Annotated in this window: 55 protein-coding genes; 28 read left to right on the top strand and 27 right to left on the bottom strand. The window is 71.1% G+C overall.

Annotated features, from left to right (window positions below; all coding sequences use genetic code 11):
- The first annotated feature begins 591 nt into the window (after positions 1-591).
- The 6 genes from ACILSK_RS00800 (at position 592) to ACILSK_RS00775 (ending at position 7,077) form a co-directional block, all read left to right on the top strand.
- On the top strand, positions 592-1,281 hold the full coding sequence (locus ACILSK_RS00800; protein ID WP_395725205.1) for a ComF family protein: 690 nt from the start codon (positions 592-594) through the stop codon (positions 1,279-1,281).
- Between the two features lie 196 nt (positions 1,282-1,477).
- On the top strand, positions 1,478-2,116 hold the full coding sequence (gene hpf / locus ACILSK_RS00795; RefSeq protein ID WP_395725204.1) for a ribosome hibernation-promoting factor, HPF/YfiA family: 639 nt from the start codon (positions 1,478-1,480) through the stop codon (positions 2,114-2,116).
- A gap of 133 nt (positions 2,117-2,249) precedes the next feature.
- Entirely contained in the window at positions 2,250-5,198 is a 2,949-nt protein-coding gene (gene secA, locus ACILSK_RS00790) for a preprotein translocase subunit SecA (protein ID WP_395725203.1), read from the top strand.
- A 54-nt stretch (positions 5,199-5,252) separates the two neighbouring features.
- Positions 5,253-5,396, top strand: coding sequence for a hypothetical protein (locus tag ACILSK_RS00785; RefSeq protein ID WP_395725202.1), 144 nt, complete (start codon positions 5,253-5,255; stop codon positions 5,394-5,396).
- 18 nt (positions 5,397-5,414) lie between these two features.
- Positions 5,415-6,539: a hypothetical protein gene (locus ACILSK_RS00780; protein WP_395725201.1), complete on the top strand. Its 1,125-nt coding sequence runs from the start codon at positions 5,415-5,417 to the stop codon at positions 6,537-6,539.
- Between the two features lie 151 nt (positions 6,540-6,690).
- Positions 6,691-7,077, top strand: coding sequence for an SHOCT domain-containing protein (locus ACILSK_RS00775; RefSeq protein ID WP_395725200.1), 387 nt, complete (start codon positions 6,691-6,693; stop codon positions 7,075-7,077).
- Positions 7,078-7,091: 14 nt separating this feature from the next.
- On the opposite strand, the gene ACILSK_RS00770 is transcribed toward ACILSK_RS00775, so the two are convergent.
- Both ACILSK_RS00770 and ACILSK_RS00765 read right to left on the bottom strand, forming a co-directional pair.
- A complete protein-coding gene (locus ACILSK_RS00770) occupies positions 7,092-7,688 on the bottom strand; it encodes an Rv3235 family protein (RefSeq protein ID WP_395725199.1) in 597 nt (198 codons plus the stop codon).
- Positions 7,685-8,815 carry a LysM peptidoglycan-binding domain-containing protein gene (locus tag ACILSK_RS00765; protein ID WP_395725198.1) on the bottom strand — a complete coding sequence of 377 codons (1,131 nt, stop codon included), beginning with the start codon at positions 8,813-8,815 and terminating at the stop codon, positions 7,685-7,687. The genes ACILSK_RS00770 and ACILSK_RS00765 overlap by 4 nt, the downstream gene beginning before the upstream one ends.
- Before the next feature lie 99 nt (positions 8,816-8,914).
- Between ACILSK_RS00765 and ACILSK_RS00760 the strand changes: the two genes are divergently transcribed.
- Together ACILSK_RS00760 and ACILSK_RS00755 are read left to right on the top strand one after the other, a co-directional pair.
- The gene (locus ACILSK_RS00760; protein ID WP_395725197.1) at positions 8,915-9,508 is read left to right on the top strand and encodes a hypothetical protein; all 594 of its coding nucleotides are present in this window, start codon (positions 8,915-8,917) and stop codon (positions 9,506-9,508) included.
- Positions 9,509-9,632: 124 nt separating this feature from the next.
- The gene (locus ACILSK_RS00755; RefSeq protein ID WP_395725196.1) at positions 9,633-9,950 is read left to right on the top strand and encodes a hypothetical protein; all 318 of its coding nucleotides are present in this window, start codon (positions 9,633-9,635) and stop codon (positions 9,948-9,950) included.
- Positions 9,951-10,054: 104 nt separating this feature from the next.
- On the opposite strand, the gene ACILSK_RS00750 is transcribed toward ACILSK_RS00755, so the two are convergent.
- Positions 10,055-10,645 carry a hypothetical protein gene (locus tag ACILSK_RS00750; protein ID WP_395725195.1) on the bottom strand — a complete coding sequence of 197 codons (591 nt, stop codon included), beginning with the start codon at positions 10,643-10,645 and terminating at the stop codon, positions 10,055-10,057.
- 107 nt (positions 10,646-10,752) lie between these two features.
- Between ACILSK_RS00750 and ACILSK_RS00745 the strand changes: the two genes are divergently transcribed.
- Positions 10,753-11,352 (top strand): TetR/AcrR family transcriptional regulator, encoded by a 600-nt coding sequence (locus tag ACILSK_RS00745; protein WP_395725194.1) that lies wholly within the window; start codon positions 10,753-10,755, stop codon positions 11,350-11,352.
- A gap of 169 nt (positions 11,353-11,521) precedes the next feature.
- On the opposite strand, the gene ACILSK_RS00740 is transcribed toward ACILSK_RS00745, so the two are convergent.
- Complete coding sequence (locus tag ACILSK_RS00740) at positions 11,522-11,752, bottom strand: helix-turn-helix domain-containing protein (protein WP_395725193.1); 231 nt, start codon at positions 11,750-11,752, stop codon at positions 11,522-11,524.
- 320 nt (positions 11,753-12,072) lie between these two features.
- Here ACILSK_RS00740 and ACILSK_RS00735 point away from each other — a divergent pair, with 320 nt between their 5' ends.
- The 7 genes from ACILSK_RS00735 to ACILSK_RS00705 all read left to right on the top strand — a co-directional run bounded on the left by ACILSK_RS00735 (position 12,073) and on the right by ACILSK_RS00705 (position 19,486).
- Positions 12,073-12,648, top strand: a complete 576-nt coding sequence (locus ACILSK_RS00735; protein WP_395725192.1) for an SAF domain-containing protein — start codon at positions 12,073-12,075, stop codon at positions 12,646-12,648.
- Between the two features lie 9 nt (positions 12,649-12,657).
- Positions 12,658-13,938, top strand: a complete 1,281-nt coding sequence (locus ACILSK_RS00730) for a CpaE family protein (protein WP_395725191.1) — start codon at positions 12,658-12,660, stop codon at positions 13,936-13,938.
- Positions 13,939-14,055: 117 nt separating this feature from the next.
- The gene (locus tag ACILSK_RS00725) at positions 14,056-14,970 is read left to right on the top strand and encodes a hypothetical protein (RefSeq protein WP_395725190.1); all 915 of its coding nucleotides are present in this window, start codon (positions 14,056-14,058) and stop codon (positions 14,968-14,970) included.
- Positions 14,971-15,054: 84 nt separating this feature from the next.
- Positions 15,055-16,500 carry a wax ester/triacylglycerol synthase family O-acyltransferase gene (locus ACILSK_RS00720; protein WP_395725474.1) on the top strand — a complete coding sequence of 482 codons (1,446 nt, stop codon included), beginning with the start codon at positions 15,055-15,057 and terminating at the stop codon, positions 16,498-16,500.
- A 5-nt stretch (positions 16,501-16,505) separates the two neighbouring features.
- Positions 16,506-17,015 carry a DUF6912 family protein gene (locus tag ACILSK_RS00715; protein WP_395725473.1) on the top strand — a complete coding sequence of 170 codons (510 nt, stop codon included), beginning with the start codon at positions 16,506-16,508 and terminating at the stop codon, positions 17,013-17,015.
- Positions 17,016-17,252: 237 nt separating this feature from the next.
- Positions 17,253-19,145 (top strand): peptidoglycan-binding protein, encoded by a 1,893-nt coding sequence (locus ACILSK_RS00710; protein ID WP_395725189.1) that lies wholly within the window; start codon positions 17,253-17,255, stop codon positions 19,143-19,145.
- Positions 19,142-19,486 carry a hypothetical protein gene (locus tag ACILSK_RS00705; RefSeq protein ID WP_395725188.1) on the top strand — a complete coding sequence of 115 codons (345 nt, stop codon included), beginning with the start codon at positions 19,142-19,144 and terminating at the stop codon, positions 19,484-19,486. The genes ACILSK_RS00710 and ACILSK_RS00705 overlap by 4 nt, the downstream gene beginning before the upstream one ends.
- A gap of 100 nt (positions 19,487-19,586) precedes the next feature.
- Here ACILSK_RS00705 and ACILSK_RS00700 read toward each other — a convergent pair whose 3' ends face one another.
- From ACILSK_RS00700 to ACILSK_RS00680, 5 genes are all read right to left on the bottom strand, one after another.
- Positions 19,587-20,000 carry a nuclear transport factor 2 family protein gene (locus ACILSK_RS00700; RefSeq protein ID WP_395725187.1) on the bottom strand — a complete coding sequence of 138 codons (414 nt, stop codon included), beginning with the start codon at positions 19,998-20,000 and terminating at the stop codon, positions 19,587-19,589.
- Positions 20,001-20,113: 113 nt separating this feature from the next.
- Complete coding sequence (locus ACILSK_RS00695; protein ID WP_395725186.1) at positions 20,114-21,634, bottom strand: HD domain-containing phosphohydrolase; 1,521 nt, start codon at positions 21,632-21,634, stop codon at positions 20,114-20,116.
- Positions 21,635-21,747: 113 nt separating this feature from the next.
- Positions 21,748-22,311 (bottom strand): YceI family protein, encoded by a 564-nt coding sequence (locus tag ACILSK_RS00690; protein WP_395725185.1) that lies wholly within the window; start codon positions 22,309-22,311, stop codon positions 21,748-21,750.
- A gap of 117 nt (positions 22,312-22,428) precedes the next feature.
- Complete coding sequence (locus ACILSK_RS00685; RefSeq protein WP_395725184.1) at positions 22,429-23,493, bottom strand: Acg family FMN-binding oxidoreductase; 1,065 nt, start codon at positions 23,491-23,493, stop codon at positions 22,429-22,431.
- A 179-nt stretch (positions 23,494-23,672) separates the two neighbouring features.
- Complete coding sequence (locus ACILSK_RS00680; protein ID WP_395725183.1) at positions 23,673-24,173, bottom strand: pyridoxamine 5'-phosphate oxidase family protein; 501 nt, start codon at positions 24,171-24,173, stop codon at positions 23,673-23,675.
- Between the two features lie 197 nt (positions 24,174-24,370).
- Between ACILSK_RS00680 and ACILSK_RS00675 the strand changes: the two genes are divergently transcribed.
- The gene (locus tag ACILSK_RS00675) at positions 24,371-24,574 is read left to right on the top strand and encodes a hypothetical protein (protein ID WP_395725182.1); all 204 of its coding nucleotides are present in this window, start codon (positions 24,371-24,373) and stop codon (positions 24,572-24,574) included.
- Entirely contained in the window at positions 24,561-25,055 is a 495-nt protein-coding gene (locus ACILSK_RS00670) for a hypothetical protein (protein WP_395725181.1), read from the top strand. Before ACILSK_RS00675 ends, ACILSK_RS00670 begins: the two co-directional genes overlap by 14 nt.
- Positions 25,056-25,068: 13 nt before the next feature.
- Here the strand turns inward: ACILSK_RS00670 and rsgA are convergent, their stop codons facing one another.
- The 3 genes from rsgA to ACILSK_RS00655 all read right to left on the bottom strand — a co-directional run bounded on the left by rsgA (position 25,069) and on the right by ACILSK_RS00655 (position 29,613).
- On the bottom strand, positions 25,069-26,130 hold the full coding sequence (rsgA, locus tag ACILSK_RS00665; protein ID WP_395725472.1) for a ribosome small subunit-dependent GTPase A: 1,062 nt from the start codon (positions 26,128-26,130) through the stop codon (positions 25,069-25,071).
- Positions 26,131-26,423: 293 nt separating this feature from the next.
- Entirely contained in the window at positions 26,424-27,713 is a 1,290-nt protein-coding gene (aroA, locus tag ACILSK_RS00660) for a 3-phosphoshikimate 1-carboxyvinyltransferase (RefSeq protein WP_395725180.1), read from the bottom strand.
- Between the two features lie 28 nt (positions 27,714-27,741).
- Positions 27,742-29,613 (bottom strand): adenylyl cyclase, encoded by a 1,872-nt coding sequence (locus ACILSK_RS00655; RefSeq protein ID WP_395725179.1) that lies wholly within the window; start codon positions 29,611-29,613, stop codon positions 27,742-27,744.
- A gap of 363 nt (positions 29,614-29,976) precedes the next feature.
- On the opposite strand from ACILSK_RS00655, the gene ACILSK_RS00650 reads away from it, so the two are divergent.
- A complete protein-coding gene (locus tag ACILSK_RS00650; protein ID WP_395725178.1) occupies positions 29,977-31,911 on the top strand; it encodes a solute carrier family 23 protein in 1,935 nt (644 codons plus the stop codon).
- 38 nt (positions 31,912-31,949) lie between these two features.
- On the opposite strand, the gene ACILSK_RS00645 is transcribed toward ACILSK_RS00650, so the two are convergent.
- Entirely contained in the window at positions 31,950-33,539 is a 1,590-nt protein-coding gene (locus tag ACILSK_RS00645; RefSeq protein ID WP_395725177.1) for a PucR family transcriptional regulator, read from the bottom strand.
- Positions 33,540-33,725: 186 nt separating this feature from the next.
- Here ACILSK_RS00645 and ACILSK_RS00640 point away from each other — a divergent pair, with 186 nt between their 5' ends.
- Positions 33,726-34,307, top strand: a complete 582-nt coding sequence (locus tag ACILSK_RS00640) for a dihydrofolate reductase family protein (protein ID WP_395725176.1) — start codon at positions 33,726-33,728, stop codon at positions 34,305-34,307.
- A 104-nt stretch (positions 34,308-34,411) separates the two neighbouring features.
- Here ACILSK_RS00640 and ACILSK_RS00635 read toward each other — a convergent pair whose 3' ends face one another.
- The 3 genes from ACILSK_RS00635 to ACILSK_RS00625 form a co-directional block, all read right to left on the bottom strand.
- Positions 34,412-35,650, bottom strand: coding sequence for a serine hydrolase domain-containing protein (locus ACILSK_RS00635; RefSeq protein WP_395725175.1), 1,239 nt, complete (start codon positions 35,648-35,650; stop codon positions 34,412-34,414).
- Positions 35,651-35,890: 240 nt separating this feature from the next.
- The gene (locus tag ACILSK_RS00630; RefSeq protein WP_395725471.1) at positions 35,891-36,649 is read right to left on the bottom strand and encodes a maleylpyruvate isomerase family mycothiol-dependent enzyme; all 759 of its coding nucleotides are present in this window, start codon (positions 36,647-36,649) and stop codon (positions 35,891-35,893) included.
- An 84-nt stretch (positions 36,650-36,733) separates the two neighbouring features.
- Entirely contained in the window at positions 36,734-37,402 is a 669-nt protein-coding gene (locus ACILSK_RS00625; protein ID WP_395725174.1) for a TetR/AcrR family transcriptional regulator, read from the bottom strand.
- Between the two features lie 104 nt (positions 37,403-37,506).
- Between ACILSK_RS00625 and ACILSK_RS00620 the strand changes: the two genes are divergently transcribed.
- The 3 genes from ACILSK_RS00620 to ACILSK_RS00610 all read left to right on the top strand — a co-directional run bounded on the left by ACILSK_RS00620 (position 37,507) and on the right by ACILSK_RS00610 (position 41,437).
- A complete protein-coding gene (locus ACILSK_RS00620) occupies positions 37,507-38,190 on the top strand; it encodes an MFS transporter (protein ID WP_395725173.1) in 684 nt (227 codons plus the stop codon).
- The gene (locus tag ACILSK_RS00615; RefSeq protein WP_395725172.1) at positions 38,084-38,887 is read left to right on the top strand and encodes an SOS response-associated peptidase; all 804 of its coding nucleotides are present in this window, start codon (positions 38,084-38,086) and stop codon (positions 38,885-38,887) included. Before ACILSK_RS00620 ends, ACILSK_RS00615 begins: the two co-directional genes overlap by 107 nt.
- 141 nt (positions 38,888-39,028) lie before the next feature.
- Complete coding sequence (locus ACILSK_RS00610) at positions 39,029-41,437, top strand: protein kinase domain-containing protein (protein WP_395725171.1); 2,409 nt, start codon at positions 39,029-39,031, stop codon at positions 41,435-41,437.
- Positions 41,438-41,466: 29 nt separating this feature from the next.
- Here the strand turns inward: ACILSK_RS00610 and ACILSK_RS00605 are convergent, their stop codons facing one another.
- Complete coding sequence (locus ACILSK_RS00605) at positions 41,467-42,288, bottom strand: serine/threonine-protein kinase (protein ID WP_395725170.1); 822 nt, start codon at positions 42,286-42,288, stop codon at positions 41,467-41,469.
- 283 nt (positions 42,289-42,571) lie between these two features.
- Here ACILSK_RS00605 and ACILSK_RS00600 point away from each other — a divergent pair, with 283 nt between their 5' ends.
- Positions 42,572-44,641 carry a cation:proton antiporter gene (locus tag ACILSK_RS00600; protein ID WP_395725169.1) on the top strand — a complete coding sequence of 690 codons (2,070 nt, stop codon included), beginning with the start codon at positions 42,572-42,574 and terminating at the stop codon, positions 44,639-44,641.
- A 57-nt stretch (positions 44,642-44,698) separates the two neighbouring features.
- Here the strand turns inward: ACILSK_RS00600 and ACILSK_RS00595 are convergent, their stop codons facing one another.
- The 5 genes from ACILSK_RS00595 to ACILSK_RS00575 form a co-directional block, all read right to left on the bottom strand.
- Complete coding sequence (locus ACILSK_RS00595; RefSeq protein WP_395725168.1) at positions 44,699-46,141, bottom strand: FHA domain-containing protein; 1,443 nt, start codon at positions 46,139-46,141, stop codon at positions 44,699-44,701.
- Positions 46,138-46,572: a hypothetical protein gene (locus ACILSK_RS00590; RefSeq protein ID WP_395725167.1), complete on the bottom strand. Its 435-nt coding sequence runs from the start codon at positions 46,570-46,572 to the stop codon at positions 46,138-46,140. The genes ACILSK_RS00595 and ACILSK_RS00590 overlap by 4 nt, the downstream gene beginning before the upstream one ends.
- A gap of 9 nt (positions 46,573-46,581) precedes the next feature.
- Complete coding sequence (locus tag ACILSK_RS00585; RefSeq protein WP_395725166.1) at positions 46,582-48,219, bottom strand: hypothetical protein; 1,638 nt, start codon at positions 48,217-48,219, stop codon at positions 46,582-46,584.
- A 127-nt stretch (positions 48,220-48,346) separates the two neighbouring features.
- Entirely contained in the window at positions 48,347-48,826 is a 480-nt protein-coding gene (gene ybaK, locus ACILSK_RS00580) for a Cys-tRNA(Pro) deacylase (protein ID WP_395725165.1), read from the bottom strand.
- Positions 48,827-48,835: 9 nt separating this feature from the next.
- Positions 48,836-49,654 carry a transglutaminase family protein gene (locus ACILSK_RS00575; RefSeq protein WP_395725164.1) on the bottom strand — a complete coding sequence of 273 codons (819 nt, stop codon included), beginning with the start codon at positions 49,652-49,654 and terminating at the stop codon, positions 48,836-48,838.
- 91 nt (positions 49,655-49,745) lie between these two features.
- Between ACILSK_RS00575 and ACILSK_RS00570 the strand changes: the two genes are divergently transcribed.
- Positions 49,746-50,645 (top strand): alpha/beta fold hydrolase, encoded by a 900-nt coding sequence (locus ACILSK_RS00570; RefSeq protein ID WP_395725163.1) that lies wholly within the window; start codon positions 49,746-49,748, stop codon positions 50,643-50,645.
- Here the strand turns inward: ACILSK_RS00570 and ACILSK_RS00565 are convergent, their stop codons facing one another.
- The 4 genes from ACILSK_RS00565 to ACILSK_RS00550 form a co-directional block, all read right to left on the bottom strand.
- A complete protein-coding gene (locus tag ACILSK_RS00565; protein WP_395725162.1) occupies positions 50,646-51,623 on the bottom strand; it encodes an ABC transporter substrate-binding protein in 978 nt (325 codons plus the stop codon).
- Positions 51,624-51,714: 91 nt separating this feature from the next.
- Positions 51,715-52,467, bottom strand: coding sequence for an ABC transporter permease (locus tag ACILSK_RS00560; RefSeq protein ID WP_395725161.1), 753 nt, complete (start codon positions 52,465-52,467; stop codon positions 51,715-51,717).
- Positions 52,464-53,108, bottom strand: a complete 645-nt coding sequence (locus ACILSK_RS00555; protein ID WP_395725160.1) for an ABC transporter permease — start codon at positions 53,106-53,108, stop codon at positions 52,464-52,466. The genes ACILSK_RS00560 and ACILSK_RS00555 overlap by 4 nt, the downstream gene beginning before the upstream one ends.
- 36 nt (positions 53,109-53,144) lie before the next feature.
- A complete protein-coding gene (locus ACILSK_RS00550) occupies positions 53,145-54,263 on the bottom strand; it encodes an ABC transporter ATP-binding protein (protein ID WP_395725159.1) in 1,119 nt (372 codons plus the stop codon).
- Between the two features lie 112 nt (positions 54,264-54,375).
- Here ACILSK_RS00550 and ACILSK_RS00545 point away from each other — a divergent pair, with 112 nt between their 5' ends.
- The 3 genes from ACILSK_RS00545 (at position 54,376) to rsrA (ending at position 56,635) form a co-directional block, all read left to right on the top strand.
- Positions 54,376-55,542, top strand: a complete 1,167-nt coding sequence (locus ACILSK_RS00545) for a cytochrome P450 (protein WP_395725158.1) — start codon at positions 54,376-54,378, stop codon at positions 55,540-55,542.
- 189 nt (positions 55,543-55,731) lie between these two features.
- A complete protein-coding gene (locus ACILSK_RS00540) occupies positions 55,732-56,352 on the top strand; it encodes a sigma-70 family RNA polymerase sigma factor (protein ID WP_395725470.1) in 621 nt (206 codons plus the stop codon).
- Between the two features lie 40 nt (positions 56,353-56,392).
- Complete coding sequence (gene rsrA, locus ACILSK_RS00535; RefSeq protein WP_395725157.1) at positions 56,393-56,635, top strand: mycothiol system anti-sigma-R factor; 243 nt, start codon at positions 56,393-56,395, stop codon at positions 56,633-56,635.
- A 47-nt stretch (positions 56,636-56,682) separates the two neighbouring features.
- Here rsrA and ACILSK_RS00530 read toward each other — a convergent pair whose 3' ends face one another.
- Positions 56,683-56,757 carry a 50S ribosomal protein bL37 gene (locus ACILSK_RS00530; protein WP_395725469.1) on the bottom strand — a complete coding sequence of 25 codons (75 nt, stop codon included), beginning with the start codon at positions 56,755-56,757 and terminating at the stop codon, positions 56,683-56,685.
- Between the last annotated feature and the right edge of the window lie 49 nt (positions 56,758-56,806).

Genomic DNA, 56,806 nt, shown 5'->3' with positions numbered 1-56,806 from the left:
GCCCCCGCCGGCGGCGGTCCGCCCCGCCCCGGTCCGCCCGCCCCGGCTCCGCCCCGCCCGCCCCGGTCCGCCCCGCCCCGCCCCGCCTCCGCCCTTTGTCGCGCGGATCAACTTCGCCGGCGCGGATGAAGTCGTCGGCTTCAGTCCCACCGTTCACATTCGGTGCAACTTCATCCGCGCAGCGGTGCGAAGGCGCCAGATCCACATCAGCGGCGTTCTTCGGCGGGTGAGGTGGATGTCGGCCGGACGCCACCCGCCCCACAGCTGCCCGCCGTCCAACTGCCCGCCGCGCGCCCGCCCGCCCGGACGCGCAGCCGCCATGCAGCCGCCCGCCGCGCGCCCGCCCGCCCGGACGCGCAGCCGCCATGCAGCCGCCCGCCGCGCCGCCCCGGCCAGCCCCGCGCGGATGAAGTCGTCAACTTCTGTCCCGCTGTTCACATTCGGCGTCGTTTCGTCCGCGCAGGCGTAGTTGATCCGCGCGGGGAGGGTGGGTTGTCCACAGGCGGCGGGACCGGGGTTGACCGGCCGGGATGGGGCCGGGACGCTCGGCCGGTGCGCAGGCCCGGTCCGGAACCCAGGTGGCGCAGCGGCTTGCTCGACACCGCGGCCGACCTGGTGCTTCCGCGGCCCTGCCCGGGGTGCGGCCGCGCGGGGCCGTGGTGCGACAGCTGCGCGGCCACGCTGGCCGGTCCGCCGCGGCGGGTGCGGCCCCCCGACCAGCTCCCGGACGCCGACCGGCTGCCGCCCGTCTGGGCCCTGGCCCGATACTCCGGCCCGGTGCGGGCGGCGATCCTGGCCGGCAAGGAGAAGGGACGGCGCGAGCTGCCGACGATCCTCGGCGCACCGATGGGTGCGGCGATCCGGCAGCTGCACGCCTGGGGGTCGGTCCGCGAACCGGTCTGGCTGGTCCCGGCGCCGAGCCGGCCGTCGGCGGCGCGGCGCCGAGGCGGCGACCCGGTGCACGCCATGGCCATCGCGGCCGCCCGGACGGCCGCGACCGCCGGCCTGTCCACCGGGGTCGCGCCCTGCCTGGTCACCCGCGGGCGGGCGCGCGACTCGGTCGGCCTGGACGCGGCCCAACGGCAGCGCAATCTGGCCGGCCGGGTGCGGCTGCTCGAGCGCGCCGCCCCGCCGCCCGGGGCCGACGTGCTGCTGATCGACGACGTGCTCACCACCGGCGCCACGGCCGTCGCGGCGGCCCGGGTCCTCCGGGCGGCCGGTCACCCGGTGGCCGGCCTGCTTGCGCTGGCCGGAGTGCCCGGGCGGCCGGCCGCCCGGTGAGCGCTCGTCCGGGGACCGCACCCGATCGGGTGCCGGATGGAAACGGGACCTTTGCGCCTTGCGAAGCCGGGCCGGCCCTGTAGGTTTCAGGGTGTCCCGGGTGACGCCCCGGTGAACGCTCGGTGTGGTGCGGGAAGATCGTTTCGTGTGCGCGTGACCGGCCGGAAGCGAGGGTTCCGGCCAGACAGGAGGAATCGTGGACATCGTCGTCAAGGGCCGGAATGTGGAAGTTCCGGAACACTTTCGGGTTCACGTGGCCGAGAAGCTCGCCCGGTCCGAGCGGTACGACCCGAAGATCATCCGTGTCGACGTCGAGCTGTCCCACGAGACGAACCGGCGGCAGCACAAGACGTGCCAGCGCGTGCAGATCACCGTCGCCAGTCGGGGCCCGGCCGTCCGGGCCGAGGCGAGTGGGGAGAACTTCTACGCCGCCCTGGACGCCGCGGTGACCAAGGTGGAGACCCGCCTGCACAAGCTGCACGACCGGCGCCGCGACCGGCAGCACAGCCGCACGCCGATCGGCGCCGTGGCCGCCACCCCGGACGAGATCCTGGCCGGCGAGCCGTCGACGAACGGCTTCGCGCGCACGGCCGTCCTCGAGGACGAACGGGACGAACCGGCCGCCGAGGACCGCTGGGCCACCGAGGACGCCGGCCCCGGCCAGGTCGTCCGGATCAAGGACCATCCCGCCGAGCCGATCACCGTGGACACGGCGCTGCTGCAGATGGAGCTCGTCGGGCACGACTTCTACCTGTTCAACGACGCCGAGACGGGGGTCGCCTCCGTGGTGTACCGCCGCCGCGGCTTCGACTACGGCCTGTTGCGGCTGAAGTAGCGGTCCGACCGCGGACCCTCCCGGGCCGGTGCGCCTACCATGGTCACGGCCGGGTGGGCCCGGTCCCGGGTCGGCCGTGACCGATGGTTGGTCCCGGCCGGCGAGACCGTGAATTCGACCGAGGGTGAAACACGTGGTTCTTGGCAGACTGCTCCGGGTCGGCGAGGCGAAGACGCTCAAGCGTCTGCGCGTCATCGCCGACCACGTCAACGCCATCGAGGACGACTACGTCGCGATGTCCGATGACGAACTGCGTGGCCAGACCGCCGCGTTCAAGGAACGCCTGGAGAAGGGCGAGAGCACCGACGACCTGCTGGTCGAGGCGTTCGCGGTGGTGCGTGAGGCGGCCAAGCGGACGCTCGGACAGCGGCACTTCGATGTGCAGCTGATGGGCGGTGCCGCGCTGCACCTGGGCAACATCGCCGAGATGAAGACCGGCGAGGGCAAGACCCTGGTCTCCACCCTGCCGGTCTACCTCAACGCGCTCGAGGGCAACGGCGTCCATCTGGTCACTACGAACGACTACCTGGCCAAGCGCGACTCGGAGTGGATGGGCCGGGTGCACCGCTTCCTCGGCCTCGAGGTGGGCGTCATCCTGTCCCAGCAGACCCCGGAGGTGCGCCGGGCGGCCTACGCCGCCGACATCACCTACGGCACCAACAACGAGTTCGGCTTCGACTTCCTGCGCGACAACATGGCCTGGTCGAAGAACGATCTGGTGCAGCGCGGCCACCACTTCGCCGTCGTCGACGAGGTCGACTCCATCCTGATCGACGAGGCCCGCACGCCGCTGATCATCTCCGGCCCGGCCGACCAGTCGTCCAAGTGGTACACCGAGTTCGCCCGGCTGACGCCGCGCCTGCACCGGGACTCCGACTACGAGGTCGACGAGTCCAAGCGCACCGTCGGCGTCACCGAGGAGGGTGTGTCCAAGGTCGAACAGGCCCTGGGCATCGAGAACCTGTACGAGTCGGTGAACACGCCGCTCGTCGGGTTCCTCAACAACGCGCTCAAGGCCAAGGAGCTGTACAAGAAGGACCGCGACTACATCGTGGTCAACGGCGAGGTGCTGATCGTCGACGAGTTCACCGGCCGGGTGCTGCACGGTCGCCGCTACAACGAGGGAATGCACCAGGCGATCGAGGCCAAGGAACGGGTCGAGATCAAGGCCGAGAACCAGACCCTGGCCACCATCACCCTGCAGAACTACTTCCGGCTGTACGAGAAGCTGGCCGGGATGACCGGCACCGCGCAGACCGAGGCGGCCGAGCTGCACCAGACCTACAAGCTCGGTGTGGTGCCGATTCCACCGAACAAGCCGGTGCAGCGCCTCGACGAGGCCGACATGATCTACAAGACCGAACTGGCCAAGTTCGACGCGGTCGTGACGGACATTGCCGAGCGGCACGAGAACGGGCAGCCGGTGCTGGTCGGCACGGCGTCGGTGGAGAAGTCCGAGCTGCTGAGCAAGTTGCTGCTGCGGGCCGGCATCCCGCACGAGGTGCTGAACGCCAAGAATCACGCCCGGGAGGCGGCGATCATCGCGCAGGCCGGCCGGTCGGGCGCGGTCACCGTGGCCACCAACATGGCCGGCCGCGGCACCGACATCGTCCTCGGCGGCAACGTCGACTTCACCGCCGACCTGGACCTGCGGGCCAAGGGGCTGAGCCCGACCGAGACGCCGGAGGAGTACGAGGCGGGCTGGGCCGTCGCGGTCGAGGAGGCCACCAAGCGGACCAAGGCCGAGGCCGAGAAGGTGCGCGAGGCGGGTGGTCTGTACGTGCTGGGCACCGAGCGGCACGAGTCCCGGCGCATCGACAACCAGTTGCGCGGCCGGTCCGGCCGGCAGGGCGACCCCGGTGAGTCGCGCTTCTACCTCTCGCTCGGTGACGACCTGATGCGGCGGGTCGGCGGCGGCACCGTCGAGGCATTGATGACGCGCCTGCGGATGCCCGACGACGTGCCGATCGAGCACAACTTCGTCTCGAAGGCGATCAAGAGTGCGCAGACCCAGGTCGAACAGCAGAACTTCGAGATCCGCAAGAACGTGCTGAAGTACGACGAGGTGATGAACAAGCAGCGCACCGTCATCTACGAAGAGCGGCGCCGCGTGCTCGACGGCGAGGATCTGCACGAGCAGGTGCAGCACATGATCACCGACGTGATCACCGCCTACGTCGACGGCGCGACCCGGCAGGGTTACGCCGAGGATTGGGACACCGACACCCTGTGGGGCGCGCTGAAGACGCTCTACCCGATCTCGGTCACCCCCGAGTCGATCGCCAAGGAGCACGGCGATCTGACCAAGGACTCGCTCCGGGAGGCCATCCTCACCGATGCCCGCGCGGCCTGGGCCAAGCGGGAGGAGACGCTGACCTCCCCGATCACCCGCGAGCTGGAACGTCGCGTCGTGCTGTCGGTGCTCGACCGGAAGTGGCGCGAGCACCTCTACGAGATGGACTACCTGAAGGAGGGCATCGGCCTGCGGGCGATGGCGCAGCGTGACCCGCTGGTGGAGTACCAGCGCGAAGGCTTCGACATGTTCGCCGCCATGCTCGATTCGCTGAAGGAGGAGTCGGTCGGATTCCTCTACAACCTGCAGGTTCAGGTCGTCCCGGCCGATCAGCCGCAGCAGCCGGCACCGGCCACCCCGGTGATCACGAGCACGTCGGCGGCGGCGACCGCGCTGGCCGCGGGCGGCAACGGGGCGTCCGCGGCGGCCGACGGCGCCGTGCCGGCCGGCAACGGCAACGGCACCGCGCCGGCCGGCAAGCCCGTGCGACGCCGGATGCGCCCGGTCGAGGCACTCCCCACGGATCAGGGCGCCCCGGCGGCTCCGCCGACCGCGACGCCGTCCGCGTTGGGCGGGAAGGGGCTGGGCGGCCCCCCGCCGGTCACTCCGCTGACCTACAGCGGCCCGGCCGACGACGGCGGCACCGAGACCCGGCGCACCGGCGGGGGGGCCGGCGGCAAGGCGGGCGCCGCCACCGCGACGGGGAACAAGCCGTCCCGGAACGCTCCCTGCCCGTGCGGGTCGGGCAAGAAGTACAAGCTGTGCCACGGGCGGCCCGGAAGTGAATGAAGGCCGCTCGCGCGTCGTCATGCGATCGTCACCGACCCGGTGGATGCTGATTCCATGACCGCGGCCGACGATGCGACCGAACGCAGCCACCAGGGCATCGACGAGTGGGCGCGACACGGCGTCGAGGAGTACGAGGAACGTGACGCGGCGGAGCGGGCCGAGCTGGGTGATGAGCCCGGGCCCGACCGGGTGAGCTGATCGATCGGCGGGATGGGGATGTCCACCGGCACCACCGACCCGTTGGCGTCGCTGCACGACGGTGTCGACCCCGATGACCCGCAGGATCTGGCGGCGCTGCGCCCGTATGTGGTGAACCTGACCCGTGGGCTGCTGTCCACTGATGGGGTCATGCAGACGCCGATCGAGGACGTCGACGCCATCTTCGACGAGCACCTGCCGCGGTTCATCGCCGACCGTGCGGCGCAAGGGTGGGACGGGCCGGTACCGGTGGTGTTCTGGGCCCACGGCGGGATCGTGTCCGAGAGTGCCGGCCTGCGGATCGCCGGCCAGCAGGTGCCCTGGTGGCGGGACAACGGCTGCTACCCGATCCATTTCGTGTGGGAGACCGGGCTCTCCGACACCTTGTTGAGCGTCGCGAGTCTCATCCGGTCGATGCAGCCGACCGGTGGCCGGGGGGCGCCGTGGTGGTCGGTGAAGGTCAGCGCCCAGGTGGCGTCCCGGCCCGGCGGTGGGGCCTATGCGGTCGCGCAGCGCCTGGTCCGGTTCTGCGCGGAGAATCCCGGGCGGATCACGGTGCACGCCGCGGGCCATTCGGCGGGGGCGATCTTCCACTCGCGCTTCGTGCCCGCCGTCGTCGCGCTCGGCGGATCCAGCGGCCCGACCTTCGGCACGCTGCAGCTGCTCGCGCCTGCGCTGCGGGTGGATGACTTCTCCTCGACCCTGCTGCCGCTGGTCGGGGCCGGCGTCGACTCGTTGGTGCTGTACACGATGACCGACGCCGCGGAACAGGCCGACTCGTGTTTCCGGGTGTACCGGCGGTCGCTGCTCTACCTGGTCAGCGAGCTGTTCGAGGACCCGACCGACAGTCCGCTGCTCGGGATGGAGGTCGCGATCCGGGCCAGCCGGGAACTGCTGGCCACCTTCGGTCTGGACCCGGCCGAACAACGGGCGGCGGAGGTCGTCTGGTCGCCGACGCCCCCGGACGCGCCCCCGGGGCGGCGCAGCATGGCGGTCAGCCACGGCGGGTTCGACAACGACGTCGACACCATGAACAGCGTGGCCGGTCGGATCCTGGGCCGGGCCGTCGCGACCGGCTTCCCACCCGGTCGGGCGTCAGCCAGCCGGCTGCTGCTGCCGCGCGACGACTCCTGGACGCCCTGACCTTCGGGTGCGCGCGCTGAGGGGTGCGGGTGCCGGGGGGCGCCGGGTTCGTGTCAGGGCCGCCGAGGTGGGCGGCTGCGCTCGTGGCACACTCGACACGCCCGGTGTGCCGGTGACGGTCCGGGTCGGACGGGATCGAGGAGAGCGGCGAATGTTCAGACGAGTGGGACGGCCCGGGTTGATCGGCACGGTGGCCCGGACGGCGGTGGTCGCGGGGACCGCGACCGCGACCGCGAACGCGGTCAACAACCGCCAGGCCAAGAAGGCGGCCGACAAGCAGGCGACCGCCGACCAGCAGGCCGCCGATCAACAGGCGGCCTACCAGCAGCAGAGCCCGCCGCCGCAGCAATACCCACAGCAGCAGGCCTACCAGGCGCCGCCGGCCTACCAGGCGCCGCCAGCCCCGCCGGCGGAACCGGCGTCGGGTGGCAGCGACGACATCGTGGGTCAGATCGGCCAGTTGGCCAAGCTGAAGGAGGCCGGCGTGCTCTCGGACGCCGAGTTCGCCGCGGCCAAGGCCAAGCTGCTCGGCATCTGAGAGGTCGCGCCGGCTCAGCCGATGTCGAGGGCGGTCACCCGCCACCGCCCGTCGACACCCTCCATCCGGAACGCAATCGCTCGCACCCGGGCGCCGCTGCGGACCGTCGCACTGACCTCCGCGACACCGTCGGTGGGCTGACAGATCCGTACCGACATCACGTGAGCCGGTGCGCTCAGCCCGTGCGGCGCCCGATTGACCAGGCCGGCGAAGACCGCCGGCGCGGTGTGTACACGCAGTTGACCGACCGGCCGCCGGCCGGCAAGTACCTCGACCAGCGCCGTGGTGAAGACCTGCGCCGCCCGCGGCGCTGCCGGTAGCTGCGCCGTGCCCGTGCGCCGGATGCCAATGTCCGGGTCCGCGGACCACGACGGCACGGCTGCGCAGGCCACCGAGGTGGGCGCTGGGATGGGCGCCGTCACCGACGCCGCCAGCTGGATCGGAGCGTTCCCGCCCGGGCTGAAGCCGGCCGCCGGCCGCCGCTCGTGGATGGTCGCCGCTGAACCGTGCGGGCCACCGACCTGATCGAACGGGGGCTCTGAGTCGGGCACCGGGGCCAGGTAGGGCCGGTTCGTGCGTCGGCCCGCCGACCCGGCGACCGCGGCGGTCACGGCCGCACCTGCCCGGCGTCGCTCGGCACGAGGAGATCCTGACCGGGCAGGATCGTGTCGGGGTCGTCGCCGATCACCTCCCGGTTGACGAAATACCACGCGCGCCAGGCGTTGTCGACGTCCAGGTCGGTGGCGTCCGGGCCCAGGGCCGCGGTGGCGATTCGCCACAGGGAATCCCCGGGCTGCACTCTCACCACGCTGGACGGCGCAGGGGCGGCCGACCGCTCGGCGGGCGGGGTGTTCGTCGATGCCTGACCGCCGGTCGCTGAGGTACCAGGCCCGGCGGCCGACGCCGGGTTCACGAGTGATCCGGTCGGCGGCTCCGGCGTGTCGATGGTCGCTGTCGCTCCGGGGTCCGCCGCGGCGGAGTGCGGATCCGACAACGGTGTGGTCGCCGCCGCCGCCGCCGGTGTCAGGGTCGTGGCGGGCGCGAGGGTCGCCGGAGCGGGAGCGGGAGCGGGAGCGGGAGCCGATGCCGAAGCCGATGCCGAAGCCGGAGCCGATGCCGGGGCCGATGCCGCAGCCGAAGCCGATGCCAGCGTCGGAGCCGTGCTCGGGTCCGGCCAGTCAATCGTGACCGACGCCCCCGGCCCGGTCGTCGGCGCTGTCGGCGGGGTCGTCGATGTCGCGGATGAGGCGGGCGTCGACCAGACACTGACGGACGCACCGGCGGCGGCCGGACCCGGTGCGCCCGGCGCGGCGCAGGCCGCGGTCCCGGCGATCAGCGAGACACCCACCGCGGCCAGGACGAGTCGACCGACCGAGGCGGGGGCGATCCGCGGCAGCAGTCGCCGGGCCCGGCGCCCCGATCGGCCGGGCAGGCGCGCGATCAGCCCGACGCCGAGTACAACGACCGCCCACCCGGCCAATGACCAGGCCAGCAGGCCGGCCGTGATCAGCAGCATGGACTGGACGGCCGCCAGCGGCGCGTTCGGTGACGTCGGCACCGCACCGGTGCCGGTCAGCACGTCGAGCGCCTCGGCCGGCCCCGGCAGCTGGGTCAGCAGCGCGGCCAGGGCGACGACGCAAGCGAGCAGCGTCAGGCGCGCGGGCCCGGTCGGTGGCGCCGCTCGTTCGTCGTTCGTGCGAAACGATCGCCGATCATTGCGTTTGACATCGTTTGCCATGACGAGAAGTGAAAACGATAGGGATGAGCTGTGTCAAGCCCGAAAGGGCCCATTCGGCTCGGGTTTGACCGGCCTGACCGTGGTTGCGATCGTGGTGCCATGCGATGGGATCGGTTGTTCGCCGAGCTCGAGGGCCGCTTCGATCAGCTCGCCGATGAGCAGGAAGCGGCCGAACGGGCGGATCGCGAGCGGGTGGCCATTGGCGCCGTCACCGCGATCGAGCGGCTCGCCGGTGCGTTGAACCAGCAGGTCCGCATCGGAGTCACCGGCGGCGCCGTGGTCGCCGGGGCGTTGCGGGCGGTCGGTCCGGATTGGCTGCTGGTGGTCGAAGGGGGGCAGCGGGATTGCGTGGTGCCGTGGCGGGCCGTCGCCGTGGTGCAGGGCGTGACGGCCACCACCGGGGCGGCGCCGTCGGGTCTGGATCTGCGGCTCGACCTGCGCCGCGCGCTGCGTGGGTTGGCCCGGGATCGCGCACCGGTGCAGGTGGCGCTGGCCGGGTGGACCGGTGGGGGTCCGCCGGCGACGGGCGGGGGATCGGGTGAACTCATCGGCACGATCGACCGGGTGGGGGCGGATTTCATCGAGGTGGCCCTGCACGCGGCCTGGGAACCGCGGCGGGCCGGAGCGGTGCGCTCGGTCGCGCTTGTGCCGCTGGCGTCGGTGCTGCTGGTGCGGGCGACGCCGCTCGCCTGAGGGGCAGGGTCGGTCGGACCGGTTGGTGACGGGGGACGGGGTGACGGGTCGGTCGGCGCAGACGGTTCCCAGTGGGTCGGGTCTGACGATCGGGAGCACTCAGCTGGGTTGGTTGCACATTGCGGTGCGCTCGCGCAGAGATCCGTCGGCCAGCGATTTCTGGGACGGCGGCTGGCTTCGAACCCCGATCAGCAGATCGATCGGCGGGGTCCACGTCGGTGTCCCGGAGGCTCAGCTGCGCGGCGACGAGCTGGGGGAGTTCGTCAATGAGCTGCGAGAACTCCACCGCTGGCTCACCGGCACGGTTCGTCTGGGGTCGCTGGTGGACTGGCTCGACCTCACCATTGCCGGCGACGGGTCGGGCCGGCTCGCCGTCGAAGGGACCGTCTCGGCGACGACCAGACCTTCTTGCCGGGCCTGGTCGCCCAGTTCGACGAGGTGATGTCCAGGTATCCGGTCCTGCGTCGGGCAACGGATTGACGAACGGCTGGGGGCAGGTCTCGCTGGGCATCGGGTTCTCGCCCGGACCAAATCCGGCAAGCGGATTCATGACCTCTCGGCCGCTGGCCAGAGCGCGAGCGCGGACACGAACCAGCAGACGCCCCACAGTGCCAGGGCGAGGAAGTTCGGCCCGCCGGTGATGGCGAACGTCGGGAAAAGTATGGCGAACGGGTAGACGCCGCAGGCCAGCACGGTGTACCGGCGCCAACCGGTCCAGCGATGGGCGCGGAGCACACCGACCCCCGCGGCGATCATGCCGATTCCGATCAGGACCGTGCCGACCGGGAAGAGGACGGTCTCGGCTGGGCGAGGATCGACCTGGAGCACGAACTGGGCGACTGAGTACAGCACCCACCCGACGCCGGCGACCGTCAGGCCGACACGCGAAAGGCGGCGGTGCGCCGTGGCCCCCGACCGCTCGACGCCCACCAGGGTCGCGAGGAACAGCAAGTAGGCCACGCCGATCGCGGACGTGCGCAGCGCGTAGCCGGGCTCGCCTGGACCGACACGATCGACGGTCTCCAGCAGGCCGCCGCCGACTTGGGCCAGTGCCCCCGCCATGCCGAGCACGGCGAGCAGCCGCATCCCCGATTGACCCGTCTCAGTGGTCCGTACCTGCGTCTCGATGTTGGACACTGCAAGTCTCCTCCCAGCTCACGAGCATGATTTGTAGTTAACCACTAGTGGTTCACTACAAATGTTAGCGTGAGGCTGTGCCGGAGGTCAACGCTCCAAAGTCGAGGATGGAGCAGCGCTCGATCCAGACGCGGGCACGGATCGTGCGGGCCGCTCACGCCCTGTTCTGCGAACGTGGCATCCGGCAGGCGACCATGGAAGAGATCGCCGCCGCCGCCGGGGTGGCGGTGCAGACGGTGTACTTCCAGTACCGGACCAAGAACGAATTGCTGCGGGCCGTCCATGAGTGGACCGTCATGGGAGACGAGGGACTGCCGCCCCAACTCCAGGAGTGGAGCATCGCCGCGCTTGCGCAGGTCGATGCGCGCGACGCGGTGGCCGCAATGGTTGCCGGCGTCGTCACCCTCAACGAGCGCATTGCCCCGACGTTGCCGATCTTCGCGGCACTCGCGCGCGAGCCCGCCGGCGAGATCTACCGGAACTCGAGGCGGCTGAGGCGGGAGGGAATGGAGTACTTGGTGAAGGCCCTGAAAGCCAAGGCGCCGCTACGCCCCGGCCTCCTGCCTGCACAGGCTGCCGACATCCTTGACTTCTTGATGGGGCCCGAAGCGTACGCCGAGCTCGTGCTGAACACTGGCTGGTCCAAACGGCGCTGGGTGGAATGGACCTCACTCCTGCTCTCGGACCAGCTCTTCGGACCGGCATGACCCAAGCCCTGGCCGGCCGCTTCATCGGAATTGGCTGCCGTGGCGAAGAAGAACACCACACCGCCGAAAACGATGAACAAGAGCACGGCACCTACTGCCCGCCATGGCCCTGCTTGCCGCCGACGGGACCGGTCGATCCACTGCTCGGACCCGACACGAGCAGCCGGGGTCAGGTCTCGCTGGGCATCGACGTCGGCAGCTCGGACAGGTTGGCCGCCGTCCGCTTGTAGGCCGTCTCGATGTACTCCTCCAGTTTGGACCGTTCGACCCGCCATTGGTTGCGGCCGCCGATCTGGATGCCCTGCAGGTCACCACTGCGAACCAGGGCATATGTCTGGGAAGCCGATATGTTCAAGATCTCGGCGACGTCCGTCAAGGTCAGGAACCGCTCGGCCGTCATGAGCCGACCTCCACCCGTCGCGTCGAAGAGATATCGGAAGGACCGGACATCATGTCGGCGACGTCGGCAAAAGTGAGAAATCGCTCCGAGGCCACAACCTGAGTCCCTTCTGCTGTCGCTACGACGAGCGCGCACGCCCGATGAGAGGGTGCCGCGCATCGTTGGGCTGCTTTTGATGGCGCTTGACTGATGATGATGTAGTTTGCCACGAAGAGTGTGGCACAGGTCGCGACCGACGCACAGGGAGGATCGGCATGTCACTGCCGCCGGCCCCTGCCCCACGTCGGTTGTCCCGGCCCCGGTGGGTCAACGTTCGGGTCGTGGGCGGCATTCTGCTGGTCATCGCGGCGATCGTGATCGGCGCCCGGGTGATCGCCGCCGGCTCCCAGACATCGCCAGTGTGGGCGGCCGAGCGGAGCCTGGCCGCGGGCACGATCATCGGCGCCGGCGACGTGGCCGCCGTCGAGGTCAACCTCGGCGCGAATGCCGATGCGTACCTGAGCCCGGGGTCGGGCTCCCCGGTCGGCATGACGCTGGCCGCCCCGTTGGCCGCCGGTGAGCTGCTCGCCGCGTCCGCGGTCGGCCCGAGCGAGAACGGTCGGGTGATTGCCATCGCGGTGGCTCCCGAACACCTGCCACCGGGCGTCGGGCACGGTTCCACCATCGACCTGTACCTGACCACCGATGCGACGCCGGGGTCCGGCGACCCGGCAACGACCGATCTGATCGGCCGCGATCTGACCGTGCAGTCGATCGCGGCGCCGGCCTCGGGGGGCCTGTCCGGGGCGACGTCGAACCAGTACCAGCTGTCGGTGCTGCTGCCCGCCGACGTGGCCGACCGGCTCGTGCGGGTGCTGCCCACCGGGTCGGCCATCGTCGTGCTGGTCAACGGCTGAGGCGGCGGGATGGCCCAGGGGTTGCTGACCGCGGGCAGCGGTCAGGGCTGGGAGAACGAGCTGGTCGCCGCGCTGGACCGGCCCGGCTCGCCGATGACCGTGTTGCGGCGCTGCGTCGACATCGGCGACGTGCTGGCGGTCGCGACCACCGGCCAAGCCGCGGTGGCCGTGGTCTCCGCCGATCTGCGTCGGCTGGACACCGACGCGGTGAACCGGCTCCGGTCGTCCGGCGTGGCCGTGGTCGGTGTCCATCCGGCGGCGGACGAGAATGCCCGCACGCGGCTGCTCCGGATCGGCATCACCGCGCTGGTCGCCGACGACGCCGGGGTCGACGCCCTGGTCGCCGCCGCCGGGGTCGCGGTCGCGGAGATCACCGACCTCGATCCCACGGCGATGCCGGCGTCCTTCGGCGCGTCGAATCCGCGGTCCGCGTTGCCACCGCCCGGCTCGCTGGCCGACGTGCAGATCCCGGACGGCCCGCCGCTGCGCGGCTCGGTGCTCGCCGTGTGGGGACCGACCGGGGCCCCCGGTCGCACTCTGCTCGCCACCAACCTCGCGGTCGAGGCGGCGGCGCAATCGGTGCCCACCCTGCTGGTGGATGCCGACGTGTACGGCGGCGTGGTGTCATCGGCCTTCGGTCTGCTGGACGAGTCGCCCGGGTTGGCCGGGGCCTGCCGGCTGGCGGCCGGCGGTCAACTGGATCTGGGTGCGCTGGCCGGCCTGTGCTGGTCGCTGGGTGACGACCTGCGCCTGCTCACCGGCATCTCCCGGGCCGACCGGTGGCCCGAGGTGCGGCCGTCGGCGATCCCGCTGGTGCTCGACGCGGCCCGGGAGATGGCCCCGCTGACCGTCGTCGACTGCGCGTTCGCACTCGAAGCGGACGAGGAGATCTCGTTCGACACCCGGGCCCCGCGCCGCAACGGGGCAACGCTGACGATCCTGGCCGAGGCCGACCTGGTGCTGGTCGTCGGTTCCTGCGATCCGCCGGGACTGGAGCGGTTGGTTCGCGGGCTGGCCGAGCTGGGTGAAGCGGTGCCCGACGTGGTGCCCCGGGTGGTGCTCAACCGGTGCCGATCATCGGTGGGGTCGGCCGCGGAGGCGGAGGCCGCGGTGCGCCGATTCGCCGGGCTCGAGGTGTATGCGCGCCTGCCCGAGGACCGCACCGCGACCGATCGGGCCTGGCGGCGGGGCGTCGCGCTCGCCGACGCCGCGCCGCGGTCGCCGTTGCGCGGGGCGATCGCCGACCTGGCCCGGTCCGTGTCCCGGCTGCCGGTCCGCGGCGGCCCATGACGCGGGGGCGCCCGCCCTGGCCGGGCCGGACCGCCGGCCGGGCCGTTGCTACCGACCGGGTGATTCGGGGCGAGCAGCCATCGGTGAAGATGACCGGGTGAGCGAGGATCCCGGGTGATGGCGCACCATCCCTTCGACGTGCCCGCCGACGCCGCGGTCCGCCATACCGGCGGGCGGGGGTCATTGGTCAGCCAGGTGCGGTGGGAACACCCGGACGGCTCGACCGCCACCTGGGAGTCCCGCAAAGCGCGCAAGCGCGGCTTCATCGAGGTCGTTCGGGACGGCGTCGTCGAGCGGATCATGGCCCGGCCGGCGGTCGCGGTGCGCCTGCGCCGATGCAACGACATCTCGGGCCTGTCCTTCTTTCTCGGTGGCGCGTTGTTCACCCTGGGCGCCTTGATGTCGCAGTACTCGACGGCGTCGACGTCCGTGATCGACTGGACGTTCCTCGTCGGCGGCTTCTGGTTCTCCACCGGTGCCTACGTCGCCCTCGTGCAGGAGGTCAACTCGCCGCGCAAGATCGGCAAGGACGGTGCGCTGGCGGCCCGCCCCTGGCGCTGGTGGGCCTACGAACCGCATCGGCCGGGGTGGCTCGCCGCGTTCGTGCTGTTCTGCGGCACCCTGGCCTTCGCCATCAGCCTGGTGGACGCGTTCCTGACCGAGCTGACCTCCGGCCAGGTGGACAAGCTGATCTGGGCACCGGAGATGGTCGGATGCATCCTGTTCCTCGTCTCCGGGCACATCGGCATCGTGGAGGTCTGCCACGGCCGGTTCCGCCTGATCGTCGGCGACCTGGGCTGGTGGATCGTCGTGGTCAACCAGATCGGTTCCTGGCTGTTCCTGCTGTCCGGGCTGGCCGCGTTCGTGCGGCCGGCGACCGGCGAGGTGATCAGCGTCTGGATGATCAACTGGGGGACCGCGCTGGGGGCGGCCTGCTTCAGCGTGGCCGGGCTCGCCCAACTCTTCGAACGGCCGGCGGCTCCCCATCCGGCCGCGGTCCCGGGTGACCGTACGCGCTCTGTGCCACGATGACGGGATGAGCAGGGCGGCCGGGCGGGCACCAGACCGCCGACATCACCGACACCGGGGCGTCGAGCGCAGGCGGGCGAGGTGCCTGTGACCGACCGGCTGTCCGCCACGGACGCCTCGTTCCTCTACGCCGAGGACGCGGGTACCCCCATGCACGTCGGGGGCGTGGCCATCCTGCAGCCCGATCCGGACGGCCCGGATTTCCGGTACTCGACGATCGTCGATCTCATCGAGTCGCGGCTGTCGCTGGTGCCGCGCTACCGGCAGAAGGTGCGTTTCGTGCCGGGTCGGTTGGCCCGCCCGGTGTGGGTGGATGACGAGGACTTCGACATCACCTACCACGTCCGGCGTTCGGCCCTGCCGAAACCGGGGACCGAGATCGAACTCGACGAACTGGTCGGGCGGTTGATCACTCGGCCGCTGGACCGGACCCGCCCGTTGTGGGAGGTCTATGTCATCGAGGGGTTGACCGGGGGCCGGGTCGCCCTGGTGAACAAGACGCACCACGCGATCATGGATCGGATCGGCGCCGTCGACGTCGCCGCCGCGATCCTGGACATCACCAAACGCTCCCGTGATCTGCCCGAGCAGCCGTGGATCCCGAATCCTGCGCCGGGCGACATCGATCTGGTGGTGGATGCCATCGCCGACCTGACCGCCCGTCCGTCCGAGGTGCTCGACGTGGCCAAGACGTTCGCGCAGGACGCCGGTGCGGTCGCCGGCAAGCTGCTGGGGGTTGCCGGTCGGGTGGCCGAGATGGCCTGGCACACGGTGAGCCCGGCGCCGCGGTCGCCGCTCAACGACGCCAAGAGCGGGCTGCGCCGGTTCGCCAGCGTGCGGACCGACCTGGCCGACTTCAAGCAGGTGCGGCGGGCGCACGGCGGCTCGATCAACGACGTGATCATCACGGTGATCACCGGCGCGCTGCGGTCGTGGCTGCTGTCCCGCGGTGAGGCAGTGACCGCTCACACGAGCCTGCGGGCGATGGTGCCGATGTCGGTGGCACCCGGGCCCGGCGAGGAGGCCGGATCGGTGGCGTCCTACCTGGTCGACCTGCCGATCGCCGAGCCCAGCCCGGCCATGCGGCTGCACCAGGTCTCGTTCGCGATGGGCCCGCACGTGGACTCCGGGCAGCAGGTCGCGGCCGACTCCCTGGTCGAACTGGGCCGGTTCGCCCCGCCGACCTTGCACGCGCTGGGCGCGCGAGTGGCCGGCCAGCTGTCCAGGCGTACTTACAACCTGCTGATCACCAACGTTCCGGGGCCCCAGGTGCCGCTCTACGCGGCCGGTTATCCGGTCGTCGCCCTGTATCCGGTTGCTCCCTTGACCGTCGGGCACGCGCTGGCCGTGTCCTGCACGTCGTACAACGGCGGCGTCTTCTTCGGCATCACGGCCGACCGCGAGGCCGTGCCCGACGTCGAGGAGTTCGCCGCCCAGATCGCCGAGGCGGTCGACGAGATCCGGTCCACCGTGCCGGCGTCCGGATCACCGACGACGCCGACCCGGTCGCGGCGGTCGCGGTCCACCTCGTGAGCGACGTGCGGATCTACCTACCGGGAACGGTGTCGGGAGTGCGCGCGGCGCTGGCCGCCGGCGCCGTCCCGGTGCGCTCGGGCGTCGGTTTCGCGGTCACCGGTTCGTTGCGGGCCGAGTACCCGGGCTGGTCGGAGGAGGAGCTGGAGTATCTGGCCATGCTCGACGCCTCCCGGGCGTCCCTGCGCCTGCTGGCGGCGGCCGATCCCGACGAGCCGTCCCTGCGCGTCGTGGTGGCCGCCGATGTGGACGAATCGCAGGCGATTGCGCGGCCGGAACGCGACCGGGCGGTCGTCGCCGTCGGTGGTGACGCGGTGCCGTGGAAGCGGGTGGTCTCGGTGCACCTGGACGGTGCCGACGCCGCCGGCGCCGTCCGCGCGGCCGCCGCGGTGATCGACGCCGCCGATCTGGGTGACCCCGACGCCGAGTTCACCCTCGGTTCAGCCGAGGACTTCGACCTGGCCTGGTACGCGCCGGGGGAGATCCGGTACCTGCTGGCGGAGCTGGACGGGTAGACGCCCGCCGCGGTGGTCGGCCGGGTTCGGTCGGCCACATCGGCGTGGGGGTTGCGCGGCGCGTCCCGAAGGGGCGGTGCCCGGACGGGCACCCGTCGCTGCTCGAAATGCCGCCCGCACGCGAATCCGGCCGCGCGGGCGAGGGGTGGATCATCGGTGGCATCGGCTCGTCGTCCGAACGGCTCCGCACCGGGCGGCATGGAATCGGGTGCGGCCACCCGGGGAACGGACGGCGGGGTGGGCGCAGAACGACGGATCCCGCCGAGGCTGCGCCGCCCGCCGCCGGCTGATCCGGTCGTGTTCGACGAGGTGGGTCCCGGTGTCAAACGGCACGGACTGCTCGCCCTTCAGAGCACGGCCGGCAACCGGGCGGTGACCTTGTCCCTGCGGACCGGCGGGTTGCAACGGCTCGTCGCAGATCCGTTGACGGCGCCCGGCTCGGCGCCCCGGCTGCTGCGGCAGGGCTCCCATGGTGAGGACGTACGGCACGTCCAGGACCGACTGAACGCGCACGGTGCGACACCCCCGCTGGTCACGGACGCGATCTTCGGCCCGCTGACGCACAAGGCCACTGTGGCCTATCAACGGACCCACGCGCTCACTGCCGACGCGGTGATCGGGCCGCGCACGTCCGCATCGCTGAACGGGCCGATCGACGTCGGCGGCAGCAGTGGTCAGGGCAGGACGCCGCCGAGCGGTGCGCCGCCGGCCTCGGTGCTGCGATACGACACCGCGTCCTACCGGATCAACCCGCCGACCAAGGCGACCACGCTCGCCACCCTCAACGCCGAGGTCAAGACCAAGCAGACGGCCACGCCGCCCGACCTCGGTCCGACCGTCACGGTGATCGGTGTGACCGCCGGCAGCCAGGCCGAGCTGTTCGTCTGGAACACGCTGGTGCAGCTCGGCACCCGGGCGCGCTGGGGGACCGAGGTCGACCTGGTCACGGCGATCGGGCCGGCACCGGTCAAGCCGCCCGGCCCGGCGCCGGTGGGGCGGGTGACGATCCGGATCGACGCCCAGGGCAATGCCGCGGCGACGCTGGTGGCGGCCGGCCCGCCAGCGGCGGTCGCCGTGTTCCCCGACCTGAAGGCCGCCATCGCGGCGATCCAGGCCCTCGGGTTCGCCTCGGTCAAGGACGGTAGCGGGACCTGGACCGTGGCCGAGCTGTCCAAGGTGCACGCGGCACTGTCCCGGCTGCCCGCCACCGACCGGGCCGCGTTCGGTGGCGTGGAGCTGATCCGCGAGTCGACGCTGACCGATGATAAGGGTCAGCCCCTGGCCGGGCAGTTCAGTCACCGGGCGACGTTGGCCACCGGTGCCACGACGGCGACCCGCAGCCAAGCGCTCAAGATTGCCGATCTGGCATTCGCGGCCGATGGCGTGTCGTTCATCGGGGACGGGACCACCGGTGGCCCGGCCAGCTTCCACACGATCGTGCACGAGGCCGGCCATGCGGTCGAGACGAAGGCGCTCCGCGATGCGCAGTTCGCGACCCTGCAGGCGCAGGGTGTGCTCAACGGCAAGATCACCGCCATGAATGCGGCGATCACCAAGTTCAACACCGAGTCACGCACCGCCTTCGGCACCGTACAGAAGTACTCAAAGGCGAACCTGGCGTCGTCGGCGAGCCTGCGCCGGACGGTCAACGGCGTGACCACCCGCCTGCAGGCGATGTCGTCCAACGACACGCCGGCCCAGAACTCCGCACTGGAGGCCGCGGCGACCAAGGCGATCGCGGCGCGCGACAAGGCCCGCGCCGACCTGGCCAAGGCGAACGCCGGCCATCCGGCGCTCACCGACTTCGCCTCGACGATCACCGCTCAGGGCGACTGGTTCACCACGTCCAAGGACCGGGCGGCCGCCAACACCACCGTGCACGACCGCCGCACCGACGAGGCCGCCGTCACCGGTTCCGCCGGCCGGTCCAAGCGACTGACCGCCTTCGTCGCGGTTGTCACCAAGAACAAGATCCCGCCGTTGACCGAGTACGCACGCACCAACTGGCCCGACCACCCCGAGGAGTTCTTCGCCGAGGCTTACTCGTTCTGGCAGAACGACCGGCAGTACCTCGGCACCAACGCGCCCGCCCTGGTCACCTGGTTCGACGCGGGGGAGCACCTCAAATGACCTGGCTGGCGTTGTACCCGTTGGCCCGCCCGGCCTACCTGCCGCACGAACCGGCCGGGTTGGACGCGGCGCTGTCCCGGTTCGAGGCGGCCGCGTCGGCCTACCGGTCGGGACGTCCGGCGCAGGCGGCCGGCGGGTTCCTGGCGGCCGCGGTCGAGCTGCGACTGGTCACGCCCGACGACATCGGAACCCGCACGGTGGCGTACTGGAACACGTTGGTGTGCTTCGCGAGCGTGGGCGACGCGCCGGCGGGGAGCGATGTGGTGCGGACGACGGCGGCCGACGACCCTCAATGTGCGGACGCCGTCGCGGCGGTGGCGGCGAGCCTGTTCGGCGGATGACCGAACGATCCCTTGGGCGACGTGAGCGAGGCTTGCCGAGCGATCTATCGGCGTTGGGATCGGTAGGGTCGCGCCCGCAGTTCCGCACATCGGATCGTGGTCAGGACCAGAACGCGGTGACGGCGGTCGGGTCGCCGACGAATTGATCCACGCTGCGGGCCCGTCCCTGCTCGATCGTGAACATCAGGATCTGGGTGTCGTCGAAATGTCGCCCGTCCGGACGGGTTCCGCTGATCCGGGTGAGCACGGCGACGTGTCCGGCGTCGTCGGTCAGGTAGATCTCCGGGATCGGACGCAGGGTGCCGGCGGTCAACGTCATCGACTCCGAGAGGAAGCCGACGATCTCGTCGACCCCGTGCTTGATCCCGCCGAGCTGGTCGTCGTTGCGGTGGTTCCAGGTGGCGTCCGGGTGGAACACGGCGGCGAAGCCGGGCAGGTCCCCAGCCGCTACGGCGGCGAAACCGGCTCGTACGGAATCGATGTCGGTGCTGGTTGGGGCGGTGGTGGCGGTCATCGGATCCTCCTGGTGAGTGGCTGTCGGTCGCTCACGGTAGGTGGTCGGAGGGTGCCGGCACATCGATCGTTCGATCGATCCACGCCGCCTCGCGGGCGTCTCCTGCGGGCCCGTCAGCGGCCGGTGCCGGCCAGGCCGTGCCGCATCGCGAACATGGCCAGCCCGGCCCGGGTCGACACACCGCACTTGGCGTAGATGTGCACGGTGTAGGTGTGCACCGTCGAGTGGGAGATGAACAATTCGCCGGCGATCTCCCGCTTGGTGCGCCCGACGATCAGTCGCCGCAGGACGTCGAGTTCCCGCTCGGTGAGGTCCACCGGCAGTGGCGGGAAGGAAGGCGCCGGGGCATCGGCCGCCGCCAGGACCGCCCGCACCGCGGACCGGTCCAGTGGCATCCCGGACAACACCCGGGCCGCATCGGCCGGGTTCAGCGCTGCCCGATGCGGCCGGTCCTCGCCGAGCGCGTGCCAGACGTCCGCGGCCGCCAGCAATCGGGACAAGTCGTCCAGGTCGGAACCGTGGACGCCCGAGGGGTAGCCCGAGCCGTCGATGCGTTCGTGGTGCCGGCCGGCAATCGCGCCCAGCGGGGCGAGATCGGGGGAGCGGGACAGGATGCGGCCCGACTGGTACGGGTGCAGCCGGACGAGTTCCCAGCTCTCGACCGGAAGGGGACCGGGCCGCTCCCAGATGCCGGTGGGAATCGCCGCCCGACCGAGGTCGTGGACCAGGCCCGCCCGGTAGGCCACGCCCGGATCGAGGGACGCCGCGCGGGCCGCGTCACGGAACAGGCCGGCGACGCCCCGGGAGTGACCCTGGAAGAACGGTGTCTTGAGGTCGGCCGCGTCGCCGAACCCGGCCAGCGCCTCGTCCAGATCGGCCTCGTCGCGGAAGAACCGGTGGGGCGCCGGCTCCCGGTCCACGACCGCGGCCCAGACGTCGTCCGGCCGGGACAGTACCAGGAGCTCGTCGGGGGCGTCCAGGAAGACGGCCGTGATCGCGGGGTCGAGGGCGCGGCCCGTCCAGCGCGTCACGGCGGCCCGAGCGGCGGCTGTGCCGCCGACCGCGTCGAACATCACCGCGGCGTAGCCGACCGCGGCGAACCGCGCCGCCGCGGGGATGTCCTCGCCGGCGAGCCCGGTCGGTGACCCGTGGCCGTCGAAGCGTTCGAACGCGCACAGCACCGATTGACGTACGACATCGGGCAGCCGCAGTCGGCTGACCAGACCGGCGCCGACCTCGCAGTCGGCGCGGGCCGACTCCTTGACGATCCGCCGAACCTGAGGTGCCCGGGCGACGATCCGCGCCTTGTCGACCCCGTGGCCCAGCCCGGCCAGGAACCGGAGCGCCTCGACCGGCCGGGTCGGGTCGATCAGGTCGCCGCGGGCGCGAACGATCACGTCGTCGCCACCGAATGCGGCGGCCGCGTCGTGCGAGGTCGCCGCGCAGCCCGCGAAACGCATCAGGCCGGCATAGAACACGTCACCGACCGCCGCCGGGTCGTGGCTGGCCCGGCGGGCCAGGTCGGCGGCCAGCAGACACGCCCGCATGGCCTCACCCGGCGGATGCCCGCGGGTGAGATCGCTGGTCAGGGACAGCGCCGCGAGCACACCGGCAAGGCGAACCTGACTGGGCACCAGCTGAGTCTAGAAGTGCCGATAGCGGACAACACCGACATTCGGCCGGCGGCGCCGGGCAGACGCCGAAGGGCGGGTTCGACCTCTCGGTCGGACCCGCCCTTCGCGCTGGATCAGTCGGCGTTGCGGACGAACTCCAGCTCCAGATCGATCTCGACCTTGTCCGCGACGACGGCGTTGCCGGCGCCGAAGGCGGCCTCGAAGCTGACGCCGTAGGCCTTACGGGAGATGGTGGTCTTGGCGGAGAAGCCGGCCCGGGTGGCGCCGTAGGCGTCGACGGTCTCGCCCAGGTACTCGACGACCAGCTCGACCTCGTTGCTGGTGCTGCGAATCGTCAGGTCACCGACCAGCACGAACTCCTCGCCGTCGACGTCCTTGACGGACTTGGAGACGAAGGTCAGCTCCGGGTGGTTCTCGACATCCAGGAAATCGGCGGAGCGGACGTGCGCGTCCCGCTGCTCGTGCTTGGTGTCGACGCTGGTGGCGTCGATGACGGCGGTCACCGAGGCGTCGGCGATACCGTTCTCGCCGACGACCAGGGTGGCGGACTTCAGCGCGAAGCTGCCCTTGGCCTTGCCGACGGCCATGTGGCGGACCTTGAACGAGACGTCCGAGTGCACGGCGTCGGCGGCCCAGGTGCCGGCGGTGATGGTGGGAGTGGCGACGGTGGTGGTCATGGTGTGGGTTCCTTCCCGAGCGGCGGTTACATGAATGTTCAACGAACCTGCCGTCAGCATATTCCGGGAAAGTAGACGTGTCACCTATCGACGGAGCGAAACAAGGTGTGAGCCTGGTCACTCGTGGCCGGAAACCAGGACGTCCTCCAGTCGCCGTCGAGGCGTCGCCGCCGGTCGCGGCGATCCGTCGCCGTAGCCCAGTCGAACCACCTGCTGCACCACGACCGGGCGGCCCAGCGCGACGCTGTACTCCTCGGACACCGCTCGATGAGTCTCGTCCTGTTCGATCGCCTGGCCCAGGATGCCCATCCGCAGTCCGGACGCCGTTGCCCGCAGGCCCACCCGCTCCAGGACCCGGCCACCGTCCAGCCAGTCGGCGGGGGAGTCCAAGTCGCTGTGGATGACGGCCAACTGCAGGCGGCCCTCGAATTCGCCTTCCGGCAAGGCGCTGCCCCAGTCGTCCGGCCCGACCGAGAAGTCGCGGCCCGGGTACCGGCCCGACGTGTCGCGTACGCCGGTGGCGCCGCTGGGGATGCCCTCCCGCGGGCCGCGGTCGACCCACCGCTTGATCTCGGCCAGGTAGGCGACGTCGTCGACCATCCGGGCCTCGACCTCCGCGGTCAGCTTGAGGAAGGCCCGCGCGAAGTCCTCGGTGGCCTGGTCGGTCGACACGGTGCCGCAGGCCCCGGCGGTCGTGATGTCCTGCCACTGACGGGCGTTCAGCGTGGTGGCGGCGAAGGGCGCCCGGCTCGTGTAGCGGTGCTCGATCGCGCCGTACAGGGCCTCCTCCGGCGCGCTCGGTTCGGCCGGACCGCCCGCCCACGTCACCGTGGCCACCGGCAATCCGGTCAGCGCCCGGAGGGCCGGGGGAAGTTGCCCGCGGGTGATCGGCACCAGGCCCTTCGGGGGAGTCGCCGGTCCGGTCGGGAAGGTCGTCACGCTCACCCGGGAGCCCAGCCGGTGGGCCAGGGCCAACTCCAGGTTGGCCAGCGCCGCGCCGGCCGACTGCAGGGCCCAGCGGCCCGCCGGGTCGACGACATGCGGTGCCCGGCCGATATCGAGCCACAGGTCGATCGCGTCGCCGCGGAAGACGAAGATCCAGGGCTGGCTGTTGTGGATCGACGCCGCCCGGGTGGCGTCGTCGACGGCGGCGCGGACGTTCCGGGGAATGTGGCCGAACATGACGGGTTCCTCTCGCCGGTGGGAGTCGGAGTCAGGTCGGTCTCGCGGGTCGGAACCGCGCGATCGAGCACGCCGATGTCCCGACGGTAGGGAGCGGCGACCCCCGACGGCGACTGCCGTTGGGCCTGCCGGCCCGGGACTCAGGTCCCGGTCGGGTCGCTGTCGCGCCCGGCGAGGGTTCACCTCGATGCTCGCCGCGCTTCCCGCTGCTCGACCAGTTCCTGCACCGCGCTGGGCAGGGTGGTGTGGAAGTCGATGAGCTTGGCCCAGGTCGGGGTGATCACGATCCGGACCATGCCGTCGTAGAGCGACCGGACCTCGGCCTCCCATTCCAGACGCTGCTCGGGTGTCATCTGGTAGGTGCCGTTCATCTGCAGGTACTCGTCCGGGATGCCGTCGACCACGTCCAACTCGGCCCGGCCGCGCAGGAGCAGGATCGTCGGCGGGTGTACCTCGGTGTCGATGGTCAGCGCGACCTGGGGGTTGCGCCGCAGGGAGGGCAGCTTCGGGGCGTTCTTGGTGGTGCAGGCGACGATCTGAGCCCCGTTCCAGGTGAACGCGATGGGAATGTTCCGTGGGGTCCCGTCGGCGGCCACGTAGGCCAGGCGCATGATGTCCCGCGCCAGCAGCTCTCGGCTGGCCGGGCGGTCGAGGATCGTGGCGATGTGACTGGCATCCATGGGTCTTCTCCTCGGTCGGTGCGGACGGTCGGGATTGGCCGCCCTCCCCCTGGGTCGGAGCCGGCCGCGGGTACTCGACATCGGCAGCGGGCCCGGGCCGTCGAGGCGCGATCGGTTTGCGCGATCCGCGATCGTGCGGGATACCGGTAGGGGACAGCGACGGACCCAATGATCGACCCGAGCGCGAGGAGGCACCGATGACCACCTGGTCGACCCAGAACCCCGGCGAGGCCGATCCGGCCGATGTGGCGGAGCAGGCGATGACGGTGGACGCCGACGACCCCACGACGGTGGTGGACCCGGCCGGCGAGGTCGCGGCGGACATCGGCGAGGCCGACCCCGCCGACGTCATCGAGCAGGCGATCGAGGTCGGTGGGGACGACGACTATGACCGGGGCTGAGCGGGCCGCGGAAGACGCGGTCGCCCGGCAGGTCGATGGGTTTCTGACCGACGGCCTCGAGGGAGTCAGGCGTGGCCTGGCCGACCTCGGTTGGTCACCGGGGGCGGGCATCGCCGACAGCGTGATCGACACCGTCTGGACCAACCCGGCGTCCGGTGGTCGGGTGCGGGCTCACACGGGGGAGGGGGCCGACGGGTTTTTCGTCGGCCTGATCGCCAACGTCACCGACGATCGCGCCGCCCAGCGGCTGCGCGACCGGATGGCCGCGCGAATCGCCGATCCGTTGCGGGTGCCCCACCTGCGGCCCGGGCCGACCGACGAGCGGTCGATGACCTGGGCCGATGAGCAGCTGTCGGTCGAGCTGTCGCTGCTGCTCGAGATCCGGCAGGACACCCACACCCTGCCCGCGGCCGTGCAGTTCGCGATGCAGCCGCTCCGGAACGTGACACCGGTGAATCGGGTCCGGCCCGCCATCGACTGATCGCCGGTGCGGGTCAGTCCGAGCCGGCCCGGGACAGCAGCAGCCGGCGGAACGAGGCCAGCCGCCCCGGGCTCGAGTGGCCGGCGGCCACCCAGCCGTCCAGCGCGCACACCGGCCCGTCCGCGGGCGTGCCGCCGCCCGCGAGGTCGGCGGCCGGGCCCAGATGATCGCAGTTCGAAGGGCAGTCGACGGTGCCATCGAGCAGGTCGTCGAACGCTTCGAGCAGGTCGTCCGGGGTGACGTGGGCCAGGCCGAAGGAGCGGACGCCAGGGGTGTCGATCACCCAGCCGCCGCCGGGCAGCGGCAGGGCGATCGCCGATGTCGAGGTGTGCCGGCCCTTGCCGACGCCGGTGACCGACCCCGTCGCCCGGTCCGCGTCCGGCACCAGCGCGTTGACGATCGTCGACTTCCCGACGCCGGAGTGTCCGACCATCACCGACACCTGCCCGGTCAGCCGCTCCCGCACGGCGTCGAGCCCCGTGACCTCACGCGAACCGTCCAGCGCCACCCCCCGACCGGTGACCAGGATCGGTACGTCCAGCACGTCGTAAACCTCGTGCAGCGCCGCCGGATCGGCCAGGTCGGACTTGGTGAGCAGGATCAGCGGGTCCAGATCACCGGTGTAGGCGGCGACCAGGCAGCGATCGATGAACCCGGTCCGTGGCTCCGGGTCGGCGAGGGCGTTGACCATGACCAGCTGGTCGGCGTTGGCGACCAGTACCCGTTCGGTGGTGTCGACGTCGTCCGCGGAACGGCGCAGGATGCTGCGCCGCTCGGCGATCCGCACGATCCGGGCCAGGGTGTCGGCGGCGCCGCCGGTGTCACCGACGATGTCGACCCGGTCGCCCACCGCGACGGCGCGCCGGCCGAGTTCCCGGGCGCGCATGGCGGTGACGACGCGCGCCTGACGGGTGCCCTCGCCGACCAGGCAGGTGTAGCGGCCCCGGTCGACGGTGGTGACGAATCCCTCGACCGCCTCGGTGTGCGCCGGCCGGGTCTTGGTACGCGGGCGGGACGAACGCGCCGGCCGCACCCGGACGTCGTCGTTGTCCCAGTCGTCGCCGAGGCGGGCCATCATGCCGCCGCCCTCGACGGGGCGCTCGCAGGCTCCGCGCCCCTGCGGAGGACCGCGTCACAGTGCCCATGATTCGCTCGGCCCGCCTCGCTCATGCCGCCGCCCTCGACGGGGCGCTCGCAGGCTCCGCGCCCCTGCGGAGGACCGCGTCACAGTGCCCATGATTCGCTCGGCCCGCCTCGCTCATGCCGCCGCCCTCGACGGGGCGCTCGCAGGCTCCGCGCCCCTGCGCGGGGCGGCGGCGCGGTGCCCATGATTCGCTCGACGGTCTCGAGCCCGCCCGCCCACCCTGCTCATGCGCCGGGCGCGCCCAGCATCCGCGTCCACATCGCCTCGAACCCCGGCAGCGTCTTGGCCGTGGTGGCCACGTCGTCGACCAGCACCCCCGGCACCCGCAGCCCGACGATCGCCCCGGCGGTGGCCATTCGATGATCGGCGAACGCGCCCCACTCGCCGCCGTGCAGCGGCCCCGGATGGATGGTCAGGCCGTCGGCGTGCTCGGCCACCCGGCCGCCGACCGCGGCGATGTCCTGCGCGAGCGCCGCCAACCGGTCCGTCTCGTGCCCGCGCAGGTGCCCGATCCCGGTCAGCCGGGACGGACCCTCGGCGAACAGCGCGATCGCCGCGACCGTCGGGGTCAGCTCGCCGACGTCGTGCAGGTCCGCGTCGAGCCCCCGCAGCGCGGCCGGCCCGGTGACGGTCAGCCCGTCCGGTCCCAGATCCACCGACACGCCCATCGCCGTGAGCAGCCCGCGGATGGCATCGCCGGCCTGGGTGGTGGCGGCCGGCCAGTGCGGCACGGTCACCCGCCCGCCCGTGACTGCGGCCGCGGCCAGGAACGGGGTGGCGTTCGACAGGTCCGGTTCGATCGGCGTCGTCCACGGGGCGACCGGCCCCGGCTCGACCCGCCAGCGATCGGGCACCGAGTCGTCCACGACCACGCCGACCGCCCGCAGCGTCTGCACGGTCATCTCGATGTGCGGCATCGACGGCACCGGCGCCCCGACGTGCAGCACCTGCACCCCGTCGGTGAACGACGGCGCCGACAGCAGCAGCCCGGAGACGAACTGCGAGGATGCGCTGGCGTCGATCCGCACCGTGCCGCCGGGTACGCCGCCGGACGCATCGACGGTGAACGGCAGCCGGTCGCCGTCCACCCGGACCCCCAGCGCCCGCAGGGCGTCCAACACGGTGGCCATCGGCCGGCGCCGCGCCGCCTCGTCGCCGTCGAAAGTGATCGGGCCGGTCCCGGTGGCGGCCAGCGGCGGCAGGAACCGCATCACGGTCCCGGCCAGCCCGCAATCCACCTGCGCCGGCCCGGTCAGCGGCGCCGGGGTCACCAGCCAGTCGTCCCCGTCCACCGCGACCCCGGTGCCCAGCGAACGCAGCGCCGCCGCCATCAGGTCGGTGTCCCGGCTGCGTAGCGGCGCCACGATCCGGGATGGTCCGGTCGCCTGGGCGGCCAGCACCAGCGCCCGGTTGGTCAGCGACTTGGAGCCGGGCACCGGCACGGTGCCCGTCACCGGGCCGCTGGCGACGGGCGCGGACCAGGGCGCGAGGGCGACGGGTGCGGGAGGGGTCACCGGCCCATGATCCCGCACCCGACCCTGGTCATGGGTACTTGACCACCGTCACCGGCGTCGACGCGTTGGCGATCGTCGACGATCCGCCCTCGTTGTTGACCACATGGCGGATGCCGCCCTTGCCGGTGTTCGGGTCCAGGAACACGGTCAGCAGATCCTGTACTCCGCCGGGCGGCAGGGTGGCCGGGACCTCGAACGCATTTTCCGAGAAGATGTCGACACCCTGGTTGAAGAAGCTGTAGCTGCCCATGCCCCAACCGTTGAACGAGCGCACGGTGTCCGCGACCTTGAGCGCCGGGTAGCCATCGACACCGGGTGCCCGCATCCACTCGGCCTGGCTCGGCGGGTCGTACGGCATCTCGTTCTGGAAGAAGATCACCTGGCCGCCATTGCCGTTCCAGATCGTCTGTTGCTTCTGGTAGTGCTCGACGAACAGGCCGTAGGCGGTGACGTCATCACCGTTGACCACGACCCCGGTATCGGCGGTGTTGACGGTCCAGCCGACGCCGGTGCCGTGGTCGGCCCGCCAGGCCCAGATGTTGTCCAGGATCGTGTTGTCGCTGTTCACCTCCAGGCTGACGGAGGCCTTGCCGATGGCCGCCCCGCCGATCCGGAAGAACACGTCGTGCAGCACCGTTGGATTCTTGTCTCCGCCACAGGGCCGGCCATGCTTCGTGCCGACCTGCAGCAGGACCGGGGAGTTCTTCGGGCCGGCATCGATCGTCACGCCGGCGATGTCCACGCCGGGGACGTCGCCGACGGTCAGCGCCGCGTTGCCGCGCTGCGGGATCAGCGTTGCGTAGCCCAGGCCGAGCACGACGGTGTTGGCGCGAGTCACCTTGATGGCCTGGGTGAGCGGGTAGATGCCGGGGGTGAGCAGCAGGTGCTGGCCGCGAGCGAGCGCGTTGTTGATCTGCTGCGCCGAGTCGCCCGGTTTGGCCACGTAGAACTTATCCAGTGGGATGCTCGTCCCCGGCGGGATCCCCTTGTCCCAGGACACGCCGCTGGTGTTCTGCTTGACCGCCGGCACGAAGACCTGGTAGCGGCCCCGGTCGTCGACGTACAGGGTCGGCGCCTCCTTGGTCCGCGGGCTCGTGGGCAGGGTCGTGTACGGCCCGCCACAGGACGCGGCGGCCGGGAAGCACTGCGCGGGCGCGCCCGTGACCCCGGAGAACACCTGGTTCCACACCCCGTTCGACCAGCCGCCGACGGCGCTGTTGCGGGTGATCCACTGTTGCTGGGATCCGTTGACCACGGTGGCGGTGACCTTCGAGTCGGCGATGAACCCACCACTCGCCCACGCCGGACCCTTGCAGTAGGCCATCAAGGAGAACGCGCCGTTGATCTGCACCCGCCGCAGCGGCGCTGCCTGAGACACCGCCCAGAACATGGCCGACGACTCGCAACTGCCGGCGGGCTTGCTCACGTTGATTGTCAGGTTCGACAGCGAACGCCAGAAATTGTTCAACGAGATGCATTTGCCGGCGTCGTCGCACTGATTCTCGACGTCGATCGACCCGTTAATCGTCACGTCGCCGGGCAGCCGGCCCAGACCGGCCACGCTGGTGTAGTAGCCGACATTGAAGTTCAGGGGGTTCTCTGCCGTGCCGTAGGTGCCCGGTTTGAACAACAGCGCGTACCGCTCGAGACCGAACTCTTTGTCGACCTGCTGGGCGTGAACGGCATCGACGGTCGCCTTGATGTCTGCGGTGGTCATGGTCGGATCGAAGATCTTGACATTCGGGCCGAGGTCGGGCTGGCGGCCGCCGCCGCCCCAGCTCCCGCCGCCGGATCCGCCCCCGCCCGATCCGGTCGCGGCGGCCAGGCCGGGCGCGGCGAGTGAGGCGGCGATCACCGCCACCACGAGAACAGCGAATCGGAGGAATCGGGCGAGCGTCACTGGCCACCACCTGGGAGATCGGGGCACGGGGGAGGGGGGCGTATGTACGGACGGTGCCGTCACGATCACACGCGGGCATGAGTATGCCCCCGCTCCGGCCACCCCGCACGGTGAACCGGGAGCGCTCCCACCATTGCCTTGATGACGGTCCGGTGACCGGGTGATGTCGCCCGATCGCGTCTTGTGCGATCCCACAGAGCCACCGCGTCCGACCCGGAGAAGTTTGGCGATCCGGTGACTTCCGGCCCGTGAACGGGTGGGCAATTCTCACAGGCGCCCCGCCGTCCGCTCGGTTCCGGCTGCCCCGTGCTCGTCCGGGGGAGCGGCCGGGTCCGAGCCCGCCCAGGTCACCGAAGGACATTCATGACGACTACCGCACCCGCGCCGGCGCCGGCCAAGCGCGTCCATCCGGTCGACGAGGTTCTCCCCGTCCCGAAGCTCGCCGCGTACGGCTTCCAGCACGTGCTGGCCTTCTACGCCGGTGCCGTCCTGGTGCCGATCCTGGTGGCCAATGCCCTGGGCCTGTCCAGCGAGCAGCTGATCCACCTGATCAACGCCGACCTGTTCACCTGCGGCATCGCCTCGATCATCCAAGCCGTCGGGATCTGGAAGATCGGCGTGAAACTGCCGCTGCTACAGGGCGTCACGTTCACCGCGGTGAGCCCGATGATCGCCATCGGGCTGGCCGTCGGCGGCGGCACCCAGGGCCTGCTGGCGATCTACGGCGCGGTCATCGTCGCCGGCCTCCTGACCTTCTTCGCCGCCCCCTACTTCGCCAAGCTGCTGCGGTTCTTCCCGCCGGTGGTCACCGGCTCGGTGATCCTGATCATCGGCATCGCCCTGCTGCCGGTCGCCGCGAACGACATCGTCAACGGCCAGACGACCATGGCCATGCAGAATCCGGTGCTGCTCAAGAACATCGCCTACGCGATGGGCACGCTGTTCCTGATCGTCGCGATCCAGCGGATCTTCCGCGGGTTCCTGGGCACCATCGCGGTGCTGCTGGGCCTGGTCATCGGCACCCTGGTCGCCTGGGGTCTGGGCGACGCGCACTTCGACGCGGTCGCCGACTCGTCCTGGTTCGGCTACACCTCACCGTTCTACTTCGGCTGGCCGACCTTCAGCTTCACCGCGATCCTGTCCATGGTCGTGGTCATGCTGATCACCGCGGTGGAGACCACCGGCGACGTCTACGCCACCGGCGAGATCGTCGGCAAGCGCATCGTGAAGGAGGACATCGCCCGTGCGCTGCGCGCCGACGGCGTCTCCACCACCCTCGGCGGCGTGCTGAACTCGTTCCCGTACACGTGCTTCGCCGAGAACGTGGGCCTGGTCCGGCTCACCCAGGTGAAGAGCCGCTGGGTGGTCTGCTCGGCCGGCGTCATCATGATCATCCTCGGCTCGCTGCCCAAGGCGGCGGCGATCGTCGCCGGTATCCCGCACCCGGTGCTCGGCGGCGCCGCGCTGGCCATGTTCGCCGCGGTCGCCGTCGTCGGCATCCAGACCCTGCAGAAGGTCGACTTCAACGACCATCGCAACATCGTGATCGTCGGCACCAGCGTCGGTCTGGGCATGATGGTGACCGCGCAGCCGTACATCGCGTTCGCCTTCCCGGAATGGGCGCAGATCATCTTCGGCTCCGGCATCACCCTGGGTGCGCTGTGCGCGATCCTGCTCAACGTCGTGTTCTTCCACATCCCCGGCGGGCACGGGCCCGGCGTCGCGGGGCGTCCGGGCCACGGCCTGGTCACCCTGGACGAGGTCAACGGGATGGACCAGGACACGTTCGTCACGACGTTCGCCTTCCTCACCGAAGGAGCCAGCTGGCCGGCCGAGCGGGCCTGGGTCGAGCGGCCGTTCGGCGACACCCTGGCGCTGCGGGCGGCCTTCCACGACGCCCTGCTCACCGGCAGCCCGGAGGAACAGCTGGAGCTGATGAACTCCTTCCACGACCTGGGCAGCGAGGAGGCCGGTACCGCCTACCTGGCCGATCACGCCGCCGGCGTCATCGGCATGGACGAGCAGGAGCACGCGGACATCCTGACGATGGCGCGGGCCTACCGGGCCACGTTCGGCTTCCCGCTGGTGATCTGCGCCCGGGAGGTCGACCGGTACGAACGGGTGCTCAACGCCGGCTGGGACCGGATGGCCAATTCGGCCGGGGTGGAACGCGCCGCGAACCTGGTGGAGATCGCCAAGATCGCCAACGGCCGGTTCGACGAGCTGGTCGCCGACGCCAACCCGATCGCCGCCGCGCGCTCCGGGGCCAGCCGCCCCGACCCGTCCGAGAAGGTCTGATGCTGCTGTGATCCCGGCCGGCGCCGGGCCGGCCGGGATCAGAGCAGGTGCAGGGCCAGGTAGACGTCGGCCCGGTCGTCCGTCCGGCTCAGGTCCCGCCCGGTCAGCTCCTCGACCCGGGTGATCCGGTACCGCACCGTGTTCAGGTGCAGATGCAGCTGCTGCGCGGTCCGGCTCCAGGACCCGTTGCAGTCCAGGAAGGCCCGCAGCGTCACCAGCAGGTCCGCGCCGGTGCGCCGGTCGTAGTCGACGACGTCGTCCAGGACGGCACCGGCGAACGAGCGGCGGAGCCGGTCCGGCACCGCCGACAGCAGCATCACGGCCGAGGTCGCCCGGTCGCCGGAGGCCACTCGCACGCTCCGGTCGGCCGGGTCGGCGGGATCGCCCGGCCGGCCGGTGGCCATCAGCCGGGCGTACCGGGCCGCCCGCAGCGCGCCGGCCAGCCCGCCCGGATCCGTCGGCCGGCTAACCCCGAGGTCCAGCCGGATCCCGGGCAGGGCCGGCGTCACCCGGAGCAGGGCCCGGCGGACGGCGATCGCCGGTTCGCCGCCGGGCGGGTCCTGGGCGGCGCCCGACACCAGGGCGACCGCATGGCCATCGGTGTCCGCGCCGACGACCGGAGTGGACAGCTGCCCGACCGCCTCGCCGAGCAGGCTGATGGTGAGCCCGCGCGCGGTCGGTGGTCCCTGGGCCTGCAGGACCACCACCGTGGTCGGCCGGTCCAGGTCCAGCCCGAGCTGGCGGAGCAGCAGCGGGATCTCCGGGCGGTCGGCGTCCTCGTCGAGCAGCGCGATCACCTGGTCGGCCAGTTCCCGGCGGGCCCGGATCGGGTCCTCGGTGCGCCGTCGCTCCAGGGCGGCGATCGCCGCGAGTTCATTGAACGGGTGCACGGTCTCGGGGTCGTCCCGGAACTCCGACCCGGCGGCCGGATGGTCGGCCAGCACGAACCAGGCCAAGGCCCGGTGCTGGCTGGCCGGCCCGACCAGGAAGGCGGTGCCGTCCCCGGCCGGCGTGCTGACCTGTGCCGGAAAGCGTTGCGCCGGCAGCAGCTGAGCGAGCAGCCGGTCCAGCTGGTCCTCGGTGAGAGGCGATCCGGACGCGGCGATCTGCCGGCCGGTGGACGAGAGCACGCGGCAGCCCAGACCGGTCTCCCGGGCGATCCGTCGCACGAGCTCGTCCAGCGTGCGTCCGGCGGCCATCTCAGCCAGCAGTTGCCGCTGCCGCACCAGCCCCTCGGTGAGCCGGCCCAGCCGTTGTTGCGTCTGCTGGCCGGCGACGTACTCGGTGACCCGGGCGAACGACACGTGGGTGGGCACCGCCAGCAACGGCAGGTTCCACCGCCGGCAGGCCAGTACGACGTCGCCGGGCACGTGATCGAACAGCGCGTCGCCGACGATCAGCGCTGCGGCCCCGGATTCGACCAGCCGCCGGACGAACGGGTCGCTGTCCGCCTCGTCGGCGCGCCACATCATGCCCGTCATCAGCGTCTGCCCGGACGTCAGGTAGCGGCTCGGGTCGGGCAGGTCGGTGGTGTAGATCCAGCCGAGCGGTCGGGCCAGATCGTCGTCGTCGCCGTGCAGCACCCGGATGCCCAGGCCGGGCGCCGCCACCAGGTCCGCGAGTCTCATCGGGAGCATTCTGCGCCCGCCGTCGCCCGGGTGTGACCGGCCGGTCAGGCCCGGACCGGGACGCAACTCCCACCGGGCGAAGGCAACGCCCGTTCGACGTGGCGTTCGATTCGCCCGAGCGGAGTTCGGTGGTGAGCCCGGTGCGGCCGCGCGATGAATATCGGCGGCCGGTGCAGTCTGATCGGCATGCGCACACTCGCCCTGGTGGAGTTCCTGACCGTCGACGGCGTCATGCAGGGGCTGGGGTCGCCCGAGGAGGACACCTCCGGCGGCTTCACCCACGGCGGCTGGGGGGCGGAGTTCGGCCCGGCCATGGGGCAGGTGATGGATCCGGACGGGCTGTCCGGCACCTCCGCCTACCTGTTCGGCCGCCGCACGTTCGAGAAGATGGCCGCGTTCTGGCCGTTCCAGGGCCACGACAACCCGATCGCCGCGCACCTGAACGCGACCCCCAAGTTCGTCCTGTCGGGCACGCTCACGACGGTCGACTGGGCCGGCACCACCATCCTCACCGGCGATCTCGACGACGAGGTGCGCGCGCTCAAGGCGGACGGGCCGGGCAGCATCACCGTGCTGGGCAGCGGCGTGCTGTCCCGCGCACTGCTGGCCGCCGGCCTCGTGGACGAACTCCGCCTGTTCATCCACCCGCTGCTGATGGGCACCGGCACCCGGCTGTTCGGGTCCCTGCCGGATCCGCGCCGGCTCACCCTGCGCTCGGTCGGGCAGACGGATCTGGGCACGGTGGCGCTCACCTACGTCATCGACTAGTTGGCCGAGCATGCGAGGCCGCCATCGAGCACGTCAGGGGTGCCCGGAAGACAATTCGGCGACGGAGGAGCCGGATTGATCAGGGGACCCCGAGTCAGGCCCGGTCAGGCCCCGGGCAGGGCCTGGGCCAGCGCCTTCTGCACGGCGGGTGCCGGTTCGGGTCCCTTCTCACCGGGGAGCGGGATGTCGCTGTTGACCAGGACGATGATGGTGGTGTCCAGGTCGTAGTTGTGCATCACCGCGGTGGTGTACCCGGGGATCTGCCCGTCGTGGCCCCACCAACCGCCCATATCGCCGATCCCGAAGCCGTAGCCGGCGGTGGCCGAGTTCGGCGGGATCGTGTGATTGATCGAGTCCCGTCGGAACTGTTGGGTCTCGGGCTTCAGGATGCCCTCACCTGTGAACAACGCCTTCGACCAGATCTCGAGATCGCCGAGGGTGGAGATCACCTCACCGGCCGTGAAGGCCTCGGACGGGTTCCACTCCGTCGCGTCCGCGGTGGTTCCATCGTCCTGACCCTGCTCGGTCAGTCCGTGCAGGTGGGGATCGGCGATCGCGTTCGACGAGCCCGGGAAGACGGTGTTGGTCATCCCGAGCGGACCGAAAAGCCGTTCCTGGAAGACGTCGGCGATCGACTGACCGGTGACCTGCTCGATCACCATGCCGAGCAGCACGTAATTCGTGTTCGAGTACTCCCACCCCTGGCCCGGGGCGAACTCGGCCGGCTGGCCCTGCTCGAAGGCAATGAGCTCCTGCGGAGTCCAGACCTTGAGCGGGTCGGCGAACAACTGCTGCTGGAAGGCATCCGACTCCGTGTACGGCGCTATTCCTGAGGTCATCTCGGCCAACTGCTGGATCGTCGCGACGTCGCCGTTGGGCATGCCGGCCACGTACTTGCCGATCGGGTCGCTCAGGTCGAGCTTGCCCTCCTCCGACAACTGGAGAATGACGGTCGCCGTCATTGTCTTGGTCAGACTGCCCACCCGAGTGTGGTCGGTCGGGGTGGGCACCGCGTCGAGGCCCTCGCCCGTCGTGCCTGAGGTGCCGATCCAGGTGCCCTGCGGCGAGCTGACCAGCGCGATGACGCCTGGGAAGCCGCCGGTGGCGCGAGTGTCGTCCAGGACCCGCTGAAAGGAGGCGGTTGTCGCGTCGTCGAACGCGGCGGCGCCGGCCGTGGTCGCCGGCGACGACGTGGTCACCGGAGCCATCGACGACGTGATGACCTGAGCCGTCGACGACGTGGTGACCGCGCCTCCGGGCGTCGTCGACCCGCAGGCGGCGGCGAGGGTCAGGACGGGCACGGCGACGACGCAGACGAGCGTCCGCGCTCGGCGCCGGTCCACGACGAAAGTTCCTCCTTGGCGAATCCGAAAGCGCCGGCGTGGTGGCAAGCCTGGCCCATGCGGGCTCGACGCCTTCGCGAAGGTCCGCTGCGGTTGCTGGTCGATCTCGACATCGTCGAAGGACAGCTTCATGATCGTCCGATCTTGTAGTTGGCCGAGCCTGCGAGGCCACCATCGAGCACCGGAGGGGTGTCCTGGAGGCAATGCGGCGACGGAGGAGCCGGATTGTTCAGGAGACCCCTAGAGGGGCAGGGGATTGCGCAGCACGCCGGTGCCGGCGGCCCGGCCGGCCAGGATGGAGATGAAGTCGAGGGTGTCGATGCGGACCACGTCGCCGCCGCTGCTCGCGGTGTAGGTGCCGCCCGCGGGCCCGGTGAGCTCGAGGACGAACGGTTCACGATGGGTCGCCGCCCACTCGGCGACGATGTCGGCGACGATGCGACCGTCGTGCCCGGCGTCCAGGTCCATCGGCCGCCCGGTCGCGGTGGCGATGTCCATGCGATGGGCCCAGACGTCGCGGGTGAAGCCGATGTCGAACAGGTACGCGAGCGGCTGACGACCGACCGGCGCCGGCAGGTTCAACAAGGGAAGGCGGGCGATCGGTCGCGGCAGCCTGGTCCGGGCGGCCCGGGCCCGATCGGCATTGCCCACCCACTCGGCGATCAGCTCGTCGCCGGTGAGGTCCGCCCGCTCCCGAACCTGGACCTCGTTCATACCGTCCCACCAGTACCGGGCGCCGATCTCGCGCACCACGGGCCGGCCCGCGCGGACCTGCCGGAGGAATTCCCGGGGCGAGATCTGCCCGGCCGCGGAGCCGACGACGTGGGCCGCCACCGCCCGGACGTCCCAGCGGTCGCAGGCCGTGGGCCGCGTCCAGTCGTGGGCGTCCAGGCTGCGTAGCTGCTCGAGAAACCGGCGGCCCTCGACGGTGGTGATCGCCATCGCTTCGTCATGGCCGATCCGTTCGATCGTGGTCACGTCGACCGCGGAGTTCACCATCACCAGGTGGCCTTTCGAGAGGGATGTCGCAGGTCCGGGACGTCCGTTCCGGTGGACGGCTCCCTGCTTACTATCAACGATAGATTATCTATCAGTGATAGACAACCCTTGATCGGATATGGGCCCGGTCGGCAACCGGCCCCGTCTGGCGTCACCGCGTCGGCGATCGATGTCGGCCAGCAGCATGTCCACCACCCGCGGCGCGTGGGCCACCCAGCGGTCACCGCCAGGATCGTTGGCCACCTGCTGATGCGAGAGCCCGGAGACCAGGCTGCTGAAGACGTCCACGTCCTCCTGCCCCGAGGCCCCGGCCGCACCCAGCCGAAGGACCGCTATCTGATAGAACTCCAGGGCCGGGCGAAATGCCTGTTCCGACGGTTCGAAGCCGGGAATGGGTCGGTCGAACATCAGCTGGTGCCGCACGATGTTCCGCGACGAGAACCGGACGCAGGTCTCCACGAACTGCACCAACGCCGCCCGTGGACTGCCCAGATCGGGAAGTTGCCGCACAGTGGCGAGCAACTGCCGGTTCGCGTCGGCGAACATGGCGTCATACAGGGCCAATTTGGAATCGAAGTAGGCGTAGAGGGACGGCTGTCGAAGATCCACGCGCTCGGCGAGGTCGCGCATGGAGATCGCGCCGAGCCCGTCACGCTCGGCCAGTACCCACGCCTGCGCCACGATCGACTGCCTTTTCGCCTCGTGGCGCGCCGCGCGTCGATCCGGTTTCCCGGCCACCGGGGGAATGTTCACGGTCGCGTCGCCTCCCTGGCGCTCGGACGATGCGGTCGCCCCGCTGCCGCCCGGTCGTCGAGTTTTTCGATCGGTCATCGAATATCTATCGTAGATAGATTGGAGTGAGCGTTCGACCGCTGTCAAGGGCTCGACCGTCGTTCCAGATCGGCGCGTACCGGACCGCCGGCAGGTCCCTCAGCGGATCGCTGATCGGCGCCTGCCTCGACCCGGGGTGCGGGCAGCTGGCCGACCGTGACGGCGCCGGTTGGGTGCTGCGCACGGGGCTGCTCGTCACCCTGCTCGGGTTCGCGGCGATGTCCGCGGCCTGGGCGTTCGATCTGTCGGGCACAGGGACGATCGGCGTGGCCGCGCTGATCATCGTCGCGCTCGGCTACCCGTTCGACTACATCGGCGGCACCATGCTCGCCGCGCAGTTGACCCTTGACGGCCAGGGCTGGGCCATGGGCTTGTCCAACAGCGCCGTTGCCGCCGGGGCGATCGTCGGAGCCGTGGTGCCGTCGTTCCTGGCCCGGGAGTTCGGGTACGGGTCGCTGCCGCCGATGGCGGCCGTGGTGCTGCTGGGCGCCCTGGTGGTCGGGTGGCCGGTGCTGCGGTCCCGGTCCCGGTCGCCCAGGGCTGTCTCGTCGGTGGGGCCTGCCTCGTCGGGGGCTGTCATACCTCGGTGGCACCATCGAGCTCATGTGCGGCCGCTACGCGTTGACGATGGAACCGGAGTCGCTGTACGGCACCTTCGACGCCGAACCGGACGAGCGGGCCGGCGGTGCCCAGGGGCTGTACGGCGGTGACCCGGTCCGCCCCCGGTACAACATCGCGCCCACGCTGACCGTGCCGGTGGTGCGGCTCGAACCCCGGGTGGCCCCGGAGGACGCGCACCGGCAGATCGAGCCGATGCGCTGGGGGCTGGTGCCGTCCTGGGCCAAGGACGTGTCAGTCAGCAACCGCATGTTCAACGCCCGGGTCGAATCGCTGGCCGACAAGGCGGCATTCCGCACCGCGCTGGCCAAGCGCCGCTGCCTGATCCCGGCCAGCGGGTACTTCGAATGGCGCAGGCTCGGCGACCAGACCGTGGGCGGTCGCACACGCCCCGTCAAGCAGGCCTATTACCTCACTCCGCAGGACGGCAGCGTGATGGCCTTCGCGGGCCTGTGGGAGTACTGGCGCCCCCGCGGCCCCGAGTCCGGTGCGGACACCGCCGACCAGGCCGTCGTGTCGATGACGATCATCACCGCCCCCTCCGTCGGGCCGCTGACGAAGATCCACGACCGGATGCCGCTGGTGCTGCCCGCGTCGGAGTGGGCGGCGTGGCTCGATCCGCGGGTGGACCCGGCGCCGATGCTCGGCCCACCCCCGGACGAGCTGATCGCCGCGATCGAGCTGCGCCCGGTCGGCCCGCGGGTCGGCACCGTCGCCAACGACGACCCGAGCCTGATCGCGCCGGCCCCGGAGCTGTCCGAGGTGCCGGAGCAACCGACCCTGCTGTGAACGCCGTCCGAGGGTCATGACACCGCACCAAGTCCGCCGGCGACGAGCCCCGCTGTATCACCCGGGCGGGCGTTCACTCCTTCGGATGGCGTACCGGGTGACGTCGACACAAGCTGTCACGTCAGCGTGCCGGGCGCCGATATGGTTGACGATCAGTACTTCTGGAATAGGGGACGCACTGTGGTCCTGAACCCTGGCGAACAGTTCGCCGGATACACAATCGAATCCGTGCTCGGCACCGGCGGCATGGGTGCCGTCTACCTGGCCAAGCACCCCCGTTTGCCGCGGCGCGACGCGCTCAAGTTGCTGAACCCGGCCTTCTCCAACGATCCGAACTTCCGGACCCGGTTCGAGCGGGAGGCCGACCTGGCCGCCGGCCTGGTCCATCGCAACATCGTCGCGGTGTACGACCGGGGCTCGGTCGACGGCCAGCTGTGGATCTCCATGCAGTACGTCGCCGGGGTGGACGCCTCGGTGGCCGCCCGGGCCGGCGACGGGTCGATGACCCCGCATCGCGTCGTGCACATCATCAGCGAGGTCGGGGCCGGCCTGGATTACGCGCACCGGGCCGGACTGCTGCACCGCGACGTCAAGCCGGCAAACATCCTGCTGGCAGCACCGGACGATCCGAGCGAGCCCGAGCATGTGCTGCTCACCGACTTCGGCATCGCCAAGTCGACCAGCGAGGAGGTGCAGCACCTCACCGGCACCGGCAACCTGCTGGCCACCCTGGCCTACGCGTCCCCCGAGCAGATCGAGGCCCGCAAGCTCGACCATCGGGTCGACATCTACGCGCTGGGTTGCGTGCTGTTCGAGCTGTTGACCGGCAGCGTGCCGTACCCGGAGAGTTCGCCGTTCGCCACCATGACGGCGCACCTGAAGAACCCCATCCCCAAGGTGACCGACAAGGTGCCGTGGTTGCCGCCGGGGATGGACGCCGTGGTCGCCAAGGCGATGGCCAAGAACCCGGACGACCGGTACAACAGCTGCCGCGAGCTCAGCCTGGCCGCCCGGGCCGCGCTGGTGGCCGCCGATCCGGCGCTGTCCAGCCCGACCCGGGCCGAGACGGCCGTCCCGGTCGAGCACGCTGCGGCGCACCCCGACCGGACGTCGATGGACGTCGCGCTACCCGCGGTCGCCGCGGCGGCGGTGGATGCGGTGGAGAACCGGGCGCCCACCACGCCCCGGCCGCCGTACCAGATCGGGGTCCGGCGGATCAGCCGCGCCCGCGGGACGGTGTTGGAACTCGGCCCGATCAGCACGGCCGCGCTCCCGGCCCAGGAGCGGATCGAGCTGGAGAAGTTGATCCTCGAGGACGTCCACTTCTTCGACCTGCCGTCGCCGATGCGCCTCATCGAAGTGATCCCCGACGACGACGACCAGGAGATCACCGTCGCCAACGGCGAGGTGACCCGCACCGTCGCCTACGCCCGGCGGGGCTCCCAGCACCCCAAGGCATTGGACGACCTGATCGAGCTGGTCGGGCGGCACACCGGCTGGCAGACCCGGCAGTTGAACACCGGTCCGCAGTATCGCCCGGGTGGCTGGACGCCGACCGGCTCGGTGCCCCCGCTGGGCGGCAACGCCGTGCGCCCCACCGAGCTCAACCCGTACGCCGCGGCCGGCTTCCAGCACACCGGCCCCACCGGCGCCATCCCGCCGGGTGCGCCCTACCAGTCCGGTCCGCACCCCGGCTACCAGGCCGGCCCCGGGTTCCAGACCGGCCCGGTGCACCTGACCGGCCCGTCCCAGGCGCCGCCGAAGCCGGGCGGCGCGAAGAAGTGGATCCTGATCGGCCTGGCCGCGGTGCTGGTGATCGCCGCCGGCGTCACGGCTGCCGTGTTCCTCACCCGAACCCCGGACCCGGTGATCGCGGCGCCCGCCAACTTCGCCGCCAAGGCCGACGACAAGCGGAACATCACCGTCAGCTGGTCGCCGACCACCGGAGCCACCGGCTACACGGTCACCCGTAACGGCGAAACCATGTATACCGGCGTCAACACCAGCTGGGTGGACGACCGGGTGCTGCCCGGCAAGTACAACTACTCCGTCACGGCCACCAACGCGGCCGGGCAGACGTCCCCGACCGCGGGACCGGCCGCGGTGACGGTGCCCGACCAGGGCTGGACCAACCTGACCAATGTGGCCGCCGATTTCGACGGCATGATCCCGTCGTCGCCGTCCGGGAAGGGCTACGAGGACGCGACCTGCACCAGCGCCAGCGACAACTTCGGCAGCAACGCGGACGGCATCATCAACTGCACCGACGGTCAGGGCGTCGTCTTCTGGGTGATGCACTTCCCGAACACCGCCACGCTGGACACCTACGTCAAGGACAACTTCGGCAGCTCGCCGGAGGTGATCACCTGGACCCGTGACGACCAGGACGCGGGCACCCGTTACGGATCGGCCGACGACGAGAAGACCCTGGCGTACCTGCTGACGACCTTCGACGACCCGCAATTCCAGGACTACCTGGTCTACGCCGAGTGGAAGGACCACACCACGCAGGAGCTGATCGACAGCTGGTGGAAGCCGGCGCCGTTCTGATCCCGCGAGTCTGATCGAGCAGGACCGGCTCAGCCGCGGAGTGCGGCGATCCGGTCCGCCACGTCGTCGGCGGTGGCGGGCCGGCTGCCCAGCGGGGCGAGGCAGGCGAGCACCAGGTCGGCCTCGCCCGCGGTCAATGACGGGTCCATCGAGGGCGCGGAACTCTGCACCCGCCGGATCGCCAGCAGCGGCTGGTTCTCCGGCAGCTCCCCGTACAGCCCGCGGCCGGACAATGCGCGGTGCAGGGTTGCCCCCAACGCCCAGATATCGGTGGCCCGCGACGGCGGCTCGCCCAGCAGCAGCGACGGGTCGAGGTACTCGACCGAGGTCTCCGGGGCCATCCCGGTCAGTGCGGCGCCCGCGTTGAACACCCGGGCCAGGCCCAGATCCGAGAGCTTGCCGCCATCCTCGGTGACCATCACGTTCCCCGGTTTGACGTCGCCGTGGGCCATGCCCGCCTCATGCAGGGCGTGCACCGCCCGGGCCGCGTGCTCCACCGCCCGCAGCACGTCGTCCCGGGTCAACGGCCGGGCCGGCGCGGCCAGCGAACCCAGCGGGAAGTACTCCATCGCGTACAGGAAGTTGTCCTCCAGGACGGCGTCGTACACCCGCGCCAGGTACGGCGAATCGACCGCGGCGAACGCCCGCAACTCGCGGGTTCCCCGTCGGTAGGCGTCCTCGCTGCACTGCCCGGCGAACACCTTGACCGCCACGTACTCGTCGGTGATGCCGAGGCGGGCGGGCGGCTGGGCCAGGTAGAAGCGACCGTGGTTGCCCTCGCCGAGCAGCCGGACCACGCGGAAGTCGGCCAGCACCGGAACGGCCTGCACAGGGGTGTCCGAAAGCACCATGGCGCGAGCATATCCGCCGTCCGGCCCGCCGGGCCGAACTTCGCAGCGTCATCCCCCGAACCGGCGAACCCGGATGGCGGAAGATCGACGGACCGGGTATCGGCGCAGGTCCGATGTGCCTCACACTCGGTGACGACACGCCCTTGGACCGTCCGGGGCGGGCCCGACCCCTTTGCCGCCACCGAGCCTTGCCCCGACCGAGCTTTGCCCCGACCGAGCTTTGCCCCGACCGAGCTTTGCCCCCACCGACCCATTGCCGCCACCGATCACGGGACAGCCGCCCATGCACATCACCGCGCTGGTGTTCATCGACATCGCGATCATCATGGTCGTCGCCCGGCTCTTCGGGCGGCTCGCCATCAAGATCGGTCAACCCCCCGTGGTCGGCGAGATCGTCGCCGGCCTGGCCATGGGCCCGAGCCTGCTCGGGCTGCTGCCGGGCGATCTGGACGGCCGCCTGTTCCCGCCCGAGGTGCTGCCGTACCTGAACATTCTCGCTCAGCTGGGTCTGGTCCTGTTCATGTTCATCGTCGGGCTCGAACTGGACATGCTGCTGATCCGCGGTCGCGAGCGGATGGCCGGCACGATCTCGGCGGCCTCCGTGGCGTTGCCGTTCGCGCTGGGCGCCGGACTGTCGATCGTGCTGTACCCGATGCACGACGAGACCGATTCCGGTCCGGTCGCGCCGCTGGCCCTCGCCCTGTTCCTGGGTGTCGCGATGTCGATCACCGCATTTCCGGTGCTCGCCCGCATCCTCACCGATCGGGGCATGCACCGGACGCCGATCGGCGTCCTGGCCCTCGCCTGCGCCGCCGTCGACGACATCATCGCGTGGACGCTGCTGGCCTTCGTCGTCGCCGTCGTGCAGGGCAACGGCCCGTTGGACGTGCTGCGCATCGTCATCCTGACCGCGATCTTCGCCGCCATCATGTTCGGCGTCGTCCGCCCCCTGCTCAAGCGGCTCAACGACTGGTACCAGCGGGTCGGCCGGCTCACCCCGGACATCCTGTCCGTCGTGCTCATCGGCGTGCTGGCGTCGGCCTTCGTCACCGAGATCATCGGGATCCACGCGATCTTCGGCGCCTTCGTGTTCGGCGCCGTGATGCCGCGACAGGGCGCCGCCGACCTCACTCGGGAGATCCTGGAGCGGCTCGAACAGGTCAGCGTGCTGCTGTTGCTGCCGTTGTTCTTCGTGGTGACCGGGTTGTCCACGAACATTCTCGGGCTGACCGGCGGCGGCATCTGGCAACTGGCGTTGATCCTGCTCGTCGCCATCGGGGGCAAGTTCGTCGGCGCCTACGCCGGCGCCCGGGCGATGAAGGTTCGCCCGCGCCAGGCCACGGCCCTGGGCCTGCTGATGAACACCCGTGGTTTGACCGAGCTGGTCATCCTCAATGTCGGGAAGCAACTCGGCGTCCTGGACGGCGAGCTGTTCACGATGATGGTGCTGATGGCGCTGATCACCACCGCGATGACCGGACCGCTGCTCAAACTCGTCTACTCCGACCGGCACATGCAGCGCGACATCGCCGACGCCGAACGCGCCGCGCTCGGCGTCGTCGACTCCTACCGGGTGCTGGTAGTGCTTGAGGATGCCGCCCGGGCGCGGGATCTGGCGCAGGTCGCCGCCACCCTGCTGGGCACCGGCCGGCCGGCCCAGCTGGTGCTGACCCGGTTGTTGGTCCGGCCGAAGGCGCCGCTCGAGGTGGGGGCGCCGGTGGTACCGGATCTGGCCCGGATGGCCAGCACCGTCGATGAGTTGAACGTGCTGGCCCGCGAACTGTCGGCGGGCGGGGTCGACTGCTCGGTGCTCACCCGATTCTCGGTGGATCCCTGGGCCGACGTCGCCGCGCAGGCGGCCAGCGTGAACGCCGCCGTCGTGCTGGTCGCCGACTCCTTCTCCAGGTCCGCCGGACCCGCGCCCGCCGACGCGGCGTTCACTCTCGCGGTGGCGCACCTCGGCCCCGGCCCGCTGGGTAGCGGGGCGTCGGCCGGCGTGGTCGTGGACGGCGGACCGGACGGACACGTCGCGGTCGTCCTCGGCTCGGCGGCGGCCGCGCGGCTCGGCGGGCCGCTGCACGTCGCGGTGCCGGACGGCGGCCGGGCGGCCCGACGGGTCTCCGCGGCCCTGACGCCGTTGCGTGGCGGCGGGCTGGACGTCCGGTTGGTGGACGCCACCGACGAGGCGATGGCGTCCGATCTGGTGCTGGTCGCGGACGGCGGAGCATTCGCCGCAGAGCTGGTGGGGACGCAGCGGCGGTCCACCGTGCTTCGGGTGCGGGCCGGCCTGGACGACCGGGAGATCGAACTCGCCGAGCAGCTGGCGAAGGTCGCGGCCGCGCCGGGGGGCTGAGCCCGCCGACGCCTGCCGGCAGGCGGGCTCGGGCCCGGCGGCCCGGCCGCCGGCGGGTCAGAGCCGGGCGTGCGCCGATTCGAAGGTGAAGACCCGCCGCCCGATCCGGACGTGGGTGCCCGGGGTCAGGACCACCGGCCGTTGCGGAGCCAGCCGGGTCCAACCGGACTGCCCGGCGGCGGCCAGGTAGGTGCCGTTGGCCGACCCGCGATCCAGCAGCAGCACGTCCCAGCCCTCGAGTCGGATCTCGGCGTGCACCCGGGACAGCGTGCCGCTGTCGTCGTCCAGCCGGATCGGTCGCAGCCGGCTGGAGATGACGGCCTCGTCGACCTCCGGGTTGCGACCCAGCAGGTAGTTGTCGTCCAGGACGAACGTCGAGCCGATGTCCAGCACGAGCAGGCCCAGCGGCGGCCGGCGGCCGTCCACCAGCACCCCGGTCCGCTGGTCCATCCGGATCCCGCAGACCGAGCAGAAGGACACCCGCGGATCGTTGTGGTGGTTGCGGGAGCAACGGAAGCCCTTGACCAGGACGTGCGCCGGCCCGGCCGCGCCGGGGGCCGGCTTCACCGGCTTCGCCGGGTCGTCCCGGTTCGGCACCGGCAGGGGCGGCCGGGGCGTCGCGTGCTCGTGCGAGCCGAAGATCTGCTCCGAGAGCCGCGGCGGTCGCAGCTGCACCGGGTCGTCGCTCGGCGGCGCGGGCGGCGGCGCCGCCGGCGGGCCCAGCGGCGTGCTCACGAACTTCCGGCCGTCGGGAACGCCGACCGGCCCGCCGGGCGCGGGTTCGGGCTCGACAAGCGGCACGGGTTCGACGGCCGGCACGGGAATCGGATGCTCGGCGGTTGGTTCGCGGTCCGGGTGGGCGGCCGGATGTTCCTGGGTGGGCTCCGGATCGGCCGGCGGCACGGGCGCCTGCACCGACGGCAGCGGGGAGGCATGCCGGCCGGCGGGAGTGCCGGCGGCGGTCTTCGGCGCACCCAGCACGATCCCGTCGCCGGGTACCAGGCCCTCGACCAGCCCGGACCAGCCGAGAACGCCGATCGAGGTGCCGCCCTCCTCCGGGTCCGCGGTCGCGCCGGCCGTCAGCACCACCGGACCGGCCGGCCACGGCAGCAGCCGGTCGACGGTGAACGCCGCGGTCCGCCCGGACAGGTGCAGACGGTCCGCCTTCGGCGCGGCGACCGCGCCGGGCTCCGGCAACTCGGCCACGCCGACGTCGCCGTGCAGGAACACGGCGATGCCGTCCTCGGCGGCGGCGATCGTGCCGAAGCCGGGGACCGAACGGGTGCGGACCACCCACTCGGTGAGCCGGCGCGCCAGGTCGCGGCCGGGCGCCGGCGCGGCGTCGACCGCGGCCTGCCGGATCAGCCCCAGCAGGTCCGCGGCGGTCGCCTCGCCGGCCGTGCCGTCGCGCCGGATGACCACGACGATGCCCGGCACCCGGGCCACCAGATGCGCGCCCGGCAGCACCTCCGCGCGGATGTCGTCGAAGCTGACGTTCACCAGAACCGGCCTCCCCGGAAGCGCCATCGTGAGAAGAAGATCTGCACCGGGCCGTTGACGACCAGGAAGATCACCAGCCAGGTGGTGATGAACTGGATCAGAAACACCGACACCGGCACGTCGCCGACGCCGGGAATTGCGCCGGCCTTGAGCAGGATCCAGACCAGCAGACCCTCATTGATGCCGGTCAGCAACCCGAAGAAGGTCGGCCAGTCCTTCTCCCAGCGGAACTGCTGCAGCCCGTGGTAGACGAACTCCCACACGATGCCCAGCACCAGCACGGTGAGCAGGATGATGAACGTCATCCGGTACGAGGGGCCCAGGGGCTCGCCGGTCGGCAGGAACGGCGTGATGATCAGCGTCCAGATGCCGCCGACGACGATGGTGAGCACGATCCGGGTCTGGATGCGCCCGTACAGGGTGGGAACCATGTCCGCCCCTCAGATCGTGCGGTGGCGGGCCCAGCGCCACCACTGTCGGGTCGACGCCGCCACGCCGAACTTCTTGCAGAAACCGAGCTTGACCAGGTCGTCGGCGATCTCCTGGGCGGCGATCTGCAGGCCCAGGAAAGTGTCGACGCCGGGAAAGTAGCCACCCAGCGTGGCGCTGCCCGACGCGTACATCCGGCCCGGCTGGCTGCGGGTGCCGATCACCTCGAAGCTTCGGTCGACGTCGAGCCGGCCGACCGGGTTCCGGCCGGCGCCCGAGTGATCCAGCAGATCGGCCAGCACCCGGTGCTCGCGGATGTCGGCCTCCAGGCCGGTGCAGTCGATCACGAAGTCCGAGTAGATCTCGACCGGCCCCGGCTGGCCCTTGGCGGTGAGGTAGGTGACGACGCCCTGGCCGTTCGGCCCCGGCCGCAGCTCGCTGACCTCGCCGGTGACAGTGCGGTACCAGCCCTCCCGGCGACCCCGTTTGAGCTGTTCCTGCCAGTCCTTGCGGATGGGTGTGTTGGTGCCGCCCATCTCCTTGTACGCCTTGGCCCGCTCCTCGCCCTCCAGGCCCCGGATCTTGGCCTTGAGCTGGCCACCCCAGACGGACTTGGGATAGTTGAAGCCCTGGTAGGCCCAGCCGTCGCCGCCCCGGCGGCGTTTGAAGATGTTCGGGCCGTGCGCGCCGGTGATGTAGGTGCGGAACACGTGGATGATCTGGGTCTGCAGGTGGCCCCGGTCGCGGTCGTCGATCAGCCGCTGCAGGACCCGGGAGGCGACGATGCCGCCGCCGCGGATCACCACGGTGCCCGGGCGCAGCGCGAGTTGCTGGTACACGTGCTCGTGCGGCTCGTAGGCGTTCACGACGCGGGACGGATCCCGGTAGTACTCGCGGTATCGCTGCAGGTCGGGGAGCAGCTTCAGGCCGGGGTAGCCGATGGCGATATGTACGAACGGACTGCGGTAGGCCAGCCGCTTGGTCGGGGTGGCGCCGGCCGGGGGAGTCAGGATGGTGAAGTACCCGCCCTCCCGCCGCCGGCGCACCATCCGCACCTGGCCCTTGCGGACGCACTGCTGGTAGCCGATGCGCTCCGCCTCGCGCTCCATGGTCTCGAACGCCTGGCCGGCCTTGGGCGTGTAGTAGTTCTCGATGATCGGTTCGGTGAGCACGTTCCACAGCGGCTTGACGAAGCCCCCGACACTCTTGGCGCCGAATGCCTCCCGCACCGCGTAGGACGGGAACCCCCAGATGTTGTCCGGAGTGGACTTGGAGTCGGACCGCAGCCGCTCGGTGCGCGGAATCTGGGACACCCGGGTCAGGTACTCGTAGCTCTGCCAGGGCGTCTCCAGCTGGGTGAGCACGGTGATGTCCTGCGGTGAGATGCCGTAGATGCGCAGGAAGTCGACGGTGACGAACGATCCGATACCGCCACCGACGGTGACGAACTTGGTATCGATGATCGGAATGCCGGCCCGCTGCACCATCTCGTCGGTCCAGATGTCGGTGTCGATCAGTTCGGGGGTCAGATCACCCCCGGACGGCTGGGCCGGCGGTGGTCGGTGGGCCGGCGGTGGCTGGTGGGACGGTGGTTGCTGGGAGGGTGGCGGATAGGACGGTGGCGCGGGTCGAACGGGTGGCTGACTCACCCGGGTTCCCCCTTATGCAGACGCGCTGCGGTTCGTCCTGGCAGGCCAGGCACCGAGCGGGACGGACGACGGATGTGATCTTCACTCATGTGGACCCATGGGGTCTAGGCATAGGTGCAACCGAGGGTCATCTTGATGCAATTGAGGCCAAGATCGCCCGTGTCGCCGTGATCAGATCCGTCGGGGCAAGTTCGACCTGCAACCCCCGCTTGCCGGCGCTGACCATGATGGTCGCGAAGTCGGCCGCGGTTCGGTCGACGACGGTGGGTAGCGGCCTCCGCTGACCCAGTGGCGAGATGCCGCCGGCGACGTAGCCGGACGACCGCTCGGCGTCGGCAACCTTGGCCATCGCCGCCTTCTTTCCGCCCACCGCCGCGGCCAGCGCCTTGAGGTCCAGCTGGCTGGACACCGGCACGATGCCGACGGTCAGCTTGCCGTCGACCGTGGCGACGAGCGTCTTGAACACCCGCTCGGCCGGCCAGCCCAGCGCCTGGACCACCTCGTCGCCGAATGCGGTCGAATCCGGGTCGTGGTGGTAGGGGTGCAGGGTGTGCGGCATCTTGGCCCGGGTCAGGGCCGCGATCGCGGGAGTCGGGGCGCCGGCCACGGGGGCACCCTATCCGGGCAGGACCTCGTGGGCGATCACCGACATCGAGTCGAGGGTGGGTCCGCCGAATGTGGTCACCATGGCGACGTCCGAGGCGTCCCGGCCGCGCCCGATGAGCACCCGCCCCTTGCGCCGCCGGTTGTTGCGCGGGTCGAAGGTCCACCACCGGTCACCGAGCCACACCTCCATCCACGCGGCGAAGTCCATCGGTGCCGGATCGACCGGCACGTCCAGGTCGGGCAGGTAGCCGAAGACGTAGCGGGCCGGGATGTTCAGCGCGCGACAGAAGGTGATCGCCAGGTGGGTGAAGTCGCGGCAGACCCCGAAGCCGGATGCGTTGACGTCGACCGCGGTCGAGGTGGGCGAACTGCTGCCGTAGGCGAACTGCAGGTGGTCGTGTACGTGCTGGCAGATGGCCGCGACCCGGCCGTAGCCGGGCGTCAGGTTGCTGAACCTGGCCCACGCCTCGTGGCCCAGCATGTCCGGCAGGCAGTACCGGCTGGGCATCAGGTAGACCAGCACGTCGTCGGGGAGCGCGTTGGGCGCCCATTCCGGCGCCGCGAAGTCGGCGTCCTCGGTGGCGTCCGGCACGGTGACCAGCGCCTGGTAGCCGAAGCTCGAACTGCCGGCCGGCAGCACCACCCGGTGGCACCGGTTGTCGTAGATGTCCCGGTACTCGTGGGTGTCCTGCGGGGGATCGAGGTACCACTGCTCGACCTCGATCGTCACGCCGTCGCCGCCGAGCGGGGCGACCTGCACGACGGCCGGCGTCGCAATGGACGCGGAGTAGCGGAAGTCGCCGCCGATGGCCAGCCTGCGGGTTCCCATCGGCCCAACCTAGGCGGGTCACATGCCGAACATGTTTCCCGGCCCGCTCCGGTAGCGTCGCTACCGGTCGGTAACTTAGTGGAGGCCCGGTATGGAGCAGAGCCGTTTCCTGGAGTTGCACGGCCAGCGGATGTGCCTGACCGACGTCGGGTCCGGACCGCCCATCCTGTTCGTGCACGGACTGATGAGTTCGCGCCGGACCTGGTCCGATCAGGCGGTGCGGCTGTCCACGGATCACCGGGTGCTGGCTCCCGACCTGTTCGGCCACGGTGAATCCGCCAAGCCGCTGGGTGACTACTCGCTCGGCGCGCACGCGGCGAGCCTGCGCGATCTGCTCGATGCGCTGGAATTGGACGCCGTCTGCGTGGTCGGTCATTCGCTCGGCGGCGGCGTCGCCATGCAACTGGCGTACCTGTTCCCGGCGCGGGTCGAGCGATTGGTGCTGGTCAGCTCGGGCGGGTTGGGCCGCGAACTGAACCCGGTGCTGCGGGCGGCGACCCTGCCCGGCAGCGAGTTCGTCCTCCCGGTGCTGGCGTCCGGATGGGTGCGCGGCATCGGTGATTCCGCTCTGCGGGTGTGGTCGCGATCGGGGCTGCCGGCGGTCAGTCCCAGCACGACCGAGGCCTGGGGGGCCCTGGCCACCCTGGCCGACGGCGACACCCGGCGGGCGTTCCTGGCCACCAGCCGCTCCGTCATCGACGCCGGCGGGCAGACGGTCAGCGCCCGCAACCGCCTGTCCGGGCTCACCTCCCGGGACGTCCTACTGATCTGGGGGGCGGGCGATCGGATGATCCCGGCCGCCCATGTCGAGGCGGCGCGGGCGGAACTGCCGCACAGCCAGGTCGCGATCCTGCCCCGATCGGGTCACTTTCCGCACCTGGACGAGCCGGACGCGTTCGCTGCGGCTCTGGCCGCGTTCGTCCGGACGCCGGGAGAAGCGGTGGGACGGTCGGCCGGCGACCCGGAGGCGCCGGCCGTCCGTCCCGCCTGATCAGCTGCCGAGGTTGGCGGCCACCCACTCCTGCGCGACCTGCGCGGAATCCTGCTTGTCGACCGTGACCTTGGTCAGCAGATCGGTCAACGTGGCCGTGTCGAGCTTGGCGGAGACGGCGTTGAGCGCTGCGGCAACCTGCGGGTTGTTCGCGTCGGCCCGGAGCAGGGGGAGCACGTTCTGCGCGGCGAACAGGTTCTCCGGGTCCTCGAGTGCCACCAGGTCGTTCGCCGGGATCGCCGGGTCGGTGGTGAACAGGTTGCCGGCCTGGATCTGGTCGGAGGTCAGTGCGTTGAGGGTGAGCGGGCCGCCCGCGTCCAGGGCCTTGAACTCCTTGAAGGTCAGGCCGTACTTCTCTTTCAGGCCGGGCACGCCGGTGGGCCGGGTCGCCCATTCCGACGGGCCGCCCAGGATGAAGGTGGACGCGACCGGGGCCAGGTCGGCGATCGACTTGAGGTTGTTGGCGTCGGCGGTGGCCTTGGTGACCACGACGGCGTCCTTGTCCTCGGCGCCTGACTTGTCCAGCACCACCAGGGTGGCCGGCAGCGCCTTGGGCAGGGCCGCGAACACGTCATCGGCGGAGACCGCGGTCGCCTGCGGGTCGAAGTACTGCAGCAGCACGCCGGAGTACTCGGGGACCAGATCGATCGAGCCGTCCTCGATGGCCTTGATGTAGACCTCGCGGCTGCCGATGTTCAGATTGGTCGACGCGTCCACGCCGGCCTTGGTCAGCGCGGCGGCGTAGATGTTGGCCAGCAGGGCGCTCTCCGGGAAGTTGGCCGAGCCGACCACGATCTTCCCGCCGCCGGCCGCGGCCGAACCCGAGGCCGCTCCGGACGCGGCGGCCGAGGTGCTGGTGTCCAGCGGGCTGCCGGACGAGCCGCCGCAGGCGGACACGGTGAGCAGGGCGGCCAGGCCGGCGGCGACCACGCCGGCGGCTCGGAACAGGCCGTGGCGGCGGCCGGTGCGTGCGGTCATGCGAATCTCCTTGATCGATGGGGAAGGGCTGATGGTCGCACCGGGGTACGACATCGGAACTGGGCCGCGAAATCGGTGGCCGGGACGCCGGTCACGTCTGCGCCTCCGCCTCGTCCTTGAGCACCACCAGGTCCGCGGTGGTCGCCGACGCCTTACGCGGCCGGGCCGCCCGACCGGTCAGGCCGGGGGAGATCAGGAAATGGGCGATGACGGCCAGGATGCGGTCGCCGATGACGGCCAGCAGGGCGACCAGGAAGGCGCCGGCCACCATCATCGAGTAGTTCTGCTGGGCCAGCCCGTCGATGACGTACCGGCCGAACCCGCCGAGCGAGACCACCGCGGCGATCGTCGCCGTCGCCACCACCTGCAGGAATGCGGACCGCACGCCGGACATGATCAGTGGCAGGGCCACCGGCAGCTCGACCTTGCGCAGCACCTGGGCGCCGGTCATGCCCATCCCGCGGGCCGCGTCCCGGGCGGCGGGGTCGACGTTGGCGATGCCGGCGTAGGTGTTCGACAGGATCGGTGGCACCGCCAGGATCACCAGCACCGCGATCGCCGGGCCGAGCAGGGCAATATTGCCCTTGAGCGTGTGTAGCCCCCACAGGGCCAGCAGGATCAACAGGCCCAGGCTCGGCAGCGCCCGGAGCGCGTTGGCCACGCCGGACACCAGCCCGGTGAACCGGCCGGTGTGCCCGATCAGTGCGCCCAGCGGCAACGCGATCACCAACGCGATGGCCAGCGACAGCATCGAGTACCAGAGGTGCTCGAGCAGCCGCGCCCAGACGCCGCCGGACCCGCTCCAGTTGGCCGGGTCGGTCAGCCAGCTCCAGGCCCCCGTCACGTGCCCACCCGGGCCCAGGGGGTGCTGAGCCGCACCAGGATCTGGATGATCGCGTCGAAGATCCCGGCCAGCACCAGGCACAGCACGATGCCGGCCCAGATCGGAGTGAAGAAGTCCAGCTGGAAACCAACGGTGAACAGCTGGCCCAGCTGGGGGATGCCCAGCAGGGCGGCCACCGAGACCAGGCTGACGTTGGACACCGCGGCCACCCGCAGGCCGGCCCCGATCACCGGTATGGCCAGTGGTAGCTGCACCGTCACCAGCGACCGCAGCGGCTGGTAGCCCATGGCGGTCGCGCTGGCCACCACCAGCGGCGGAACCGCGGCCAGGGCGTCGGCGACGACCCGGACCATCAGCGCCAGCGTGTACAGGGTCAGGGCGGCGACGACGTTGACCGGGTCGAGGATGCGCGTGCTCAGCAGACCCGGCAGCACGACGAACAGGGCGATGGACGGAATCGTGTACAGCAGGCCGGCCAGGGTGATCAGCGTTGCGTACGACCACCGGTACCGGTGCGCGATCGCACCCAGGGGTAGGGCCAGCAGCAGGCCCAGCACGGTGGGGGCCGCGGCCAGCCAGATGTGGTCCAGGGTCCAGGCCCAGATCTGGGCCGAGTTCCGGGACAGCCATTCCCAATTCACCCGCCCACCACCCCATTCACCTGCCACCCACCCCGTTCACGACACCCGCCGGGCCTGCTCGATCGCCGCCAGCACCTCACCGGCCGCGATCGTGCCGATCACCGCGCCGTCGGCGTCCACCGCGACGCCGCGCCCGGACGGGGAGGACAGGGCCGCGTCCAGCGCGCGCCGAAGCGACCCGTCCGGCGTGGCCAGCGAGCCGCCCAGCACCAGGTCGTCGTTCGTCACGACGTGCCCGACGGGGACCGCGGCACAGTCCAGCCAGCCGCGGGGCTGCCGGCCCTCGTCCACCACCAGCACCCACCGGCCGTGTTCGGCCGAGATCCCCTCGGCGGCCGTACCGGCCCCGACCGGCACCGGCGACCCGAACGCCAGGGTCTGCTCGTCGTGCAGCGGCAGCGAGCCGTGCACGAACGACAGTGCCCGGTAGCCCCGGTCACGCCCGACGAAGTCGGCGACGAAATCGTCCGCCGGGCGGCTGAGCACCTCGGCCGGCTCGGCGTACTGGGCCAGCCGGCCACCGACGGCGAACACCGCGATGCGGTCGCCGAGCTTGACCGCCTCGTCGATGTCGTGGGTGACGAACACGATCGTCTTACCGAGGTCGTCCTGCAGCCGGATGAGCTCGTCCTGCAGCTGGGCCCGGACCACCGGGTCGACCGCGGAGAACGGCTCGTCCATCAACATCACCGGCGGGTCGGCCGCCAGCGCCCGGGCCACCCCGACCCGCTGCTGCTGCCCGCCGGAGAGCTGGGCGGGGTAGCGCCGGGCCAGCGCCCGATCCAGGCCCACCCGGTCCAGCAGCTCCGCCGCGGCCGCCCGGGCCTCCCGCCGGGACCGGCCCTGCAGCACCGGCACCGTGGCCACGTTGTCCAGCACGGTGCGGTGCGGGAACAGTCCGGCGTTCTGGATGACGTAGCCGATGCCCCGGCGCAGGACCGGCGCGTCCACCGCCTGGATGTCCTTGCCGTCGATCGCCACCACCCCGGCGGTGGGCTCGATCATCCGGTTGATCATCCGGACGGAGGTGGTCTTTCCGCACCCCGACGGTCCGACGAAGACGGTGATCTTTCCGGTGGGGATCTCCAAGGACAGGTTCTCGACCGCGTGGGTGCCGTCGGGGTAGACCTTGGACACCGATTCGAAGCTGATCACGGGCGGTCCCTTTCGGGTAGGCCTGGGGTCACGTGCTCGCGGTGACAGTACCCGCGTCGACCGACGGCCAAGCCCGTGCCGTCGGATGACGTCGCTGTGCGAGGCTTCTTGCATGACCGAAGCGCTGCCGATCCCGCTGCTGTTGTCCCGCGACGGGCTGGACCCGATCGCCGAACTGCGGGAGCGGCGGGCGGCGGAGCCGGTGTCCAAGCTGGAGCTGCCGTTCGGCATCGTGGCCTGGCTGGTCAGCGGGTACGAGCAGGCCAAGCAGGTGCTCGGGGACGCCACCACGTTCAGCAACGACATCGGCAATCTGACCAGCGAGTCGTCGGAGGATCCCGGTGGTCTGGGCATGACGGACCCGCCCTACCACACCAAGCTCCGCCGGTTGCTGACGCCGGAGTTCACCATGCGCAAGCTGCAGCGGTTGCGACCGCGCATCGCCGAGATCGTCGACGGCCAGCTGGACGCGATCGAGGCCGCCGGGCGGCCGGCGGACCTGGTCGAGCACTTCGCGATGCCGATCCCGTCACTGGTGATCTGCGAACTCCTCGGCGTGCCCTACGGCGACCGGGAGGAGTTCCAGGCGCTGTCCACCGCTCGCTTCGAGATGGGCGATGAGTCGCCGCTGGACGTCATCGGCACCTCCCTGGAGTACCTCGGCACGCTGGTGGCGCGGGAGCGGGCGAAACCCGGGGACGGGCTGCTCGGCCAGCTGATCACCGAGCACGGCGATGAGCTGACCGATCGGGAGCTGGCCGGGCTGGCCGACGGGATCCTGACCGGTGGGCACGAGACCACCGCCGCGTCACTGTCGCTCGGCGCGCTAGCGCTGCTGCAGAGCCCGGACTCCTTCGCCGCGCTCGGCTCCGCCGACGAGCAGACCGTGCACCTGGCCGTCGAGGAGCTGCTGCGGTACCTCAGCGTCGTGCAGGTCGCCTTTCCCCGATTCACCCGGGCCGCCGTCCGGATCGGCGACGTTGACATCCCGGCCGGACAGATGGTGTTCGTCTCGTTGTCCGGCGCGGACCGGGACCCGGCGCTGGGCCCGGACCTGGAGCGCTTCGACCCGACCCGCCCGGCGACCTCGCACCTGGGCTTCGGGTACGGCATCCACCGCTGTGTGGGCGCCGAACTGGCCCGGATCGAGCTCCGCATCGCGTTCCCGGCGCTGGCCCGGCGGTTCCCGACCCTGCGTCCCGCGGTGTCGATGGCCGAGTTGGACTTCCGGCAGACGTCCATCGTGTACAGCGCCGTGAAGATGCCAGTGGTCTGGTAAGTCGGAATAGCCGCCCGGGGTGCGGCGTTGACCAGCAGCGTGACGATCCTGCAGCAGAACCCGGCCGTCCGTCGGCCGGCACGGCGGCCGCACGAGACCCGCCCGGGTCGGCAGGTACCCTCGACGCTGCGTCGCGCAGGTCGCGGCGCGGTGGGTGTTCAGCGCCTGCCATCGTCGACCGCGGGGCAGGTGACCGGCGTGACCACCTCGGTGGACGACGACCTGGGCCAGCGGTTCACGGAACAGGCCATGCCGCTGATCGACCAGTTGTACGCGGCGGCGCTCCGGATGACCCGCAACCCGGCGGATGCCGAGGATCTGGTCCAGGAGACCTACCTCAAGGCATTTGCGGCGTTCAAGTCGTTCACCCAGGGCACCAATCTGCGCGCCTGGCTCTACCGCATCCTCACCAACACGTACATCAACGGCTACCGCAAGAAGCAGCGGCAGCCGACGGTGACCGCGACCGACGAGATCACCGACTGGCAGTTGGCGTCGGCGGAGTCGCATACCTCAACGGGGCTGCGATCGGCCGAGATGGAGGCGCTGGATCGGCTGCCCGATTCGGACGTCAAGGAAGCGTTGCAGGAGCTGCCCGAGGACTTCCGGCTGGCCGTCTACCTGGCCGATGTCGAGGGCTTCTCCTACAAGGAGATCGCCGAGATCATGGGCACGCCGCTGGGCACGGTGATGAGCCGGCTGCACCGGGGGCGACGCCAGCTGCGGGATCTGCTGGCCGATTACGCGATGGAACGTGGCTTCTTGCGTGGAAACGGACGAGAGGACGGTCACGACGATGGCGTGCGGTGACCCGGCCGAAACGGCCGACCCCGATTCCCGGTGTTCCGACGTGCTGCGGGATGTGTGGAAGTTCCTCGACGACGAGATGGACCCGGAGAACCGGGCCCGGGTGCAGCAGCACCTGGACGAGTGCTCGCCCTGCCTCGAGGAGGCCGGGCTGGAGCGCAAGCTCAAGGAATTGCTGCACCGCAAGTGTGGGGGCGATCGCGCACCCGAGCATTTGCGGGCCCGGGTGGTCGCCAGCCTGCAGGTCTCCGTCACCACCGTGCGAGTGACCCGCGGGCCGGCCTGACCGGAGCTGAGGGTCAGATCCGGTCAGGCCGGCCCGCGGCAACAGCCTCAGGCGTTGGGCCGCTTGCCGTGATTGGCGCCGCTCTTGCGACGAGACTTCTTCTTGCGTCCGCGCTTGCTCATAGGTTGACCTCGCTTTCTCCGATATTGCCCGCGCCATCTTGCCACGGGT

The sequence above is a fragment of the Nakamurella sp. genome, from assembly GCF_044224575.1.
GTDB lineage: Bacteria > Actinomycetota > Actinomycetes > Mycobacteriales > Nakamurellaceae > Nakamurella.
The sequence above is the reverse complement of the archived record's forward strand: the minus strand, read 5'-3'. Positions and strand labels throughout refer to the sequence as shown.

Bases quoted from the DNA above. Each gene is read 5' to 3' on its own strand.
- ACILSK_RS00690 (WP_395725185.1), bottom strand. From the start codon at position 22,311: ATGACCACCACCGTCGCCACTCCCACCATCACCGCCGGCACCTGGGCC.
- rsgA (WP_395725472.1), bottom strand. From the start codon at position 26,130: ATGGCCCGCCTCGGCGACGACTGGGACAACGACGACGTCCGGGTGCGG.
- ACILSK_RS00700 (WP_395725187.1), bottom strand. From the start codon at position 20,000: ATGACCGCCACCACCGCCCCAACCAGCACCGACATCGATTCCGTACGA.
- ACILSK_RS00650 (WP_395725178.1), top strand. From the start codon at position 29,977: ATGACGACTACCGCACCCGCGCCGGCGCCGGCCAAGCGCGTCCATCCG.
- ACILSK_RS00610 (WP_395725171.1), top strand. From the start codon at position 39,029: ATGGTTGACGATCAGTACTTCTGGAATAGGGGACGCACTGTGGTCCTG.
- ACILSK_RS00780 (WP_395725201.1), top strand. From the start codon at position 5,415: ATGTCCACCGGCACCACCGACCCGTTGGCGTCGCTGCACGACGGTGTC.
- ACILSK_RS00785 (WP_395725202.1), top strand. From the start codon at position 5,253: ATGACCGCGGCCGACGATGCGACCGAACGCAGCCACCAGGGCATCGAC.
- ACILSK_RS00605 (WP_395725170.1), bottom strand. From the start codon at position 42,288: ATGGTGCTTTCGGACACCCCTGTGCAGGCCGTTCCGGTGCTGGCCGAC.
- ACILSK_RS00705 (WP_395725188.1), top strand. From the start codon at position 19,142: ATGACCTGGCTGGCGTTGTACCCGTTGGCCCGCCCGGCCTACCTGCCG.
- ACILSK_RS00680 (WP_395725183.1), bottom strand. From the start codon at position 24,173: ATGGATGCCAGTCACATCGCCACGATCCTCGACCGCCCGGCCAGCCGA.
- ACILSK_RS00565 (WP_395725162.1), bottom strand. From the start codon at position 51,623: ATGACCGCACGCACCGGCCGCCGCCACGGCCTGTTCCGAGCCGCCGGC.
- ACILSK_RS00630 (WP_395725471.1), bottom strand. From the start codon at position 36,649: ATGGTGAACTCCGCGGTCGACGTGACCACGATCGAACGGATCGGCCAT.
- ACILSK_RS00725 (WP_395725190.1), top strand. From the start codon at position 14,056: ATGGCGCACCATCCCTTCGACGTGCCCGCCGACGCCGCGGTCCGCCAT.
- ACILSK_RS00745 (WP_395725194.1), top strand. From the start codon at position 10,753: ATGGAGCAGCGCTCGATCCAGACGCGGGCACGGATCGTGCGGGCCGCT.
- ACILSK_RS00760 (WP_395725197.1), top strand. From the start codon at position 8,915: ATGCGATGGGATCGGTTGTTCGCCGAGCTCGAGGGCCGCTTCGATCAG.
- ACILSK_RS00765 (WP_395725198.1), bottom strand. From the start codon at position 8,815: ATGGCAAACGATGTCAAACGCAATGATCGGCGATCGTTTCGCACGAAC.
- ACILSK_RS00600 (WP_395725169.1), top strand. From the start codon at position 42,572: ATGCACATCACCGCGCTGGTGTTCATCGACATCGCGATCATCATGGTC.
- ACILSK_RS00545 (WP_395725158.1), top strand. From the start codon at position 54,376: ATGACCGAAGCGCTGCCGATCCCGCTGCTGTTGTCCCGCGACGGGCTG.
- ACILSK_RS00685 (WP_395725184.1), bottom strand. From the start codon at position 23,493: ATGTTCGGCCACATTCCCCGGAACGTCCGCGCCGCCGTCGACGACGCC.
- ACILSK_RS00615 (WP_395725172.1), top strand. From the start codon at position 38,084: ATGTGCGGCCGCTACGCGTTGACGATGGAACCGGAGTCGCTGTACGGC.
- ACILSK_RS00730 (WP_395725191.1), top strand. From the start codon at position 12,658: ATGGCCCAGGGGTTGCTGACCGCGGGCAGCGGTCAGGGCTGGGAGAAC.
- ACILSK_RS00590 (WP_395725167.1), bottom strand. From the start codon at position 46,572: ATGGTTCCCACCCTGTACGGGCGCATCCAGACCCGGATCGTGCTCACC.
- ACILSK_RS00575 (WP_395725164.1), bottom strand. From the start codon at position 49,654: ATGGGAACCCGCAGGCTGGCCATCGGCGGCGACTTCCGCTACTCCGCG.
- ACILSK_RS00670 (WP_395725181.1), top strand. From the start codon at position 24,561: ATGACCGGGGCTGAGCGGGCCGCGGAAGACGCGGTCGCCCGGCAGGTC.
- ACILSK_RS00570 (WP_395725163.1), top strand. From the start codon at position 49,746: ATGGAGCAGAGCCGTTTCCTGGAGTTGCACGGCCAGCGGATGTGCCTG.
- ACILSK_RS00740 (WP_395725193.1), bottom strand. From the start codon at position 11,752: ATGACGGCCGAGCGGTTCCTGACCTTGACGGACGTCGCCGAGATCTTG.
- ACILSK_RS00675 (WP_395725182.1), top strand. From the start codon at position 24,371: ATGACCACCTGGTCGACCCAGAACCCCGGCGAGGCCGATCCGGCCGAT.
- ACILSK_RS00640 (WP_395725176.1), top strand. From the start codon at position 33,726: ATGCGCACACTCGCCCTGGTGGAGTTCCTGACCGTCGACGGCGTCATG.
- ACILSK_RS00775 (WP_395725200.1), top strand. From the start codon at position 6,691: ATGTTCAGACGAGTGGGACGGCCCGGGTTGATCGGCACGGTGGCCCGG.
- ACILSK_RS00645 (WP_395725177.1), bottom strand. From the start codon at position 33,539: ATGAGACTCGCGGACCTGGTGGCGGCGCCCGGCCTGGGCATCCGGGTG.